Raw genomic sequence first — 57,671 nt, 5'->3', positions numbered from 1 at the left:
CGCGACGCCGAGGGTTTCGTAGTGGCTGCTCACAGTGTGTGCTGTGTCCTTTCCGACAATCTGTACATGCTTATTCCCCGGGCCCTGGTCCGTCAGCCGGCCAGGATGCGGGAAAGATAACGGGCGACCGCTCGTACGGCCGCCATGCTGGTGGGGTAGTCCATGCGGGTGGGACCCAGGACCCCGACCTTGGCCGCGGCACCGGGGCCGTAGCCGGTGGCCACGACCGAGGTCTCGGCCAGGCCGCCGTAGGGGTTCTCCCGTCCGATCTGCACGGCGATGCCCCGGGCGTCCTGTTCCAACTCGGAGAACAACCGCAACAGGACCACTTGTTCCTCGAGGGCTTCGAGCACCGGGGTGATCGTCAACGGGAAGTCCCCGGTGGAGCGCGCCAGGTTGGCGGTCCCTGCCATGATGATCCTCTCGATCACCGAGTTGTCCCCCAACGAAGCCAGGGCCTGGGCCAGGATCCGTCCGGAATCGCGCAGGGATGGAACCATTTTCTCACAGGCGGCCAGGGCCAGAACACCGATGCTCTGCATCCGCTGGCCCGAGGTGGCTGCCAGGAACGTGGCCTTGAGGTCGGCCAATGATTCATCGCTGGTCTCCGGAGGGACCAGGACCACCCGTTGGTCGACCTTGCCGGTGTTGGTGATCAGGATCGTGAGGACCTGACCGGACCCCAGACCCACCAACTCTATGTGGCGGACCGTGGCATCGCTAAACTGCGGCACCTGGAGCACGGCGACCTGGTTGGTCAGCTGGGACAGGAGCCGGACCGTGCGTTCCAGGACTTCGTCCAGGTCGTTGGTCCCCTCCAGCATGCGGTGGATGGCCCGGCTTTCCGCGGTGGAGAGGGGGCGGACGGCGTCGATCTGGTCCACGAAGTAGCGGTAGCCCTGTTCGGTCGGGATCCGCCCCGAGGAGGTGTGCGGGGCGATGATCAGTCCCTCTTCCTCCAGGGCCGACATGTCGTTGCGGATGGTGGCCGCCGACACGCCCAACCGGTGCCGTTCAACCAGGGCCTTGGAGCCGACCGGTTCCCGGGAATGGACATAGTCCTCGACGATCGCCCGCAGGACCTCGAGGCGCCGTGGTACTGACATTCGATCCTCCTGTGGGTCTCGCGGTGGATGGACGGATTGCGGCCTCGTGGCTTAGCACTCGACACGCCTAAGTGCTAAGTCTAATACGAATGACCGCTTGTTAGCATGGTGGCCGCGCGCATCGGCGCCGGCGGCCCGCTCCTCGCGACCGCCCGACCCAGTGAAAGGCCGTGTCAGCATTGGATATCCACCAGTGGGGAGCCCAGAATCTATCGGCACCGAAAGCCCGCCAGCTGCGCCGGGTGCCCGCCGCCCTGGGCCTGTTGCTCGAAGACGTGCAATCCGGCTGGGTCGGTGAAGTCGTGCGGATCGAACGTTCCGGGGGCCTGCGTCTGGTCGTCCTGGAGGATCGTCGGGGCAAGACCCGGTCCTTCCCCACGGGCTTCGGTTTCCTGATCGAAGGCGAGCCGGTCGAGGTCATCGAACCACAGGCCGTGGCGGCCGCCCCCGGGGCCGGAGGCGGCCGGAGCGCCTCCGGTTCGGTGAAGGTCTCCAACCTCAAGGCCCGTACCGCATTGGCCAGCCGGATCTGGGTCGAGGGCAAGCACGACGCCGAACTGGTCGAGAAGGTCTGGGGCCACGACCTGCGGGTGGAAGGGATCGTCGTCGAACCCCTGCATGGTGTCGATGACCTGGCGGGGGCGATCGCCGAGTTCTCCCCGGGGCCCGAGCGCAAGCTGGGGATCCTGGTGGACCACCTGGTCTCCGGGACCAAGGAGGAGAAGATCGCCGCCGAGGCCATGCGGGTTCCGGGGGCCCGGTCCAATGTCCTGATCGTCGGGCACCCCTATGTCGATGTCTGGCAGGCAATCCGCCCGCAGGTGCTGGGCATCACCGCATGGCCGGTCATCCCGCGGGGAACCGATTGGAAGACAGGTATCCTCAAGGGTCTGGGGTGGGCCCATGCCAGCCAAGCCGATGTGGCCCTGGGATGGCGGCGGCTATTGGGCCAGGTGAACAGTTTCACCGACCTGGAACCGAGCCTGCTCGGGCGGGTCGAAGAGGTCATTGACTTCCTGACCACCGGCCGAAACTGACCTCTCGGCGCGCCGTACGTCCCGCGAAGGGGTACCGGAGGCCCCCGGGGGCGATAAACTAGGCAAAATCGTGTTGGACGGGAGGAACGACTTGGTGATGAACGGATCAGGCAAGAAGCCCGGCGAAGGCTCGGCCGACGCCGGACGCTTCGAGGGTTCGTCATCGGCTCCCCTGCCGCTGACACCTTCGGAAGATCGCCAGTGGGCGACGATTGCGCACTTCGGGGGCATCCTGGGATGCATCCCGTCGGGGATCATCTACCTCGTCTATCGGGACCGCGGGGCCTTCACCGCCCAGGAATCCAAGGAGGCGCTGAACTTCACGCTTCCGTTGACGGTGCTGGCCCTGATCTCCAACCTGCTCATGTTCATCCCGGTGGTCGGTGGGGTCTTCGCCATCATCGCCGTCGCGCTGTGGACCTATATCACCGTCAGCGGCGTGGTCGCCGGGATCGAGGTCAACCGCGGTCGTCCCTACCGCTACCCCTTCAACCTCAGACTCATCGATTAGCACTCGCCCCGGTACGGAGTTCGGGCGGGCCCGGGAACCTGGTTCCCGGGCCCGCTTCCGTTCGGGGCAGGGCCCCTAGAAGTCCAGGAGCCGACGCACGATGGCGTCGGCCAGCAGACGGCCATTCAAGGTGGGGATGATCCGGCCGCCCACGGCGGCCGAGCCCTCGATGAGTCCGTCGGAAATCAGCCCGGCCACGGCGTGGCGTCCCGAGGCAGGCAGCTCCGCGACCGGAAGACCGTCGACGATCCGGGTCAGCAGCATCGTCCGCTCGAGCAGACGCGCCTGCTCATCGGGGCTTTCGCGTCCGGCCGCCGGGGAAGTCCCGGCGTCGATGCGCTGCTGGTAGGCCGCAGGATGCTTGACGTTCCACCAGCGCAGACCTCCGACATGAGAATGCGCTCCGGGTCCGGCGCCCCACCAGTCGGCACCCTTCCAGTAGGCCATGTTGTGGCGGCACCGGGTTGCTTCGCTCCGGCTCCAGTTGCTGACCTCATACCAGGAGAACCCGGCGGCGGTGAGCAGTTCCTCGGCCAGCAGATACTTATCGGCGTGGTCGTCGTCATCGATGTCGGCGACTTCGCCGCGACGAATCTGGGCGGCCAGCCGCGTTCCGTCCTCGATGATCAGGGCGTAGGCGGAAATATGATCGGGGTCGTAGGACAGGGCCGTCTCCAGCGAGGCCCGCCAATCCTCCAGTGACTCCCCCGGAACCCCATAGATCAGATCCACGCTGACGGCCAGTCCGGCTTCGCGGGCCCACGCGACCGCCTGGCCGACCCCTTCGGGGCGGTGGGTGCGGTCCAGGGTCTTCAACACGTGGGGAACGGCCGATTGCATGCCGAAGGACACCCGGGTGAAGCCGGCCTCGGCCAGGGTGCTGAGCGATTCGAACGTCACCGAGTCCGGGTTGGCTTCGGTGGTGATCTCCGCACCGTCTTCCAACCCCCATGTCCCACGGATCGTCTCCAGGACCGAGGCCAGATCCTCGGCCGGCAACAGGGTCGGGGTTCCCCCGCCGAAGAAGACGGTGGAGACCTTCCGGTCGGGCAACCCGCTGGCTCGCAGGACCCCTCCGCCGAACTCCAGCTCGGCGGAGGCCGCGGCCGCATAGGTGTCCTGGCTGGATCCGGAGCCTAGTTCATGGGCCGTATAGGTGTTGAAGTCGCAGTATCCGCAGCGCACGGCACAGAACGGGATATGCACATAGACACAGAAGTCGCGTTCGGTGGCGCCGTCGATGGTGCTGGCGGGCAGCAGGCCATCGGCCGGCGCCGGATCCCCGAGGGGCAAGGCAGAAGGCATGAAGGCTACTTCTTGGCCTTGTCCGCGGAGCCCTCGGAGGACAAGGCGGCGATGAAGGCTTCCTGCGGCACCTCGACGCGGCCGACCATCTTCATGCGCTTCTTGCCTTCCTTCTGCTTTTCCAGCAGCTTGCGCTTACGCGAGATATCGCCGCCGTAGCATTTGGCCAGGACGTCCTTGCGGATGGCCCGGACGGATTCACGGGCGATGATCCGCGAGCCGATGGCCGCCTGGATGGGGACCTCGAACTGCTGGCGCGGAATGAGTTCGCGCAGCTTGCGGGTCATCATCACCCCGTAGGGGTAGGCCTTGTCCTTATGGGTGATCGCGCTGAATGCGTCCACCGCCTCGCCTTGGAGCAGGATGTCGACCTTGACCAGATCGGCGACCTGTTCGCCTTCGGCCTTCCAGTCGAAGGAGGCATAACCCCGCGTCTTGGATTTGAGGAAATCGAAGAAATCGAACACGATCTCGGCCAGCGGCAACAAGTACCGCAATTCCACCCGGTCCTCGGAGAGATAGTCCATGCCCAGCATCTGACCGCGGCGGGATTGGCACAATTCCATGACCGAGCCGACGAATTCGTTCGGGGTCAGGATCGTGCCGGCCACCATCGGTTCGCGCACTTCCTGGATCTTGCCGGCAGGGAATTCGCTGGGGTTGGTCACGGTGACCACCGACTTGTCCTCGGTCACCACGTCGTAGATGACGTTGGGGGCCGTGGAAATGAGGTCCAGGTTGAACTCGCTCTCCAGACGTTCCCGCGTGATCTCCAGGTGCAGCAGGCCCAGGAAGCCCACCCGGAACCCGAAGCCCAGGGCCACCGAGGTCTCCGGTTCGAAGGTCAGGGCCGCATCGTTGAGCAACAGCTTGTCCAGGGCATCGCGCAGCACCGGGTAATCCGATCCGTCGATCGGGTACAGCCCGGAGAAGACCATGGGCTTGGGGTCCTCGTACCCGCCGAGGGACTCCGGCGCGGGGTTGGCGAAGGAGGTGATGGTATCGCCGACCTTGGACAGGCGGACGTCCTTCACCCCGGTGATCAGATAGCCGACCTCGCCGACGCCCAGACCCTTGCAGGGGGTCGGTTCGGGGGATGACACCCCGATCTCGAGCACCTCGTGGGCGGTGCGCGTGGACATCATCTGGACCTTCTCGCGCGGGCTCAGCTTCCCGTCGACGACGCGGACGTAGGTGACGACGCCACGGTAGGTGTCGTAGACGGAGTCGAAGATCATCGCCCGGGCCGGGGCATCGGCATCGCCGACCGGGGGCGGGAGTTCGCGGACGATCTTGTCCAGCAGTGCATCGACGCCTTCACCGGTCTTGCCCGATACCTTCAACACGTCTTCGGGATCGCCGCCGATGAGGCCGGCGATTTCGGCGGCATACTTCTCGGGTTGGGCGGCCGGCAGGTCGATCTTATTGAGCACCGGGATGATCGTCAGATCGTTTTCCATGGCCAGGTAGAGGTTGGCCAGGGTCTGGGCCTCTATCCCCTGGGCGGCATCGACCAGCAGGATCGCCCCCTCGCTGGCTGCCAGGGAGCGGGAGACCTCATAGGTGAAGTCGACGTGGCCCGGAGTGTCGATCATGTTCAGTGCGTAGGAGACGCCATCGACTTCCCACGGCATGCGCACGGCCTGGGATTTGATGGTGATGCCGCGCTCGCGCTCGATATCCATCCGGTCCAGGTACTGTGCCTTCATCTCACGCTGGGAGACGATCCCCGTGGATTGCAGCATCCGGTCGGCCAGGGTGGATTTCCCGTGGTCGATATGGGCGATGATGCAGAAGTTCCTGAGGATCGCCGGATCGGTTGCGGCAGGCACCGGTGCGGTGCGGGCCATGGGTGACACGTAGGTGACCTCACTCTGGGGTTCTTGTTGGGATGGATCGAGGGCGCAGTTGCACCACAGCACCTCATTGTTCCACGATTCGGGCCCGAGTCTGACCCCGCAGTGGGTGTGGCGCAGCGCTGTTACCGTGGGCGCATGCAGATCAGCGCCGGTAACATCAGGAAATTGGTTCGGCTCGGTTCCAAGGCCTTCCGGGTTTTTCGCCGTAGCCAGGGATCGACGCCCGGCCCCTCACGGAGCCCCGGAACTTCCCCGGCCGGTTCATCGGGGCCAGAGGGTGGACGCCCCTATCCCGGCGACTACGAGGGCCGATTCACCCCCCGGTATGCCCCACGGCCGGACGGCCATCCGGATCCGGGGGAAATCGTCTGGACCTGGGTCCCCTATGAAGAGGACCCCTCCCGGGGCAAGGATCGTCCGGTGCTGCTGGTGGGCCGTGACGGGGAGTTCCTCCTGGGGCTGATGCTCACCTCCCAGGACCATAACAACCGCCGGCACCGTGATCGGGACTACATCGACATCGGGACCGGGGCCTGGGACCGGGCCGGCAGGCCCAGCGAGGTCAAGGTCGATCGGGTCATCCGTGTGGACCCGCAGGGCATTCGTCGCGAAGGGGCCGTGCTGGACCGAGGCGCCTTCGACCGGGTCGGCCGGGCCCTGGGCGGAGCCTGAGGGCGCAGCGTTCCAGCCTGGAGCGTCCCGACGGGCCGACCCGCCGGAAGCTGCGTCGAATCGCGGGCATCGGCCTTAGCTGCTAGGATTGCTTGCTGTGTGTCCGCGCAGGTCGACGGGCACTTCTCCCGGGTCGCCATAGGTATCCCCACGCCGCTCAGTCGATGGCTCGGGAGGGATCCCTCACCGACCATTTTCCGCGAAAGCAAGAGAGTTTAAACTAGTGGCAAACATCAAATCCCAGAAGAAGCGCATCCTCACCAACGAGAAGGCCCGCGCCAACAACGCGGCAGTCCGTTCGGATGTGAAGACCGCCATCCGCGCAGTCAAGCAGGCTGTGACCAAGGCTGATAAGGATGCCGCCACGGCAGCGCTGCGCGTTGCAGGCCGCAAGCTGGACAAGGCCGTCTCCAAGGGTGTCCTGCACAAGAACAATGCAGCCAACCACAAGTCGGCCATCTCCAAGAAGGTCAACGCGCTCTAAAGCCCGTTCAAGGTTTCATCGCAAGAAGCCGCTTCCGGTTCTCCGGAGGCGGCTTCTTCGTTTAATGCCCCCGGCCCCGGGGCCCTGGGTTCAGCGCCGGGCAGCCAGGGCGATCCCGGTGACGGCCCGCTCCACCGCATAGCGCGGATCGCGGGAAGCGCCCTTGACCTGGGCATCCGCCTCGGCCACCAGGCGCAGGCAACGCACCAGGTCATCGGAGGAGAAAAAGCGGGCCTGCTCCTGGGCCTGTTGGATCTGCCACGGTGCCATGCCGAACTCCTGGGCCATGGATCCTGCGGAACGGCGTTGCCCGGAGACCTTGGCCACCTGACGCAGTTTCATGGCCAGTGCCGCGACGATGGGGACCGGGTCGGTACCGGTGGCCAGGGCATGGCGCAGGGCCCCCAACGCCGCGGGGCCACGACCCGACAGGGCGGCATCGGCCACCTTGAAGCCGGTGGCTTCCACCCGCCCGCCGAAGTACCGGTCCACGGTCTCCTGATCGACCTCACCCGTGGTGTCCTGGATCAATTGCGAGCAGGCCGCCGCCAATTCGCCCAGATCGGCGCCGACGGCTGCCACGAGGGCACGGGTGGCCTCGGGAAGGATCCTGCGGCGGGCCTCCTTGAATTCGTGGGAGACGAACTCGATCTTCTCGGAGTCCCTCTTCAACGGCTGGCAGTCGATGACCCGGGCCCCGGCGGCCTTGAGTGCATCAAGGACCTTCTTGCCGCGGTTGCCCCCGGAGTGGTGCAGGATCATGACCACGTCCTGGGCCGGGGAGGCCGCGTAGGCGAGCGCGTCGTCGAGGAAGTCCTCGTTCATGGTCGCCAGCGAGGTGGCCTCGATGATCTTGGCCTCACCGAACAGGGAGGGGCTGGCTGCCAGCAGCAGCTCGCCGCGCTGGTAGGTCGACGCATCGAAGGCCGTCACCTCGGCGTCCCCGTCGCGGTGGCGAACCTGCCGGCGGATCGATTCGATGACCCTTCCGGCAAGGTAGGCCTCGGGTCCCTGGAGAAGGACCAGCGGGGCGGGGGCGGCCTGGCGCCAACCGGTGCGGTCCTGTGCACGCGTTCCCGAGGCCCGGGACGGGCCCGAGGTCTTATTGGCCACCCTGATCCACCTTCCATTGGAGTCTGACATTGCATCCTATCGTCCCGAGGGCCGGACAGGTCGTCCGGTGATCACCAGCTCCCCCGTGGGCGTGACGCGCAAACGGATGGTCCCGTTGAGGTCGGTGCGGAACGTGTGCATGCCGGCTTCATGCAACGCCTTGAGGATCTTCGGGGTGGGATGGCCGTAGCTGTTCCCGTCCCCCACACCGATCAGGGCCACCCGGGCCCCGGATTGGTCGATGGCGGCCGTCCCGCCGTTCTTCGCCCCGTGATGGCTGACCTTCAACACGTCCACCTGCAGCTCGGGGTGGGCCCGGAGCACCGCGTCCATGGCCTGCTCCTCCAGGTCCCCGGTGGCCAGCAGAGTGAAGGGCGGATGACCAGGGGCTGCCATCCGGAAGACCACGACCAGGGAGGCATCGTTTTCCTCTTCCCCCCGCGGATCCCCGATGGGCCCGATGACCTCCCAACTGACCGGGCCGGCGGATCCGGTCTGCCCGACCTCGGGAACCGTGGCCTCCAGCCCCTGTGGAAGTCCCGGTAGTTCGGTGCTGTCCGTTCCCGTGGAGTAGAAGGCCTGTTCCACCGTCCTGCCCCGAACCGCCCCCTCCACTCCGCCGGCGTGATCGGCGTGCAGATGGGTGATGAACAAGGCATCAATGGTGTGGACCCCGAGTTCGTCCAGACAATCATCGACGACGTCGGGGTCCAGCCCCGTGTCGATCACGACGGCATGATCGGGGGCGGAGCGCAGGACAAAGGAATCCCCCTGCCCGACGTCGCAGCCCGCGACCTGCCACTGCCCGGGCGGGTCCGGCCACCAGGCGGTTGCCGGAAGCGTGAGTCCTGCCAATAGGCCCAGGCACCCCAACGCGGCGGCCCCGGCGACGGTCCTGCGTCCTGTTCCGGGGGCGGGCCCGGTCCTCGAGGCCCAGCGGCCGCCGGCGAACGGGCGCGGTATCCAGGCCCAGCGTCCGGGGTGGGGCCCGGCCTCTGCCGCCGGCGTTGAGGCAAGCCACACCGCGACCAGGGCCATTAAGGCCAACAGAACCGCGGCCCCGCGGCCACCGGATCCTTCGGGCCACGGAAGCAATGCGCCGGGCAGGCCATGGACCAGCCGGCCCAACATCCCGATCCAGTCCGCCGGGATCCCGGCCAGCCAGATCAGTGGCTGCGCCCAGGGTCCCGGCACGGCACAGAGCAGCAGTGCCGACATGCCGGCCACGGTGACCAGCGGGACCAAGGGGGCCGCCAGGACGTTCGCCGGAACCGCATAGAGGCTGAAGGCAGGATTCATGCCCAACAGCACCGGGAGGCAGAAGAGCTGGGCACTGGTGCTGATGGCCACCCCGTCGGCCAGCCATCCCGGCATGATGCGTCGGGCCAGCGCCCCCAGCCGGGCACCCATGAGTACTATCCCGGCGGTGGCAAGGACTGAGAGCTGGAAGGCGGGTTCCCGGGCGAACCAGGGATCCCAGGCCAGCACCCCGCAGACACAGACGCAGAGGGCGGTCAGTGCCTGGCGTCCCCTGCCCAGGTAGACGGCCACCGCACCCACGGCCCCCATCACCGCGGCGCGGATGACGCTGGGTTCGGGATGGACCAGGATGACGAACCCGACCAGGGTCACCAGCGAGGCACCCAGGGCTAACCATCGATTCACCCCGCAGAAGCGGCACAACCACAACACACTGCCCAGGATCATCGCCACGTTGGCCCCGCTCACCGCAGTCAAATGAGCCAGCCCAGCGGTTTTCATGGCGCTGTCCAGTTCGGGGCCCTGGGCCGAACGGTCCCCCATCACCATGCCGGGCAGGAGCGCCGGACCGGTGCCGGGAAGCACCGCCGACTCCAGTACGAAGCGTCGTCGCCATTGCTCGGAGACCGGTTCCGGCGAGGGCGTGTCCCGGGTCTGCATGGAAGCGACGGCCCTGAGCCAGTAGCCCTGGCGTTCCCCGGGCTCCGCCGGGCTGAGACGTGCCAGCCCGGAGACGATCCGACCCGGTAGTGGTTCCGCCCCGGGGCCCGCCCGGCCCGCGTCCAAGACCAGGACCGCCTCGGCGGCCCCGGCATGCCAGTTTCCATGGGCCGAGTATTTGAGGATCCGGACATCGACCATGAGCCTCGCCGTCGGTTCCGGACGTTCCTCGGCGGCGTGTTGTCCGACGATCGGTTCCCCCGTATGGGCCGCTCCTCCCGTTTCGATCCGGCGGGGATCCCCGGTGACCACCGCTTCCACCCGCAGGGTGGACGACGTCGCGGCCAGGGCGGCGAAGGTCGGGTCCATTTGGGCCAGGGAGTGGGTCGAGATCGCGGCCGAGACCAGGAAGACCCCCACTGCGGCGGCAGCCACCGGCGTCCACCAATGACGGGACCAGGCCAGCAGTCCCCGGTTGCGCATCAACACCCCGAAGAGAAAGACCAGGAGGAGCCCCAGGGCCACGGTCAGTATCCGCGCCAGGGCAGGGTCATGTCGGACCAGTTCCCAGGCGGCCGCCCACGCCCCGGCCGCTGCCGCGAGGCTGCGCAGGTCCAGGTAACCGTCGTCGACGGGGCCCGAAGCGGTACCGGCGTCGGGACGGGCCCAGCGGGACAGCAGGCGCTGGAGAAAGCCGGCGCCATCGCGGCTCAACATGGCAGCGCCGCCGGGGCCATCAGTTGAACCGGACCAGCGGTTCGAGCCGTTCCATCATGGCCGGACCGATTCCGGACACGGCATCCAATTCCGTCATCGAGGCAAAGGGGCCGTTCGCCGCCCGGAAGTCGATGATCCTCGCGGAGAGGGCCGGGCCGATGCCCGGCAATTCCTGCAGACCGGCGGCATCGGCACTGTTGATGTTGATCGGGCCCGCCTCCCGCGCGCCGGCACCGGCTGCGCCGCCGGGCCCTGCCCCGGGTCCGGCGCCGTTCGGGGGTCTTTCCGTGCCGCCCGCCCCGGGAAGTTCCTTGGTGGTGGGCAGATACAGTTGTTGGCCGTCCACCAGGGGGGCCGCCAGGTTGATCGCCGCGGGGGCCGCACCGCTGGCCAGTCCCCCGGCGGAACGAACGGCATCCTCGGCCCGGGCCCCGGGGGCGAAATGGTAGACCCCGGGCTTCTTCACCGCTCCGGCCACGTGGACCAGGACCGACGCGGTCCCGGTGGCCGCCGCCCCGGAGGCCTGCCCCGGGTCCGACCCGGTGGGGCTGGATCCCTCGGCTGAGGGAGGGTGGCTCGAGGTGGTGCCCGGGCCGGGGGTGCTGGGCGGGGTCGACGCCGGGCCGGTGGCGGCGCTGGGATCCAGGGCCACGGAGTCCAGTTGTTGTCCCGCGCCTTCGGGCGGATGGAAGAGCAGACTGGCAGCGATCCAGATGACGGCGGTGAACAGCAGGCACATGATGGCCCCGCGCCCCAGCCGAAAACGGAAACGTGTCCGGGGAACAGGGCCCGCTGCCGTAGCGGTGCGCTGTTCCCAACGGTGTCGGACCATGTTCCCAGCCTAGGAACCGCGTTCCTCGGCGGCGCCCCGGGGTGGCCGGATGTGGAGAACCCCGGTGGCCCGACGGCTGTGGAGGACCGGGTCAGGCCGGGACGGTGGATCCTGGGGCGTCGTCTTCGGGGGGATCCTGTTCGGACGGCGCCGCGGCATCGACCGGTTCGTCAGGGTTGTCCGGCGGGGCAAGGGCGGCAATGACCACGGCCAGGACCCCGGCGCCGGCATGGGCTGCCAGCACGGTGGGGAGCGGCTCGCACAGGACATCGCCGACACTGGAGCTTTCCAGCTCGGCACACAGTTCGTGGGCCTGATCGGGGTTGCCGAAGTAGTGCACGGCGATCCGGGCCCCGGCCGGCGCGGCAGCGGCCTCCTCGCGGGAGATCTCCACCAGACGGGACATGGCCCGCGGCATGGTGCGCACCTTCTCGTGCACTCCGATGCGCCCGTTCTCGATGGCCAGCAGGGGCTTGACCGCCAACAGGGTGCCGAACATGCTTGCCGCGGCGCCGATCCGCCCGCCCTTGCGTAGCTGTTCCAAGCTGGGGACCACGAAGTACAGCCCATGGTCCTGCGCCCGCCGGACCCCGGCTTCCAGTTCCTGCGCGCCGGCCCCGGCCTCGGCGGCCAACACGGCGTCCATGACGGCCAGTCCCTGGGCCAACCCCACGGTCCTGGTGTCCATCACGGTGACCTCGACCTCGACCTGCTCCGCCGCCCAACAGGCCGCGTCCACGGTTCCGGAGAGACCTTGGGACAGATGGAGCGAGTAGATCCTCTCGAAGCCGGCGGCGGCCAGGGATTCATAGGTGCGTTGGAAGGCGCCGGGGGCGGGACGGGAGGTCTGCACGGAGGCCCCGGTGGCCAAGGCCATTGCCAGTGCCGTCTCGACGTCGTCCAGTCCTTCCGTGTAGATCTGTCCGTCGATCATCACGGGAAGGGGCAGGACGCGCAGATGTTCGGCGTGCTCCTGGGCCCAGGCGGCGGGGATGGCCGAAGCGGTATCGGTCACCACCGCGGTACGCGGACCGCTCCTCCCCCGCGCCCGGTGGCGCCGATCGCGGGGAAGCAACCGTTCGAGGAAGCCGGGGGAACGACCCGGGGGCTGGGCCGTGGGGTCGCCCCGGCGCGGGGCTGAAGGCATGTCCCTACCCTAGGAGACCGGAACGAGGTTCACGAGCTTCGGGGCCCGCACGATCACGGTCCGCAGTTCGCGCCCGTCCAGGGCCCGTTGGATCGGCTCCGAAGCCAGGGCCAGGGCCCGCAGGTCCTCTTCGCTGATATCCGCCGGGACACTGAGGCGATCGCGCACCTTGCCCTTGATCTGCACGATGGCCACGACCGTGTCCTGGACCAACAGGGCCGGATCGACCGTCGGCCAGCCGGCGTTGGCGACCGAGGGGCCATGGCCCAGCTGCTCCCACATGTCCTCGGCGGTATACGGGGAGAACAAGCTCAGGATCACTGCGACGGCTTCGGCGGCCTCGCGCACTGCCGGATCGGAGGAACCGACCCCGGAATCGATGACCTTGCGGGTGGCGTTCACCATTTCCATCAGCTTCGCCACCACCACGTTGAACTTGCCCGAATCCAGCAGTTCGGCGGCTTCGGCGACGGCGCGGTGGGTGACGGTACGCAACCCCTGGTCGCCGGTGGCCGGATCGGCCCCCGGTTCGCTGTCGACATCCTGGGCCAGGCGCCAGGCACGGGCCAGGAACTTCCCGGCGGCGGCCGGGGAGACATCCGCCCAGTCGACGTCGTCCTCCGGGGGCGAGGCGAAGATCATGGTCAGACGCACGGCGTCGACCCCGTACTTGTCGAGCTGTTCGCCCAGGTCCACCCCGTTGCCCAAGGATTTGCTCATGGCCTTGCCGCCGTTGAGGACCTGGCCCTGGTTCAGCAGGGCGGCGAAGGGCTCGGTGGCCTCGATGAGTCCCAGATCGTGGATGACCTTGGTGAAGAACCGCGCGTAGAGCAGGTGCAGGATCGCATGCTCCACCCCGCCGACGTACTGCCCCACCGGCATCCACGCGTTGGCGGTGTCCGGGTCGAAGGGTCCGGCGGTGTAGTCCGGGGACAGGAAGCGCAGGAAATACCACGAGGAGTCCACGAAGGTGTCCATGGTGTCGGTGTCGCGCATTGCGGCACCACCGCAGGAGGGGCAGGTGGTGTTGACCCAGTCGGTGGCAGCAGCCAGCGGGGAGGTGCCTTGCGGGGCCAGTTGTTCCCCGCGCAGGTCATCCGGCAGACGGACCGGCAGTTGGTCGTCCGGGACCGGGACCTCGCCGCAGTCCGGGCAATGGATGATCGGGATGGGGGTCCCCCAGAAACGCTGGCGTGAGAGCAGCCAGTCGCGCAGCCGGTAGTTCACCGTATGCCGGCCGGTTCCCGCGGCTTCGACGATCTCCACGGCGCGGGCGATCGCTGCGTCCTTCTCCAGCCCGTCGAGCTCCCCGGAGTTGACCAGGGTGCCCTCGCCGGTGGTGGCGACCCCGCTGGAGGCCGGGTCCTCTTCTCCGGTGTCCAGGACGACCCGGATGGGCAGGTCGAAGGTCCGGGCGAAGTCCAGGTCGCGCTGGTCGTGGGCGGGCACCGACATGATGGCCCCGGTTCCGTAGTCGGCCAGGACATAGTCGGCGGCCCAGACCGGCAGGCGTTCGCCATTGAGCGGGTTGATGGCATGGCGTCCGAGGAAGACACCGGTCTTGGTGCGTTCGGTGGACTGGCGTTCGATTTCGCTCAGGGCCTTGACCTGGTCCTGGTAGGTGGCCAGCTCCGCGCGGCGCTCCGGGGCGACCAGATCGGCGGCCAGGTCGGCGTCGGCGGCCACGACGAAGAACGTCGCCCCGTGGAGGGTGTCGGGGCGGGTGGTGAAGACCGTCACCTGGTGGTCGGCCGGATCCTCGGCGGTGGGTTCGATGACGAAATCGACATGGGCGCCCTCGGAGCGCCCGATCCAGTTGCGCTGCATGGCCAGGACGCGTTCGGGCCAGTGGCCCTTGAGCCCTTCCATGTCCTCGAGCAGGCGATCGGCATAGTCGGTGATCTTGAAGTACCACTGGTTCAGCGACTTCTTCGTCACGGCGGTTCCGCAGCGTTCGCAGGTGCCGTTGACGACCTGCTCGTTGGCCAACACCGTCTGGTCCTTGGGGCACCAGTTCACCGGGTGGTCCTTGCGGTAGGCCAGTCCCTTGTCGTAGAAGCGGGTGAACAGCCACTGGGTCCAGCGGTAGTACTCCGGATCGGAGGTGTGGATCCGTCGGGACCAGTCGGCGCTGATGGCATAGCGCTTGAAGGACGCCGCCTGGGTTTCGATGTTCTTATACGTCCACTCCGCGGGGTGGGCGTTGCGCTTGATGGCCGCGTTCTCCGCGGGCAGGCCGAAGGAGTCCCAGCCGATCGGGTGCAGGACGTCATAGCCCTGCTGGCGCCAGTAGCGGGCCACCACGTCGCCCATGGCGAAGGCCTCGGCATGGCCCATATGCAGGTCGCCCGAGGGGTAGGGGAACATGTCCAGGACATACCGGCGTTCGGCGCTGCCGTCGTCCTTCGGGGTGAAGACCCCCAGTTCCTCCCACACGGGTTGCCACCGTGCCTCCAGCTCGCTGAAGCTGTAGGTGGTGCCGGTCTCCGGGGTTCCGGGTGCCTCTGTGCTCACGGTGGGTCGCCTTCTGGTAGTGCAGATTCGGTTGGTCATCCAGTCCCGGCCCGCGCCGGGGTCCCCGCGGGGTTCCCACGAGGACCGAACATGAAAATACCCCTTGGCATCCAAGGGGCAGCCGGACGGTTCGGGCCCGGCTAGGAAGGACGTAGGACTGCTGACATGGTCCCAGTCTACAGCACGGCGGGGCCGTGACACCTGGGGTGTCACGGCCCCGCGCTGCAGGTCGTGGAGGGGTTGGCGGGCCTAGAGGACGTCCTCGTCGACCCAGTCGAAGGTCTTGGTGACGGCCTTCTTCCACAAACGCATCTGACGGTCGCGTTCGGTGGGGTCCATTTCGGGTTCCCACCGCTTGTCCTCGGCCCACTTGGCGCGCAGCTCATCACGGTCGGTCCAGAACCCGACGGCCAGTCCGGCGGCGTAGGCGGCGCCCAGGGCCGTGGTCTCGGTGACCTCGGGGCGGACGACCGGGACGCCGAGCATATCGGCCTGGAACTGCATGAGGGTCTCGTTGGCGACCATGCCGCCGTCGACCCGCAGTTCGGTCAGCGGGACTTCGGCGTCGGCGTTGACCGCGTCCAGGACCTCCCGGGTCTGGAACGCCGTGGCTTCCATGGCGGCCCGGGCGATATGGGAGCGGTTGGCGAAACGCGTGAGCCCGACCATGGCGCCGCGGGCGTCGGGACGCCAGTAGGGGGCGAAGAGGCCCGAGAACGCCGGAACGATGTACACCCCGCCGTTGTCCTCGGCCTGCGCGGCCAGGTCCTCGACCTCTGCGGCGGAGGAGATCATGCCGATGTTGTCACGCAGCCATTGCACCAGGGAGCCGGCCACGGCGATCGAGCCCTCCAGTGCATAGACCGGCTTCTCCCCCTCGAGCTGGTAGGCCACGGTGGTGAGCAGCCCGTTGGAGGACTTCACGATCTCCTCGCCCGTGTTGAAGATCAGGAAGCAACCGGTGCCGTAGGTGTTCTTCGCCTCGCCGGCCTTGAAGGCGGTCTGGCCGAAGGTGGCGGCCTGCTGGTCACCGAGGATGCCCGCCACGGGGACCTCGCGCAACAGCTGGTTGGTGTGCACCGTGCCGTAGACCTCCGAGGAGGACTTGATGGTCGGCATCATCGAGACCGGGACCCCGAAATCGGCCAGGATTCCCTCGTCCCAGGCCAGCGTCTTCAGGTCCATGAACAAGGTGCGGGAGGCGTTGGTGACATCGGTGATGTGGACGCCGCCGTCGGTACCGCCGGTCAGGTTCCAGGTCACCCAGGTATCGGTGTTGCCGAACAGCAGGTCCCCTGCTTCGGCGCGTTCGCGGACCCCGTCGACGTTGTCCAGGATCCACTTGATCTTGGTGCCCGAGAAGTAGGGGGCCAACGGCAGGCCCACCCGGTCCTTGTAGCGGTCCCCGCCGCCGTCGGCAGAGAGCTCGTCGACGGTGTCCTGGGTCCGGGTGTCCTGCCAGACGATGGCATTGTAGACGGGCTTGCCGGTGTTCTTGTCCCAGACCACCGTGGTCTCGCGCTGGTTGGTGATGCCCACCGCGGCGATGTCGTGCCGGGTGAGGTTCGCCTTGGACAGGGCGCTGCCGACGACTTCACGGACGTTGGTCCAGATCTCCTCGGCGTCGTGCTCGACCCATCCCGCCTTGGGGAAGATCTGCTCGTGTTCCTTCTGTCCAACGGAGACGATGGCTCCGTCGTGGTCGAAGATGATGGCACGCGAACTCGTGGTGCCCTGGTCGATGGCGATGATGTTCTTGGTCATGGGTTGCTTCCCTTCGAAGTACCGGTGATGGGGCAGATGATGCCGTGACGCGCACCACACGATCGTGTGCTGGCAGTCTAGGACATGGGTCCTGGCCGCGGGGTCGAGGTGCGCACGGAGGCGTTAGAAGAGCAGGCCTCCGGAGACGCCGCCCAAGGCTCCGCCGACCAGGGGGCCGACGACGGGGATCCAGGAGTAGCTCCAGTCGCTGGGTCCCTTGCCCTTGATCGGAAGGAAGGCGTGGGCGATCCGGGGTCCGAGGTCACGGGCCGGGTTGATCGCGTAGCCGGTCGGTCCACCGAGGGAGGCACCGATGCCCACCACGAGGAAGGCCACGGCCAGCGGGCCGAGTCCGTTGGGGGTCAGTCCGAAACCGGCGATGACGAAGACCAGGACGAAGGTCGCGATGATCTCCGTGAGCAGGTTCCAGCCCTTATGCCGGTAGACGGGGCCGGTGGCGAAGACGCCCAGCTTGGCCGCCGGGTCCTCTTCGGCGTCGAAGTGCTGCTTATAGGAAAGGTAGGCCAGGACGGCACCGATGATGGCGCCGATCATCTGGGCGGCGAAGTAGAGCAGCGTGTTCACCAGCGTGATGGCCACGCCCGGGGCATACTCGTGGACGTTGGGGTTGACCAGCAGGCCGACGGTGACGGCGGGGTTGATGTGTGCGCCGGAGACCGCGGCGACCCAGACACCGGCGAAGACGCCGAGCCCCCAGCCGAAGTTGACCATGAGGAAATTGCCGTTATTGCCCTTGGCGCCCCTCAGGACGGCATTGGCGACGACGCCACAGCCGAGAAGCATCAGCACCATGGTGCCGAGTGCTTCCGCACTGAAGACTTGTAGAGACATCGTTGACTCCTACGTTGTGTGGAATGGGGCGGGGCATCAGTTGATGTCCCGCGGTGATCCGGCTCCCGGCGATCGCCGATGCGGAAAAATGGGGGCCCGACCGTGCCCGGTGGCACGGTCGGGCGAGGGTCCCTAGGCGGCTGCCGGGGAGAAGGTGACGCCGTGCTCTTCGGAGAGTACGCGATGGGTCTCTGCGCGTTCGCTGGCCACGCGTGTGGCGTCCCACCCCAGCACGGGGGCCAGGACCTCGGCGCATTCGTCGATGAGCGCGGTGGTGACCAGGCCGCGGAAGGCCAGCGAGGTCCTGCGGATGAACACGTCGACCAGCCGTCCGACCTGCTCGTGGCGGGCCATGTGGGCCAGTTCGTCGACGCTGAGTTCGTCGCAGCTCAGCAGCAGGGCGTCCTGCTCGCCGCTGGCCTCCAGGACCTCGTCGGCACGGGTACCGTAGCGTTCGAGCAGGACGGCCAGTCGGTCGCGGCTTGCCCGTGAAGTCCTGGCGGAGATCCACTGTTCGCGTTCGACGTCGTTGCGCGGGTAGTCCACGCCGCCGCCGATGGCCAGGGCGCTGGTATCCGGCCCGGAGGGGCGTCCCAGTGCCGTGAGCACTTCGCCTCCCAGGTGTTCGGCCAGGGCCCGGAAGGTGGTCCATTTGCCGCCGACCAGGCTGAGCATCGTGGACCCTTGGCCGCCCGATCGCTTTTCGATGCGGTAGTCACGCGAGACGAAGCCGGGCTGGGTGTCGTCGTGGCGGGGCAGCGGGCGGATGCCTGAGAAGCGGTAGACGATCTCCTGCCGCGAGACGGCGACCTCGGGGAAAACATGGTTGATCAGATCGAAGAAGTAGTCCACTTCCTCTTCGGTGCAGCGTGCCGGCTCGCCCGGGTCCGCGTCGATGTCGGTGGTGCCCACCAGGACCCGGTCCCCCATCGGGTAGATCAACACGATGCGTCCGTCGCTGTGCTCGAAGAAGATCTCCCGGCCGCCGCAGGCGGCGAGCAGTTCGGGGCTGTCCAGGACGATATGCGAGCCCTTGGTCCCTCCCATGAACCGGCTGTCCTGACCCAGGGCGTGGTTGGTCTCATCGACCCAGGCGCCGGTGGCGTTGACGATCACCGGGGCCGTGAACTCGAATTCCTCGCCGGTGAGTTCGTCGCGCAACGTCGCCACGCCGTCGTGCTCGTTGACCAGGGAGACGTAGTTGGAGGCCCGTGAGTCCGGGTTGGCGCGCAGGCCGTCCTGGAGCACATCGAGGGTGAGGCGTTCGGGGTTGTGCACGGAGGCGTCGAAGTAGGTGGCCGCGTACTTCACGTCCTGGCGCAGTGCCGGCAGATCGTGCAGGGCCCGGCGACGGCCGTGGAACCGGTGGCGTTCGGTCAGCCGTCCGGAGCCGGCGAAGGCGTCATACATCATCAGGCCGGCCTTGATCAGCAGGGCCCCGCGTTCCTGCGGCTTGCCGTTGCGGTGGGTCAGGAAGCGGGCCGGGGCGCTGAGGATCCCCGAGAAGGTGGAGAAGATCGGGATGGTGGTGCGCAGCGGCTTGACGTAGTGCGGGGCGATGGCCAGCAGCGTGTTGCGTTCCTGCACCGATTCGTGGACGAGGCGGAACTCGCCGTTTTCCAGGTACCGGATTCCGCCGTGGATCATATGCGAGGAGGCGCCGGAGGCCCCCTGGCAGTAGTCCCCGCGCTCCACCAGCGCGACGTCGATGCCCTGCAGGGCCAGGTAGCGGAAGGTGGCGACGCCATTGATTCCTCCTCCGACGATGAGGACCTGGGCACGGGGCCTCTCCGACAACCGGGAAACGGCAGGACGGGCTGCTTGCGTGGATGACACTTAGATCTGTCCTTTGCTGCGAAATGGAACTGTTGGCCCCTGAACGGGCAACCGCCCAGTAGTCTGTCCAGTGGAGAACGTTGCCGTCAATCGGAATGCACAAACGTGCAGGAAGCGGAGGAATCATGCCGTACGACCCGCTGGAGGAGGATCCGGAGAACGGATCCGGTGACCCGAACGTTCATGGCGTACGACACACGTCCGGTGACCGGCGCGAACGCGATGCGCTGCGGGCGGCCCAGCTGTACTACGTCCAGGAACTGACCATGGAGGCCATTGCCCGGGACCTGGGGGTCTCCCGGTCCACCGTGTCCCGCTTGCTGTCACTGGCCAAGCGCAATGGCCTGGTCAAGATCGAGTTGAATCCCCCGCGCGGCCGGGCCACGTCGTTGGTCAGGGCCCTGGAAACCAGATACGGGGTCAGGGCCCATGTGGTGCCCACCGACGGTTCTCTCAGTGAGGCCGAGGTCCTCGAACGCGTGGCCGCCCACGGGGCCCATGTGGTCCAACCGCTGATCTCTTCGGGAATGACCGTCGGGCTGGCCTGGGGGTCCACGCTGACCGCGTTGAGCCGGCACCTGGTGCATAAACCCACCCATGACACGGTCTTCGTCCAACTCAACGGCGCCGCCAACCCGCAGACCACGGGCATCTCCTATGCCAGCGAGATCCTCTTCAGGTTCGGGGCGGCCTTCACCGCCCGGGTGGAACAGTTCCCGGTCCCCGCCTTCTTCGACCGGGCCGAGACCCGGGCCGCCATGTGGCAGGAACGATCTGTCCGCCGCGTGCTGGACACCCAGTCAGAGTGCCGTTTGGCGGTCTTCGGGCTGGGCTCCATCGACGCCGCGGTCCCCAGCCAGATCTACCGCGGAGGCTATGTCAGCGCCCGGGAAGCCGCCGCCTTGCGTGAACAAGGGGTGGTCGGGGACGTGGCCACCGTCTTCTACCGTCGCGATGGCAGTGACGACTCGATCTCGATGAACGACCGCTCCACCGGTCCCCCGCTCGACGCCCTGCGCCGGGTTCCGCAACGGCTGGCGATCGTCGCCGGCCGGGGCAAGCTCGAAGCCGTCCGCGGCGCACTGGAGGGCCGACTGATGACCGATCTGGTGATCGACGAGGGGACCGCCTGGCGGTTGCTTAAATGAGCACCGGCGGCCGATAGGCTCATCCCATGGACATCCCTTCCGACTACCGCGCCCCCTGGGTCACCCGCCACCGACACCTGGGCTCGGACCTGGCGGTCAGGACCTACCCCTCCCGGGGCCCCTCGCAGGGGATCATCCTGGCGATCCATGGGTTCCGTGGGGACCACCACGGACTGGACCTGCTGGTGCGCAACCTTCCCGGCTACACCGTCATCGTTCCCGACCTGCCCGGGTTCGGTGATTCCACGGCCTACCCCGACGCCCGCCACGACGCGGCCACCCAGGCGGGGGTCATCGAAACCGTGCGCGCCGAGCTGGGGATCCCGGCCTCGGCCGTCCTGCTGGGGCACTCCTTCGGAACGATCGTCGCCTCCCGCTACCTGGCCGAACATCCCGGCAGGTTCGCCTCGCTGGTGCTGATCAACCCCATCTGCGAACCGGCGCTGGAGGGCAGCCAGGCCGTCTTCTCCCGGGTCGCGGCCGGCTACTACGCCGCCGGTCGGATGTTGCCCGAACGCCTGGGCCTGGCGGTGCTGCGCAACCGGCTGATCGTCGATGTCATGTCGGCCGCGATGGGCACCTCCGGGGATCCGCGGACCCAGGCCTATGTGGTGGACCAGCACCGGCGCTATTTCAGCCGCTTCGCCACCCGGGCCAGCCTGCAGGAGGCCTTCGCCTCCTCGATCACCGATACGGTCCGTGACGTCGCCGCCGAGGTGGAGGAGCCGACCCTGCTGATCGTCGGCGCCCTCGACGACCTCGGCTCCATCGAGGGGCAGTATTCCTTGGCGGCCAGGTTCCCGCAGGCCAGGGTCGAGGTCATCGCCGGGGTGGGGCACCTGATCCACTACGAACGCCCGCGGACCGCGGCCAGGATGATCACCGGTTTCCTGACCGGCAAGAACTAGAGCAGGCCCTGCGGGTCGACGCGTACCGCGACCACCGGATCGCGGTTGGCCGAGGACCTGGCCTTGACCCGGCGCAGTTCAGCGCAGAGCGGTCCGCCCTGGCCGTAGGAGAAGAACAGCAGCCACCGGTGGACCCCGTCCTCTTCGATCACCGGTCCGGTGAGCCTGACCGATTCGGGAAGCTCGAGTGCTTCGGCAAAGGCGTCGGCCGCCAGGGCGGGACCCGAGAGGGAGGCCGTGCGCACCGCGGGGGGCAGCTCCAGTTCACGCCGCAGGTTCAGCTCGCGTTCGGCATAGCCGGCGGCATCCCAGCGCACCAGGGCGCGGACCGGATCGGACTCCCCCGCCGCGATGACCACCACGCCACCATCCCGTGATGACCTGCCCAGGGAGGCGGCCGCGAGCCAGCGGTGGAGCACTTCCTCCCCGGTGCGCAGTTCATCGCGGGCGAGCATGCGGTCCCCGTCCAACAGCAGCACCGCGGCGTAGCCGCCCTCGGCCACCGGCTCGGCCCCCGGGGTGGCGACCACCAGCGACGGGGATCCCGGGACACGACGGCGGGGCAGGCCGCCGGTGGCGCTGACGACCGGGACCTTGGGGAAGGCCCGGCCCAGTTCCTCCGCCGTGCGGTCGGCCCCGATGGCCGCGGCCCGCAGACGCCGCCCCCCACAGGTGGGGCAGGTCCAGTTCGGGGCCTGTTCCCCGCACCACCGGCAGCCGGGGACGGCGGAGGAATGATCCAGACCCAGAGGGCCGGAACAGGCGGGGCACCGCACCGGTTCGCGGCAGCGTTCACAGCGCACGGCCGGCAGGAAGCCGGTCCGGGCCACCTGTACCAGCACCGGACCGTGCTCCAGCGCCTTCGACGCCGTCGACCAGGCCAGCTTCGGCAGCCGGGCGGCATGCAGGACCGGGTCACGTTCCTGCTCGAAGGAATCGGAGCTGGCCACCACCCGGGGCGCCTGGGCCCGCAACAGGGCCCGCGGGGCCGTCAGTTCGGCGGCCCACCCGGTCAACACGAGGCGCTGGGCCTCGGCGCTGCGCGAGGTCCCGGCCATCAGCAGGGCGCAGCCGGCCAGTTGGCACCGCAGCAGCAGGGTTTCGCGGGCGTGCTGGTAGGGGGCCCGTGGTTCGGCGTGGCTGGAATCCTGGTCCTCCCACAGCACCACCAGTCCCAGGTCGTGGACCGGGGCGTAGGCCGCCGACCGGGTCCCCACCGCCACCGATGCCTGGCCGCGGGAGATCCGCAGGAATTCCCGGTAGCGCGGGGTGGCCCCGTCCTCGGCGCTGAGCCGGGCGACGACCGCCGGGCCCAGCAGGGCGGTCAAGGTCTCGGCGGCCCGATCCAGGTCGCGGGCATCGGGGACGACGACCAGGGCCCCCCGCCCCGAATCCAGGCAGGCTCCCACCGCTTCGCCGAGCAGGGCAGGCCAGCCCCCCGGCTGGTTGGGCATCACGCTGAGCACGGCCCGGGGGGCGCCGCCGCCGGCCAGCGACTCCAGGAACCCTGCTCCACCGTCGTACTCCGGCACCGACGACGGCGTCACGCGCGGGCCCTCGTCGGTGGGGGCCGCCGGGAGTGCGGCCCGTGGGGCATCGGAGGCGTCGGCGGCACTGGTCTCGGTTTCGACGCGGGCCATCCGCGGGGGGATGGCGGAGCGGACGACATCGGGAAGGGTTCCGGCGTAGCGGTCCGCGACGGCCCGGCATAGCCGCAGGACCTCGGGGCGCAGGACGACCTCGTCGGAGACGATCTTCCCCAGTGGCTGCAAGCTCACCCCGGGGTCGGTTTCGGCCAGTCGTTCCACGAGATATCCGGTCAGTTCCTGCCCGCCGAAACGGGCCCGGATGCGTACCCCGGGGATGGCCCGGGCCTCCAGTTCCGCGGGCACCAGGTAGTCGTAGAGCCGGTCCAGATGCGGGACCTGGGTGTCGAGCAGGACCCGGGCCACGGGCAGCGAGGCCGCCGGGGTGACCCCGGTGGGCAGGGGCCGGCGCACGTCGAAGCCCTGCAGCAGCGTGGGCTGCTCGGGCTCTGCGGCTGACCGGTCCACGAGGCCCTCCTAGAGGTTGAAGTAGTGGCGCAGCGCCTCGACGCGGTTGGTCTGCTCCCAGGTGAAGCCCGGTTCCTCGCGGCCGAAGTGGCCGTGGGCGGCGGTGCGCTGATAGACGGGACGCTTCAGATCCAGATCCTCGATGATCCCCAGCGGGCGCAGATCGAAGACCTCCTCGATGGCGCTGGCGATCTTCAGCGGATCCACGGTTTCGGTGCCGAAGGTCTCCACGTACAGCCCCACGGGCCGGGCCACGCCGATGGCGTAGGCGACCTGGATTTCCGCGCGGCGGGCCAGCCCGGCGGCCACCACGTTCTTGGCGATCCACCGCATCGCGTAGGCGGCCGAACGGTCGACCTTGGAGGGGTCCTTGCCGGAGAAGGCCCCGCCGCCGTGCCGGGCGAAGCCGCCGTAGGTATCGACGATGATCTTGCGTCCGGTCAGCCCGGCATCGCCGACCGGGCCACCGATGATGAATGGGCCGGAGGGGTTGAGGATGATCCGGGTGTTGGAGATGTCCAGATCGGTTCCGGCCAGCACCGGGCGCACCACCAGTTCGTGCAGATCGGTGCGCAGCGCCTCGAGTTCGAGTTCGCGGGCATGCTGGGAGGAGACGACGATGGTCTCCACCGAGACCGGGACGTCCCCGTCGTAGCCGATGGTGACCTGGGTCTTGCCGTCGGGACGCAGAAGCGGCTGGGCCCCGGTCTTGCGGACCTCGGTGAGTTTTTCGGATAGCCGTTGGGCCAGCCAGATGGGGGTGGGCATCAACACGGGGGTCTCGTCGGAGGCATAGCCGAACATGATGCCCTGGTCCCCGGCGCCCTGGGCGTCCCGGGGATCCTGGCCGGTGCCTTCGCGTTGTTCCCAGGAGTTGAACACGCCGTCGGCGATCTCCTGGGATTGCTGGCCGATGGAGACCGAGACGCCGCAGCGGGCCCCGTCGAATCCGTTGGCCGAGGAGTCGTAGCCGATGTCCAGGATGGTCTTGCGCACCAGATGCGGGATCTCGACGTATCCGGCCGTGGTGACTTCACCGGCGACGTGCACCAGACCGGTGGTGACCAGCGTTTCCACGGCGACGCGGGAATTCGGGTCCTGGGCGAGCATCTCATCGAGGATGGCATCGCTGATCTGGTCGCAGATCTTGTCTGGGTGGCCTTCAGTGACGGATTCGGAACTGAACAGGCGCAGGGAGGGGTTCTGGGAAGTCACCCGATCACTCTACCGGTTCAGGAGGGTCCCCACCGTCGCGATGAGTCCGCGGGCCACCTCGTCCTTGCTCCCGTCGATCCGGGTGGGTTCGGCGCCGTCGGAGGCCAGGATGGTGACCGTGTTGTCTTCGGTGCCGAAGCCCAGCGTGGCGGAGACCTCATTGACGACCAGCAGGTCACAGCCCTTGCGCACGAGTTTGGCGTGGCCGTATTCCAGCACGGAGTTTTCGGTGTCGCCGGTTTCGGCGGCGAAGCCGACGATCAGGGCCGGGCCCTCCTCGGGGTGGTCCCGGCGGTGTTCGACCAGTGAGGCCAGGATGTCGGGGTTGCGCACCAGCGTCAGGCCGGGGGCCCCGTCCTCGCCGGTCTTCTTGATCTTGGTGCCGGCGTAGTCGGCGGGACGGAAATCGGCGACGGCGGCGGCCATGATGACCGCATCGGCCCCCTGGCAGGCCTCGGCGACGGCGTCCCGTAGTTCCAGCGCGGTGGAGGCGGTGGTCAGTTCGACGCCGGCGGGGACCTCGGTCTCCAGATGGGCGGCGACCAGTCGCACGGTGGCGCCGGCGGCCAGGGCGGCCCGGGCGATGGCCGTACCTTGCCTGCCGGAGGAGCGGTTGCCCAGGAAGCGGACGGGGTCCAATGGTTCCCGGGTGCCCCCGGCGGTGACGACGACGGTGCGGCCCGCCAGGGGTCCCTCCCCCGTCGTCGGCTCCTCCATGGGGGTCCGTGGGCCCGTGGCCCCGGAGGGGATCAGGAAACGGTGGGCGACGTCGAAGATCTGCGACGCCTCGGGCAGGCGTCCGGCACCGGTGTCCTTGCCGGTCAAACGGCCCACGGCGGGGTCGATGACGGTGATCCCGCGCGAACGCAGGGTGGCGACATTGGTGGTGGTGGCGGGGTTCTCCCACATCCCGGTGTGCATGGCCGGGGCCACCACGATCGGGGCGGTGGAGGCCAGCACCGTATTGGTCAGCAGGTCGTTGGCCATCCCGGCGGCCAGGCGGGCCAGCAGATCGGCCGTCGCCGGGGCGATGACGATCAGATCGGCGTCCTGGCCGAGGAGGACATGGTTCACGTCCTCCACGGCCTCGAACACACTGGTGCGCACCGGGCGCCCCGAGAGGGCCTCCCACGTGGCCTTGCCGACGAACCGGAGCGAGGCTTCGGTGGGGACGACGTCGACCCGGTGGCCCGATTCCGTGAACAGGCGCAGCAGCCCCGCCACCTTATAGGCGGCGATCCCGCCGCCTACTCCGAGGACGATGCGCTGCTGGGCCTTCACGGGGTGGCGCTACTGCGCGTCGTCGGCGTCGAGCGGCTTGACCTGCAGCAGGCCCTCGTTGATTTCGCGCAGGGCGATGGAGAGCGGCTTTTCGTTCAACTGGGTGTCGACCAGCGGGCCGACGTACTCGAAGAGGCCCTCATGCAGCTGCGAGTAGTAGGCGTTGATCTGCCGGGCCCGCTTGGCCGAGTTGATCACCAAGGCGTACTTGGAATCCGTGGTGGTCAGCAGCTCGTCGATCGGCGGATTGATGATGCCTTCGGTGTTCGTAGACACGAAGCCTCCAAATTCTGTGTGGTGTTCGTCGGTGCCGGTCGGCCCCGACTACCGCTGGTGCGGAGTCAGGCCCATCTGGGAAACCAGCTCGTCGGCTGCACGCCGAATATCGTCGTTCACGATGGTGACGTCGAATTCGGATTCGGCAGCGAGTTCCAGTTTAGCGGTATCGAGCCGTCTTTGCTGTTCCTCCTCCGATTCGGTGCCGCGTCCGATGAGCCGGCGGACCAGTTCCTCCCAGCTGGGCGGGGCCAGGAACACGAATTTCGCCTCCGGCAACGACTCCTTCACCTGGCGGGCACCCTGCAGGTCTATCTCCAACAGGACCCGGCGTCCGGCGGCCACGGCTTCGGCGACCTTGGTGCGGATCGTCCCGTAGCGGTTGCGTCCGTGGACCACCGCCCATTCGAGCATGTCCCCGGCCCCGACCAGTTCGTCGAAGGCGTCCGGGCCCACGAAGAAATAGTGGATTCCATCCTGCTCCCCCGGCCGGGGGTCGCGTGTCGTCGCCGAAACGGAGAGCCACACCTCCGGGTAGTGGTCACGGATGTAGGTGGAAACGGTCCCCTTGCCCACTGCTGTGGGGCCGGCGAGGACGGTGACTGGCGGGTGGCTGGAAGCCGGCATGGTGTCCTTTGTTACTTTTTTGCGTGTGGCGGCGTGTCGTCGAAGTGGGACCGCAGCGCCGCCTGCTGTTTACGTCCCAGGCCGCGCAACCGGCGATTCGCCGAGATGCCGATGCGTTCCATCAGCGCCGCGGCCCTGACCGAACCGATCCCGGGAACCGACTCCAACAGATCCGCAACGCGGAGGCGTCCGACCGCCTCATCGCTGCGGGCCAGCTCGAGCAGCTCCGCAATGGGCAACTCGCCGCGGCCGAAGCTGTTCTTCACCTCGGCTCGGCGGGTCCGCGAGACCAGGGCCTTGGCCCTCGCCTTCGCACGGTCTTCCTCCGATAATGACTTCAAAACCATAGCGTAATCCCCTGCCGACTAGGAATCGGTCGTCACCGGGAACCGAACGTGCCTAGTGACGATGTGATCCGAACCTAGCGAACCCTGGGACCAGGCGCAATGGTCGCAGGCCTGCCGACTCAACCGCGCAAGGAGTCCTGGACGTCGATGGCGGCCCTGCGCAGCGTCGCGATATCGGGTCCATGGCGCAGGATGTCGCGGCTGGAGGTGGGCACCAGTTGGTCCCAGACCGCGCCGAACACCGCCCGCAAATCCTCCGGCGTGGCTCCTTGTGCCCCCAGCCCCGGGGCCAGGATCGGGGCCTGGCTGGCCGCCAGATCGATCCCCAGTTCCTCCAGGGCCGGGCCGACGGTCGCCCCGATCACCAACCCGGTGGAGCCCAGCTGCGCCCCCTGGTTCTCCCGGGCCGTGGCCTCGACGATCCCCCGCGCCACCGAGGCGGCCCCGCCGACATGCTGGACGCTGGCCCCCTCGGGGTTGGAGGTCAGCGCCAGGACGAAGATCCCGCGGCCGCTGGCGGCGGCGGCCTCCAGGGCCGGACGCAGCGACCCGAACCCCAGATAGGGGCTCAGCGTCACCGCATCAGCGGCCAGGGGGGACCCATCGCGCAGCCAGGCGTCCGCATAGGCGGCCATGGTGGAGCCGATATCCCCGCGTTTGGCATCGGCCAGGGACAGCAGCCCGGCCTGCGAACATGCAGCCAGGGTCCGTTCCAGGGCGGCCATTCCGGCCGACCCGTGGCGTTCGAACAGGGCGACCTGGGGTTTGACCATGGCGACTTCTCCGGCCAGGGCCTCCACCACCGAGAGGGCAAATCGTTCCACCCCGGCCGCATCGTCGGTCAACGCCCAGTCGGCCAGCAACCCCGGATGCGGGTCGATCCCCACGCAGAGCGGACCGTGCACGGCCATGGCCCGGGCCAGCCGGGAGCCGAAAGGCTCCCGGCCGGCGTCGTGCGGTGCACTCACGGCTCAGGCCCCCTGGCGGGAGTCGTTGAGCCGTTCGGCGTGCTCCTGCAGGGAGGTGACCGACCATTCGAACTGGCGCATCGCCTGGATCGCTTGGATGGCCGCCCCGAAGGAGGCCACCGTGGTGATCACCGGGGTGCCGACCGAGGTCGCGGCCGCCCGGATCTCGTACCCGTCTCCGCGGGCATCGCCTCCCGAGGGGGTGTTCAGGATCATGTCGATCTTGCCGTCGGTGATCAGATCCGCGATCGTGGCTTCCCCGTCCTCGGTGCCTTCGCGGACCTTGCGGACCACGGTGGCGGTGATGCCGTTGCGGCGCAGGACCTCGGCGGTCCCGCCGGTGGAGACGATCTCGAAGCCCAGATCGGCCAGGTGCTTCACCGGCAGCACGATGGAGCGCTTATCCCGGTTGGCCACCGAGACGAAGACCCGTCCGTGGGTGGGCAACGGCGAATTCGCGGCCGCCTGGCTCTTGGCGAAGGCGGTGTCGAAGTACTTGTCGATGCCCATGACCTCGCCGGTGGAGCGCATTTCCGGGCCCAGCAGCGAGTCGACGACCCGGCCTTCGGGGGTGCGGAAGCGGGCGAAGGGCAGTACGGCCTCCTTCACCGAGACCGGGGCGTCGTCGGGAAGATGCGATCCGTCGCCGCTGGCCGGCAGCAGGTGGTGGACCTCGCGCAGGTGCTTGATCGAGACCCCCGTCCCGATCAGGGCGGCCCCCTTGGCCAACTGCACCCCGGTGGCCTTGGAGACGAACGGCACCGTGCGGGAGGCCCGCGGGTTGGCTTCGATGACGTAGAGGACGTCGGAGGCCAGGGCGAACTGGATGTTGATCAGCCCCTGGACCCCCACCCCGCGGGCGATGGCCAGCGTGGCTTCGGCCACCCGGGCCTGGACCTCGGTGCCCAGGGTGATTGGGGGCAGCACGCAGGCGGAGTCACCGGAGTGGATGCCGGCCTCCTCCACGTGTTCCATGATGCCGCCCACGTAGATGTCGGTGCCGTCGTAGAGGGCGTCGACATCGATTTCGATGGCATCCTCCAGGAAACGGTCCACCAGCACCGGGTGGTCGATGGTGATCTCGGTGGCGTGTTCGATGTAGCGGGCGAGGTTCGGCTCGTCGTAGACGATTTCCATGCCGCGGCCGCCCAGCACGTAGGAGGGCCTGACCAGGACCGGGTAGCCGATCTCGTCGGCGATGCGCTTGGCGTCCTCGAAGGAGACTGCGGTGCCGTTCTTCGGGGCGATGAGCCCTCCGGCGTCCAGGACCTGCTGGAAGGCACCCCGGTGTTCGGCCAGGTCGATCGCCTCCGGCGAGGTGCCCAGGATCGGGACCCCGGCGTCGGCCAGTTCCTGGGCCAGCTTCAGCGGGGTCTGCCCGCCGAGCTGGACGAAGACGCCCAGCACCCCGCCGGTCGCCTCCTCGGCGTGGATGACCTCCAGCACGTCCTCCAGGGTCAGCGGCTCGAAGTACAGCCGCGTGGAGACGTCGTAGTCGGTGGAGACCGTTTCGGGGTTGCAGTTGATCATGACCGTCTCGTGTCCGGCCTCCCGCAACGCCATGGTGGCGTGGACGCAGGAGTAGTCGAACTCGATTCCCTGGCCGATCCGGTTCGGTCCCGAGCCCAGGATGATGATCGAGGGCTTCTCATGCAGCTCGACCTCGGACTCCTCGTCGTAGGAGGAGTAGTGGTACGGGGTGTAGGCGGCGAATTCGGCAGCACAGGTATCGACCGTCTTATAGACGGGGCGCACGCCCAGGGCATGACGCACCCCGCGGACCACTGCCTCGGGGGTGTGGGTCAGCGCGCCGATCTGCTCGTCGGAGAAACCGTGGCGTTTGGCCAGACGCAGCACGTCCTCGGTGAGGGAGCCGGCCTCCCGGATCTGTTCGGCGATCTCGTTGATGAGCACCAGCTGGTCCAGGTACCAGGGGTCGATCCCGGTGGCCTCGTAGGTTTCCTCGATGCTCGCCCCGCCCAGCAGTGCCTGCTGGACCATGGCCAGCCGGCCGGTGGTGCCGACCCGGCTGCGTTCGAGCAGGCCGGGCACGTCCATCGCGTTCGGTGTGGTGAACTGCAGCTGGGCGTCGCGCTGTTCCAGCGAACGCAGCGCCTTCTGCAGGGCCTCGGTGAAGTTGCGGCCGATGGCCATGGCCTCCCCGACGGACTTCATGGTGGTGGTCAGGGTCGGATCCGCCGCCGGGAACTTCTCGAAGGCGAACCGCGGGACCTTCACCACGACGTAGTCCAGCGCCGGTTCGAAGCTGGCCGGGGTCTTGCGGGTGATGTCGTTGGGGATCTCGTCCAGGGTGTAGCCCAGGGAGAGCTTGGTGGCGATCTTGGCGATCGCGAAACCGGTGGCCTTCGAGGCCAGCGCGGAGGAACGGGAGACGCGCGGGTTCATTTCGATGACGACCACCCGGCCGGTGTCGGGTTCGATCGCGAACTGGATGTTGCAGCCGCCGGTGTCCACCCCGACCTCGCGGATGACCGCGATCGAGATGGTGCGCAGCTTCTGGTATTCGCGATCGGTCAACGTCATGGCCGGGGCGACGGTGATGGAGTCACCGGTGTGCACCCCCACGGGGTCGAAGTTCTCGATGGAGCAGACGACCACGACGTTGTCGTTCGCGTCGCGCATCATTTCCAGCTCGTATTCCTTCCAGCCCAGGATGGACTCCTCCAGGAGCACCTCGGAGGTCGGGGAGTACTGGATGCCGGCCCCGGCGATGCGGCGCAGGTCCTGCGCGTTGTAGGCCATCCCCGAGCCGAGCCCGCCCATGGTGAAGGAGGGGCGGACGACGACGGGGTAGTTCAGTTCCTCCACGGCGGCGAAGGCCTCGTCCATGGAGTGCACGATGATCGACTTCGCGGATTCGGCCCCGCAGCGTTCGACGACGCCCTTGAACTTCTCGCGGTCCTCGCCGAGTTCGATGGCTTCGATGTTCGCGCCGATCAGTTCCACGTTATGGCGCTGCAGCGCCCCCGATTTGTCCAGGGCGATGGCCGTGTTCAGTGCGGTCTGTCCGCCCAGGGTCGGCAGGATAGCGTCGGGGCGTTCCTTGGCGATGATCTTCTCCACCACCTCGGGGGTGATGGGTTCGATGTAGGTCGCGTCGGCGAACTCCGGGTCGGTCATGATGGTGGCCGGGTTCGAGTTCACCAGGATGACCCGCAGGCCCTCCTCGCGCAGCACACGCAGCGCCTGCGTTCCCGAATAGTCGAATTCGGCGGCCTGTCCGATGACGATCGGGCCCGACCCGATGACCAGGACTGACTTGAGGTCTTCGCGCTTGGGCATTAGTTCTCTTCCTTGGAGTTCGTGGACTGGTCGCCGTGGGCGGCCATCATGTCGAAAAAGCGGTCAAAGAGGTAGGCGGAATCGTGGGGACCGGCGGCTGCCTCGGGGTGGTATTGGACGGAGAAGGCAGGAACGTCCAGGCAGTGCAGCCCTTCGACGACGTCGTCGTTCAGCGAGACGTGGGAGACCTCCACCCGCCCGAACTTCTGCTCGGGGGCCTGGAAGGCACCCCCGCGGGGGGCGTCGACGGCGAAGCCGTGGTTCTGGCTGGTGATCTCCACCTTCCCGGTGGACAGGTCCATGACCGGCTGGTTGATCCCGCGGTGCCCGTAGCGCAGCTTATAGGTGCCGAAGCCCAGGGCCCGGCCCAGGATCTGGTTGCCGAAGCAGATGCCGAAGTACGGGATCCGCGCCTCGAGCACCCGGCGCAGGGTGGCCACCTGGGCGGTGGCGGTGGCCGGGTCGCCGGGGCCGTTGGAGATGAACACGCCGTCGGGCTCCAGCGCGGTGAGGTCCTCGAACGTGCTGGTTGCCGGGACCACGTGCACCCGCAGTCCGCGCTCGGCCAAGCGCTCCGGCGTGGTGGATTTGATGCCCAGGTCGATGGCGGCAATGGTGAAGCGCGGTTCGCCCTGCCAGCCGTAGTCGGCCGGTTCCACCGTGTAGGCGGTTTTCACGCTGACCTCCTCGGCCAGTTGGGAGCCCTCCATCGATTCCTGCGCGGCGACCCGGGCGACGAGCTCGGCGTCGGGGGCCACGGCGTCGTCCCCGGAGAAGATCCCGGCCTTCATGGCCCCGCGTTCACGCAGGTGGCGGGTGATGGCCCGGGTGTCCACGCCCTGGATGCCCACGATGCCCTGACGGACCAGTTCCTCGTCCAGTGTCCCTTCGGAGCGCCAGTTGGAGGGACGGCGGGCCGCGTCGCGGACGACGTAGCCGCCGGCCCAGATGCGATCGGATTCGTTGTCCTGGACGTTGATGCCCGTGTTGCCGATATGCGGGGCCGTCTGGACGATCAGCTGGCGGGCATAGGAGGGATCGGTGAGGGTCTCCTGGTAGCCGGTCATGCCGGTGGTGAAGACCGCCTCTCCCAGGGTGGTGCCACCGGCTCCATAGGACTGGCCGCGGAAGATCCGGCCGTCCTCCAGGACCAGTACTGCCGGCTCGGGGGTGGTGTTGACGCTCATGGCTTGTCCTTCTTCGGTGCGGTGCGGTCGGGGTTGGGCGCTGCGGCGCCGGTTGCGGGGATGAGGGATTCGGCTGCTGCCACCAGTGGGGCCATGTCCTCGGCCCGTCGCGGTCGGAAACCGGTATCGAGGTGGTGTTCCCCCAATTGCCAGCCCAGGACCAGCAGGCCACCGGCTTCGACGAACTTGCCGGCCATGCCGGATTCCCGGCGCACCGATTCCAGGTCGGCGGCGGGGATGAACATATCGGGGGCCCCGGTGCGGGAGAACAGCACGCCATCGGTGTGCACGGAGAGGTCGGCATTGGACTTCATGCCCAGGCCGTGGACGCTGATGCGGTCCAACCAGTCCCCCGCCGTCGTCGTGCTCACGTATTGGCCCACGGCTTCCACCAGGGGCGCGCCCAGGGTGTCGGGGGTCGGGGCCGGGGCGGCGACGTCGGACTGGCGTCCCTGGCGATGACGCCAACCCACGCGCATCAGGATGATGACCACGGCGGCGATGACGACGATGCCGATGAGGTACGGGGTGTATTCGCTCATGCGCGGGCTCCGGTGTAGGGACGGGGGGTGGCCAGGGCGCCGTCGAGGACCGTGGGGTGACCGTGGAAGAACGTGGCCCTGACCGAGCCGGGCAGTTCCATGCCGGCGAACGGCGAGTTCCGCCCCTTGGTGGACATCGTCGACGGGTCCACCGTCCAGCGGGCCGCGGGATCCACCAGGATCAGGTTGGCCGGTTCCCCGGCGGCCAACGGACGGCCCTGGTCGGTGAGCCGGCCGATCAGCGCCGGCGTGGTCGAGGTGATGCGCGCGACCCCTTCCCAGCTCATCAGGCCCGTGTCGACCAGGGTGTGCTGGACGACCGAGAGCGCTGTTTCCAGCCCGGTCATCCCCATGGCGGCCTGCGCCCATTCGCAGTCCTTGGCTTCGGAGGGATGCGGTGCATGATCGGTGCCGATGATGTCGATGGTCCCGTCGGCCAGTCCGGCGCGCAGGGCCATGACATCGGCTTCGCGGCGCAGCGGCGGATTGACCTTGTAGACGGGGTCGTAGCTGCGCACCATTTCGTCGGTGAGCAGCAGGTGGTGCGGGGTGGCTTCGGCGGTGACGTTGATGCCGAGGGATTTGGCCCAGCGGATGATCTCCACCGAGCCCGCGGTGGAGACATGGCAGACATGCAGCCGCGAGCCGACATGCTGGGCCAGCAGGACGTCCCGGGCGATGATCGATTCCTCGGCCACCGCCGGCCAGCCGGCCAGCCCCAGGACGGCGGAGACCTCGCCTTCGTTCATCTGGGCGCCCTCGGTCAACCGGGGTTCCTGGGCGTGCTGGGCGATGACCCCGTCGAAGGCCTTCACGTATTCCAGCGCCCGACGCATCAGCACCGGGTCCCAGACGCAGATCCCGTCGTCGGAGAAGACCCGGACCCGGGCCCGGGAGTCGGCCATCGCGCCGATCTCGGAGAGGCGCTCCCCGGCCAGGCCGACAGTCACTGCGCCGACGGGTCGGACGTCGACCCAGCCGCTGCGCTGACCCAGGTTGTGGACTTGTTCCACGACGCCTGCGGTATCGGCCACGGGGGTGGAATTGGCCATGGCATGCACGGCGGTGAATCCGCCGCGGGCCGCGGCCCGGGTCCCGGTTTCGACGGTTTCGGCGTCTTCGCGTCCGGGTTCGCGCAGGTGGGTGTGCAGGTCGACCAGACCCGGCAGGGCGATCAGCCCGGCGGCCTCGATGACTTCTGCGGTGGCCGCTGCTTCATGGGTTCGTGCGTCGGGGCCGACGGCGGCGATGAGGCCGTCGACCAGCAGCAGATCGGTCTCCTCGGCCCCGCCGAGGGTGGCGCCGCGGATGAGGTAGGTGGTGGTGCTCATGTGTTTCTCGATTCTCAGAGGGAGCCCGGTTGCTGTGGGTCCGCGGACAGCAGGAGGTACAAGACGGCCATGCGCACGGCGACGCCGTTGCTGACCTGTTCCAGCACGGTGGAGCGGGGGGAATCCGCGGCGGCCGAGGAGATTTCCAGCCCACGGTTCATCGGCCCGGGGTGCAGGATGATCGTCTCGCGGCCGGGCTGGGTGTCCAATGCGGCCAGCCGAGCGTCGTCGAAACCCCAGATCCGCGAATATTCGCGGGTGCTGGGGAAGAAGGAGGCATGTTGGCGTTCGGCCTGCAGGCGCAGCATCATCACCGCATCCGCCCCTTCGGCCAGGGTGGCGTCGAGGTCGTAGCTGATGGTGCACGGCCAGGCGGCCGCGCCGACCGGCAACAGGGTCGGCGGGGCGACCAGGGTGACTTCGGCTCCCAGGGTGCGCAGCAGCCACAGGTTCGAGCGGGCGACCCGGGAGTGCAGGATGTCCCCGACGATGACCACGCGCATGCCCGTCAGGTCCGAGCCGGTGGAGTCCACGCCCTGGACCTGCGCCCAGTGGTTGCGCAGCGTGAAGGCATCCAGCAGGGCCTGGGTGGGGTGTTCGTGGGTGCCGTCCCCGGCATTGACCACCGGGGCGTCGATCCAGCCGGCGGCGGCCAGCCTGGCCGGGGCCCCGGAGGACCCGTGGCGGATGACGACCCCGTCGGCGCCGATCGCCTTGAGCGTCTGGGCGGTGTCCTTCAACGATTCGCCCTTGGACACCGAGGAGCCCTTGGCGGAGAAGTTGATGACATCGGCGGAGAGGCGTTTGGCGGCGGCCTCGAAGGAGATGCGGGTGCGGGTGGAGTCCTCGAAGAACAGGTTCACCACGGTGCGCCCGCGCAGGGCCGGGAGCTTCTTGACCTCGCGGGTTCCCACGGCGGCCATGTCCTCGGCGATGTCCAGGATCCGGATGGCATCGGTGCGCGCCAGATCGGCGGTGGAGAGCAGATGCCTCATGCGCGGGACTCGATGACGACGTCGTTCACTGGTTCGCCGTGGTCGGTGTCCAGTTCGCCGAGGCGGACCCGCACCTTTTCGGAGGAGGCGGTCGGCAGGTTCTTGCCGACGTGGTCGGCCCGGATCGGCAGTTCGCGGTGGCCCCGGTCGACCAGCACTGCCAGCCTCACGATACGCGGTCGTCCCAGGTCGGAGAGGGCGTCCAGGGCCGCGCGGATGGTCCGCCCGGAGTAGAGCACGTCGTCGACGAGGACCACGACCTTGCCGTCGATCCCCCCGGCGGGCAGCTTCGTGGGCAAGGGCGTGCGGGTGGTGGAGTGGCGTAGATCGTCCCGGTACATGGTGATGTCGAGTTGACCGGTGATCGTTTCGGGATTGGTGCCCGGTTCGGCTCGGGCGATGCGCTGGGCCAGCCGTTGGGCCAAGGGGAAGCCGCGGGTGGGGATGCCCAGCAGGACCAGGTCCTCGGTGCCCTTATTGGCTTCGATGATTTCATGCGCGATGCGGGTGAGCACACGCGAGATGTCGGCTTCGGAGAGAACCGTGCGAACGCTGCTGGGACCGGTGGGCCCGGTCTCGTCGGTGGCGCCGTGTGTTTCCATGATGCCGCCTCCTTCCCCGCCTCACTGGACGGAATTTAAAGGGTGACTGCTCGCTCAAAATTACCACAGGACGACGCCGGTTCCCGCCCGGGGGGGTAGGCGCTGCGGGGATATGTGTCACGAGGCCTTGCTCATGTTCTGTCTCTGGCCCGTCAAACTCCCACGATCGGTCCGTGTCAAGCCCTCCACGTTGATCTCGTCAAGTGAGGCTATTCAAAGACACCCAGGAGTCCTTGGAAGCCTCGAGAACTTCGGTAGGCATTTCACTGTTGCACATTGGAATATCAGTTTTATGGGGTGACGTGCGCAGAGTAGAGTCGATGGCCTAACTTGTTACGCGTCGCTTCCTTGATCACGTGATGTTGCTCGGCAGCGCTTATGGGGGGAAACATCATGTTGCCTAGTGCAGCCCAAATTCACTCTGCCAGCACCATCAATCTCTTGGGCCTGGACCTGACCCCGGTGGCCTTCTGGCTGCTGATCTGCTTCGTCCCGGTTCTGGGCGGATGCTTTACCTGGTTCGGATATTCGCTCAAGCGCGGACAAAAGAAGGCCCAGCAACGGATTCGCCAGCTCGAGACCATCCTTGCCCCACTGAGCGACGAGAACCTCGTTGCCATGCGACAGTCTGCCTTGGACACGGCCCGTGCCCTCCGGGAATCCTCTCGGGCTGCGCCAGAAGCATGGATGGAGTTCGACGAGTCGCTGGTCGAGTCCCCTGACCGACGCCGTTTATTCAACACAGTGGATGCTGAATACTTCTTCGACACTGAAACCCTGGCGGGCGAGGTGTTGCATAACCGAATTCAAAAGTTCCTCCCGTCCGCTCTGACCGCGCTGGGTGTGTTGGGGACCTTCGTAGGGCTAGTGGCGGGTCTCTGGGGATTGGATCTGGGCAGCGATGCCGATAGCGCGGAATTGCGTTCCGGCATCGGTGAACTGATCTCAGGTGCCTCCCTGGCGTTCCTGACATCGATTCTTGGGGTTTCACTCAGCCTGGCGGCAAATATGTGGGGCAATCGGGTCGCCAACCAAGTCTCCCGTCACGTCAAGAAGATCCAGGAACGTATCGACCATCTCTTCAGTCGACACACGGCAGAACGATCGCTTATCGAGATCGAACGAAATTCCGTGGACTCGAACACTGCTCTGCAAGAGCTTCACGAAAAGATCGGCGTCGAGCTGCAACGAGCAGTGACCGGATTGTCTCAAGACATGCAGGCAGCGGTGACTGCTGCCCTCGAATCCTCCGTCACGCCAGCGATGGCCCAGATCAGTGAATCGGCGTCGAAGCAGTCAAGTGAAGTCTTTGAACACCTGGTGGGAAAGTTCGCCTCTTCGTTCGAGGACATCGGGAATCGGCAGGCGCAGCAAATGGGAGAGGCCGCAGGCAGCGTCGGCGAATCCCTAGGTGCCATGAGTGGTGAGTTCAGCAGCATGATGGAACGGCTGACATCCACGGTCGACGGCATGATGGAAAAGACCGGCGAACAGTCCGAGGCCTCCCAAAAACGGTTGGAGGAGTTGCTAGTGGCCATGTCGAAGCAACGGACCCATACCGAAGAGGTGGTCGCCATCCTGGCCGAGACCGTTGATGCCGCCGGCCTGACGATGAAGACTTCCTCCCAGCACTTACAAAGTGCATCACGGGACCTTGAAAAGTCCGCGAATGCGTTCACCGACGCGTCCGCAACTATTGGGGAACGCACGTCGGCCTCCGCCGAGCTCCTGGATTCCTCAACGGAAAAGCTGCTTCAAACAGTGGATCAACAGCAAGGCATCGTGGACACATTCGCGCAGCAACGCGAAGAGTTGAAACGTTTACACGGTCATATGCAGGAGGCGGGAAAGTCATTGACCGAGGCTGCAGCAACGTCCAGGGACGGTTTCACCGCCCTGGAACAGCATCAAAAATCTTATCTCCAGGGGCTCCACACAGAATTTGAACACCTCACCAATGGTCTGACGACACGTCTGGAGGCTACGCAGGATTCTATGCGGCAGTGGCTCAACGAATATTCGACAGCGGTATCCGACCAGACGCAAAACCGCTTCGAGGAATGGAACACCCAGAGTCAAGCGTATGCAGGCAAGATGCTCAATATCGCACAAGGCCTACAAGACACCCTTGAGGAGATCGACGATTTGAAAGGGCGTGTGAAGAGTGGCGTTCACACGGCGTAGGTCGAAGTCTCAGTCGAACGAGGAGGGGGACTCGTTCTGGATTTCCTTTTCGGACCTGATGTCGGCCTTGGTCATGATCTTCATCCTGGCGGTGGTTGTTCTGGTGTTGCAGCTATCGGAGAAACAGCAAGAGCTATCTGGACAACAAGACAAAGTCCAGGTTCAGCAGGATCGATTCAACGAACAGGTCTCGACTCTGAGGGAAGCCGAAATTGTCCGCAAGGACATGCTGGAGGAGATGCAAAAGACTCTCAAGGATCGCGGTATCGATGTCTTGATTACTGAAAATAACTCGGTGCTAAGCATTCCCAGCGAAAAATTGGGCTTTGCTGCTGCCTCGTACGACATTGACGATGAATTCAAGGGCGTTGCCTTATCGATTGGCTCCGTGATTTCGGAGAGTATTCAGACCGATGACCGCATGCAGTTCTTGGACACCGTCTTCGTAGAGGGTCATACCGACAACGTCGTGTTCAAGGGGTTAGAAGGGACAGGCAATTGGGGTCTGTCCACCTTCCGGGCCATCTCCCTGTGGTCGCTATGGGACGAGGAACTCTCACCCACACTGAATTTGGGAAAACTCGAGAACCAAAGCAGCCAGCTGCTCTTCTCCGTCTCGGGCTACGGACAAAGCCGACCCGTCGCCTCACAGCAGGACAACGACGCGAATCGGGCTGCAAACCGGCGTATCGATATTCGCTTTACCATCGTACGTCCCGATGCGGATGACCTACTCGATATCAGCAAGAATCTCGATAAGGCTGGTCAATAGATGTTTGGGCGCCCCCCGGCCCCAGAACTGTTCAGCCCTTCATCGCAGGTGGCAGCCACTGAGGGCTGGGCGCGATTGTTCAGCCACGCCAGTCGCCTATCGAGCAGCGCTAACGCCGGGGTAGGTATTACCCCTCTCCTCGGGAGGGCAAGAGAGGTCCTTCTGCGCGGAGACAGTGCAGAAATTGTTGCAGCCCTGAACGAAAGGAAGATGGGTCGGGCATTCATCTCGTTGTGGAATGACGAACCTGATATCGCGGCCTCCACTTTGCGGATCACACCGCTGGAGTTGCTCGGGGATTCCTCACATAGGCTGTCCCGCATGGCGACTGCAGGGTTGCTCATGGTTCATCTACGCTATTTCAGCCGGTTGGAGTCCTGGCAATCAGGACTTCTTGCGGCGCTTAGTAGTCGTATTACACAGTCCATCGGCAACCTTGAAGCAAAGCAGGATCGCAAGGACGTCATTGAATTTACCCGAAGTCACGCGGAGCTGATTCTTGACCCGACAGGCCCGGAGACAGTTGCTCGAAACTCCATCCGGAATGGGCGAAGCCTCGAGGAGTTTCTAGATGGAGCCGGACTCCCGGGGTTCGATGGTGGAGACTACGGCGAACAAATCCGGCTTTGGTACTACGTTCAGCAGATTCACGACGCGGATCCCGCCACGGATCACGACTTCCTAGCCGAACTCACCCAACCGTCGGTCTTTAAGGCCCCAGTTCAAGGCGGCTATTTCGGACATAAGATCCTTCAAGCCATGTCGGATAAGGACCAGAAGCCCGGGACGGCTTGGCTCGATACCATCCTGACTATCGCCAGGGACCCCCGGCTAGAACACACCAGAGAGTGGTTTGAATGGTGGAGGCCCCTCCCCCAATCGTGCATCGACCGGGTCAAGTCGTGGCTTAGTGCCCAGGACCTCGGTCTCTTTCTGGCAGCTGTCGAAGAATACGGGATTCGCTCGGGCCAAGAAGATCTCCAGCGCATGTTCCCCGGAAGAAAGGCCTTCCTCGAAGGACTTCTCGGGCTTGGCCTCATCAAGGAAACACGCCTGATCCTCGGCAACCAAGCGACGAAGTACGTACGCGAGCGGCTCGGAAAATCGTTACGCTCGGACATTGCCCTTCTGAAACAAGATTCCCAAAAATCCATCATCTTCGTGGACTGCGGCGATTTCCATTTGGTTGAAGGTTCGCATAATTTCCGGTTGTGGGTCTATGTCGGCAAACCAGCCGCGGCGCTGCGCGACCGAAGCAAGGGGACTTTCACCCCTGGGTTCCTTCGCGAAGATGTTCCACAAGATTTCCTTCGATCCAATGTTTATCCGTCCGCCTATGTTGATGTCACCCACCAAGGTTCCGAAAACGGGACCTGGCAATTCAAGGCCATGGACTTCTTGATTGATCACGACATTTGGTTGCCGGAGAAGAGTCTTCTAGATCCCAACACCTACCGAAACTACGCCGTACGGTTCGGCATCAGACGTCCAGCGAAATAGCGACTCTCAGGGCGCCAACGAAAGGATGACCAGATGGGCTTGTTCGATAGGAACAGGCAACGCGCGAAGGCGACTGATTCCACGCCTGCGGATGTTGCCGCGCTAGATACCACCCGTCTCGAGCTCCACATGGACGCGACTGGGGCGACATGGACGACAAATCAGGAAAACTTGGATGCCTTGGACGCCGGTGGCGGTGCCGCCACGATCGCAGACCAGTTCATCGTCTTGTCCATGCTCGAAGAAGCTGGAAGCGCACTCAAGCTACCTGGCATCGGGTTTTCGGTTTCAACTGAGGACATCGCCCGGCTCGGTGACGACGTCGCCACGATTCTTGCTCTTCCGTCAACGTATTCGGGAAAATTCAGTGTTGAGCGACGGAGCAACACCACCTCAGCATCCTTTGAGTTCTCGGTTCGGGCCTTGCGGGGAGAGCATCCGGAGCCATACACCCGAGCTGGTGCCTTCCTCCAGACCGGCGGCAGTTGGTACAGGCTCACGAGCCCGGTGATGCATGCTCTCGCGGCCATTGATTCCCACCAAGCTATGGCGACGGAGGACCGGGGCGAGATCGCCAACGTTCGGCTGATCGCTCAATTACAGAGGGCGCAGCTTGAAGCCAAGGAATTCCGCCCCAATGACCTGGACGAAGACGTCGACTCTTCCTCGTCGGTAGGGACCGCCTTTCCACTTGACCTTGGCTACTTCCAACGTTTTCAGACGAGCACCCCGGAAAAGGTAGGACTGACCGTCGAGGAAATGGGCGATGGATCCCTGGCATTGTCACCGAATCTTGGGACGGGGCACGGTCCCGGTGAGCTGCGGGAACGACGACACCAGCTCGCCCTGGATCGCGATGAGAATGTCCTCAGGATCGACAACGACCTTATTCTCTTGGAAAAGGAACAGATGGATGGCGTTCGGGAGATCTATCGCCATCCCCACATCCCGGCAGAACGTGTCGGTGATTTCTATGAGGCCCCCGGTAGCTTTATCGATGCTGAAAAAGTTGATATGGAAGGTGTTTTCAGTGTTCGGGTCAAGGGGATCGGCGTGTTGGCGCCGGTGTCCTTCAACGAGGCGGCGGAGTCCGGTATCCAATGGATCGATGAAGCCGATGAGGTCCTGGAACCAGAAATACTGGCCGAAATCGCAGAAACAGAAGACGCACTCACGGAAGTCGAGGAATCAGTTCAACGTGCTCGTTCCGGTCGCGCATCCATCGCCACGTGTGGCGAACATCTGGTCGACATCAGTGATAGTCAGCGGGTCGACGCATCTCTGTTTCGTGCACGTCAAAAATTCCTTGAGCCGGTGTCTCCGCTGCCCGGAAAAGCCGACGACGCAGTCCAGGTGGGATTCATCATCAGAGAAGCCCATTCGCTCAGTGCCCGGCTGCGAACGGCTGCCCTGGAAGCAGACTTGCACTTTCCCATCGAATATTCCGGTCTCCGCCGCGAACCGTTCCCGCACCAACGTGAAGGCATCGAGTGGATGGTCCGGCTCATGTCCGCGGCTCTCGCTGGCCGGCGCGATCAAGGGGCACGGATCCAGGGGGCCATCCTTGCCGACGACATGGGCCTAGGTAAAACGTTCATGATCCTGGTGGCTCTCAGGGAAATGAAGAAGCTCGAACAACGCGGCGGTCATGAACCACGACCCATGCTGGCGGTCTTGCCACTTTCGCTCATCGACAACTGGAAAGATGAAATATCGGAGACCTTTACCCGTTCTCCCTTCAACGACGTGGTTGTCCTTCAAGCCAGCGAGGATCTAAATCGGTTCAAATACCGTGGGGCGCAGCGAGAGAGCGCAGCAAGTGCTTCGCTACTCGACGCCGCGGGAATGCTGGCCGAAGATGACCTCACGCTTTCCCTCGCCGTTGGTCCTCAGGCAGGAGAGGACCGCCTCGACCAACCCGGCCGATTGGTCATCACCACCTACGAGACACTCGCGTCCTATCAACTCTCTCTCGGGCAGGTCGAATGGGGCGCAGTCATCTTCGACGAAGCGCAAAAGACCAAGAACCCGGAGACTTTGGCAGCGCGAGCAGCCAAGGGACTCAAGGCCTGGTTCAAACTCATCTGCACCGGCACCCCCGTGGAGAATCGGCTCAAGGACCTCTGGTCGCTGATGGACACGGCACAGCCAGCCCTCTTGGGCACCTGGCCGGAGTTCAATCGCGAGTGGGTACGCTCGGTCGAGAACTCCAGTACTGAAGTGCAGCTGGCCAAGGGACGGGCACTAGCCGAGCACGTCCGCCCGTTCATGCTCAGGCGCATCAAGGAAGAGCACCTGAAAAATCTGCCTCCGAAGACGATCCATAGTGGACTGCCCGGCGTCGGCCTCGACTATATGCCGGAGCTCCATCGTCATATGCCGGAGGAACAAGCGCATAAATACCTTCAGGCGCTCAGCAGCCATTCTGCCCGCTCGGGAAAAAAGGGGGCGGCCCTGAAGACACTTCAAGGGCTGAAGACGGTCAGCCTCCATCCTGTGGATCGCCATGCGAGTCCCGCTGCCCGAGAGGTGTCTCCCGAAGCCGCCGCCCGTGTGGAGGCGACCTTGGAAATTCTCGACCAGGTGCGTGAGGGCGGCGAGAAAGCCATCGTCTTCCTCATCGACAAAATGCTTCAACGGCTCATGGCCCGGTGGCTCCAAGACCGCTATGGCGTGCGGGTCCACATCATCAATGGCGATACCCAAGCTTTGGCCGGTGACCGGTCCCCCTCACGCAAACAACTCATCGCGGACTTTCAGCGGCGGGAAGGATTCGGCGTCATCATCATATCACCGGTTGCTGCCGGAACGGGCCTGACCGTGACCGCCGCAAACCATGCCATCCATTTGGAACGTCATTGGAATCCTGCCAAGGAAGCACAGGCTACTGATCGGATCTATCGCATTGGGCAACAACGGCCGGTACATGTCTACCTGCCGTTGGCTATCCATCCCGATGATTCAATTCGTTCCTTTGACCTGAACCTCAACCAACTGTTGCAGCAGAAGTTGGATCTCAAGGATGCCGTCGTGGTTCCTGAGGCCGTGTCCGAGAAGGAAATGCTTTCCGCTTTGGGGTTGGAGTAGTTCCGTACAGGAAATACCTGAACCGATGATCCTCGGTTATCCATCGCTGGAATCTGCTTGCTTCATCATGGCCATGGCCGACTCGGCCAGCGCATCGAAGCTGGCCAAGAGCTCGCGGGGCGGCCGCCCGATATCGATGGGATATTCGGTGATGACTATCGTCGCCCCGATGACCTTGCGACTACGCGGTAACCCGGGGCCCGCATAGAGCAGCCATGCGGGGATACAGCCCAAAACAGTTGAGTACGCCAACATTTGATAGTAGTCGGCGTTTGCATAACTGCCCCCGGTGGTGGCCGCCTTGTACTTGGCATCGAAAATCAGCGCAGGCCGGTCCTCGATGTGGTGAAGGATGTCGGGACGCATCACGATCCGTGGAGCTCCGTCAGTCCTTGGGCCGTCAAGGTGGCAGGAATATTGGGCGGTGGTGCGACCTGGATACCGGTGCAGGGCCTCAGTCAAAGCCGTGGTCGTGAAGTCCTCGAAAACCCGTGCCATGTCCACGGCAAAAGACGCCACGGAGAATCTGCCCGGTGCGGTCTCAGCCACCATGTTGCGCAGGATAATTTCCGCAATACGCAGCGCTGGAAGGTACTTCTGGTTCATGCGGCCCGGTGTCCACGATGGTGAATGCCGGGTATTAGTGAGCACCGCGACGTCGGCAAGACGATGATCGAGGTGCATCAATCTCCGACGGATATCGGCAGGTAGTCGAGGGACAGCCAACATGCGCCGGGCCGCTGCGCGCAGAATCCGGTTCTCCACGATGTCGATGGTGAAGTCGTCGTGGGTCACTTCAATGGGAAAGGACTGTCCAGGGCGCTGAGTCAGCTGGTCGGACATGCGGATGCGGCCCCGCACGGTGCGCAGCGTTTCCTCAAGGGTTACGTACCCCTGCAGGACACCTCGTTGGGTGGCCCGCTCGGCCAAGCGTGCCAGGGTCTCACCGAAGACCGACCACAAATCCGCTGTCTCGGTTGCGTCCACATTCTCGGGGCGGAACCCAGGATCATGGGCGTAGCCGAGGAGGAAAAGCAGTTGGGCGATCGGGACTTTGTCCTTCGGCCTGACTTCAACCAATAGGTCGTCGATCTGCACGGCACCGACGAGCCCAGAGGGTACCAATTCCCAATATCGCGAAGTTCCGGCAATCTGCCCCGGAACAGGTCCGACTGCCGGCTTTGCGGTGACCAGGCCAGTGGCGTCTAGCGTTGCACGCACGTTGTCGTCCAGTTGTAGAACCGGACCGGTAGTTCCCAATTCGTCGAGGACAACACGCTGAAGCCCGGAAACCTCAGGACTACTCCTCGTCGTCAACGTTCACGTCCAGGTCTTCTAGACTGCGACCGATCGACGTCAACAGGGCATCCAGGCCAAAGGCAGCATGGACGTCGTCTCGTGAGAGTTCACCAAAGTGGTATTCCTCCAACAGCGGAAGCAACTCGTATTTCCATACTCGCCGCAACCCGGCGGCATCTGCAGCATCATCCCTCATGAAGTAGGAAGGGCCGATGGCCAGATCACGTTTGGCCGCACCCAGTTTTTCATTCAGGCTATCCAGCAGCTCAGCGGTGAGCGGGGAACGCTGCTGCGCGATCAGGTACCGGCCCAGCACGTCCCTGATCATCCCGTCCTGGGGATGAAGTTCCACGAACGCGAAACGACGCCGAATAGCCGCATCGACCATGGCGATGGAGCGGTCTGCCGTATTCATCGTTCCGATGATGTAGAGATTCGGCGGAAGGATGAAGCTCTCGGTCGGGCTGTATTGAAGCCGGATACTATCCGTCCGGTATTCGAGCAGAAAATACAGTTCGCCAAAGATTTTGGCGAGGTTGCCGCGGTTCATCTCGTCGATGATGAGGAAGAACGGCTTATCCTCGTTTCCTGGCTCGCCGGCCACACGGGCCAGTCGGCGCAGCGGCCCGTCCTGCAGCTCAAATCCCACCTGCCCATTGGCTGAGGCGGGGCGGTAGCCCTCGAAGAAATCCTCGTAGGAGTACGAAGGATGGAACTGCACGATTTGAACATCGGCGGTACGTTCCCTGCCGGTCAAGTGGCGTGCCAATTCCTTGGCAATATAGGTCTTGCCAGTACCCGGGGGACCATAGAGCACGATCTGGCGCCTGGACTGTAGAAGGTCAACCAGTTCCTGCAAGTCGTCCCGGTCCACGTGGAGCCTGGAACTCAAATCCTCCGTCGCTGCGTCGAGTTGCAGTGCCTCCTGCGACCTGGACACCGAAGGTTTGGCTACTACGGGTTCATCGCCAGCCGGCTGATCCTTGTCGAACCACGAGGCGATATCTCGCGACGCGGCGCTGGCGTCGGTGACGGCATGGCTTTCTTGGAGACCGGCGTCGAGTTGCGCGGGAAGGTTTTCGTTGACTATCAAGGTCACATTCCAACTCACCGTCCGGAGGAACTTCGCGCCTTCGAGGGTGCCGACATCAGGATCCCCTGTGACTTGCCCGACCAGCAGCACCTCCTCCCATGGAACCACCACGTAGTCGCCCAAGGACATCTGGGTGATAAAGCGGTGGATGGAGCCCGCGGCATCGCGCATCGACGTGGCGGATTCTCCGTCCATCGAACCGCGCAGGGCGGCGTGAATCTCTTCGAAGGAAGCACCGACGGATTCAGCGTCCAAGCCGAGGGAAGGCAGGCTCACTACTTCTTGATCTTGCCAGAATTCGGCTAAGGCACGGCCATTTTGCGTTTGCGGCACAATCCAAGCGCGGTTGGTTGCCGCCTCGCCCCCGGCCCACTGGGTGATATATGGATCCGCATACCATTCAGAGTATCGGCCTGATTCGCGAGTATGGACGACCAGGATTTCGTGCAGGTCCTTGGCCAGCTCGATTTCTCCGTTACCCCTGACACGTTCAAGGACGGAGGAAAATGCATCTCTGATCTTGCGCCGATGCCCCTGGACGACGACGGGAAGGAGATAGTTGGGCCACACGAGATAGTTGATGGTGTGTCGGATCTCCGGCTGGTCTTCAGGGACTGCCAGCGTGAAAGCCATCCATTCCCACGGAGTGGACAGCGCCAGTTCCAAATCGATCCGAGAGGCCCGGGAAACATGCTCCGCAAAGCGTCCGAGCCAGCCGATGTGCACAGCGGCGCGGAGGTTGAAAGCCGCTCCCCCATTGAATGACCCCCGACATTGCAGGCCTTCACGGAAGCTGACAGGGAGCTCACGGGGTCCGTCTGGTGACTGGCGGAGCAGGCCCTCGACCCGCTCGATCTTTGTGGCCGGCCGCAGGTTGGAGAGCGCCACGCATTGTAGAAAGGTCAATTCGGCGGCCAGAAGGTGCACGGCCTGATCGCCGCTGGCAACTTGGGCACGGAGCCTCTCGCTAAAGGTACCGGTTACGGGGTCGTGGGTATTGCGAAGCTCTGCAAATTGCTGCGCCGCCTCCGTACTCCAGACGGTGCTGTGTCCACCCAAAGGAGACGGTTGCCCGTGAAGGGCCGGTTCCAGGATGAGCCACGCGGCATCTTCCGTTTCCTGCGACTTACCGGCCCGACGCTGATAGTGCTCAGTGATTGGAGCAACCTTGTCACCTCGCCATGTGCGCAAACCGGCGGCAACGTCCCCGGGCCACGTTGGGGTCGGGTCTTCCTTCATGAGCCGCCAGATCAGTGACTGCGCGTCCAAGCGGTCACGCAGCGGAAGACCCTGACTACTGGCCTCCTCGAGGAGACGATCGAGGACATTCAGAAATTGCTGGAACCGCTTCGTGGAGTATTTCGGCCCCAGAGGAACCTCGCCAACGAGTTTGAGGAAGCCATCGGCAAGTCGGACCTGGTAGGGAGCATACTGTTCGGGGGTTCTGGCGAATAGTAGCAATGCCCCCAGCCCGACGGTACCGCCAGCGGACAGCTTCGTCGGATTTAGTGCCCTGAGATCGTCGACAAATTGATCCAGCGAAGCTGGCGATGCCTCGTCGGCCCAGATCTGCAGAAAGATCTCTTCAAGCTGGTGCGGATGATCCTTGGCTACTTGGGCGAGGCCCATGGTCGTGTATTGGTTCACCAGACCGGCACGCCCCAAGCACTTGCGCAGCGTTTCAAACCAAACCGGGTCGTGAGCAAGGAGCTGGTTCCTCGCGATGTGTGCCTGCTCAGCGAAAGCCAATTTATAGTCGCGTTCGTCGGAGTCCAGGTCAGTATGCTCCAGTGAGACCCGGGCGAATTCCATCACCGGTGTCCAAAGATTCTCCTGTTCACTCATGTTTTGCCCCCCAAGAGTCGGCTGGGTTCCCCGGCCCATGTGATGACCAGTTCATCGCGGGCACGCGATGCGGCGACATAAAGTAATGAGCGTTCCCGCATGACGGCGTCTTCCTGCTCCGCTTCCGGCAGCTTTCCGAAATCCCACGTGGCCGGCAGCTCGCCGTCGCCCACCCCCATCACAATGACGTTCTGGAACTCCATGCCCTTCGCGGAGTGCATCGTCATCAACAGCGGTTGGTCTGGTTGGGGGCGTTTGGTCCGGGCCGTAACGACTTGTGTTTGAATATCGCGCTCCAGGAGCCCGGTGTGTATGGACTTCAACGCTTTTTCGCTGCGTGCCAAGATGCCGATGGCATTGCCCTCCACCTTCTTTTCCTGCCACCGCTGCAGGTGTTCGACCGCCGCGTCCAGCTCACTGTGCAGATCGGTCGCGCCGACCCGTAGCGGCTCCGGTCCGGTGCGCACCGAATGATACTCGGCGGTGTTTTCCTCCCCGCCTTCCAGGTCGAGGTAGTCTTGGCCGGACAGGATGGAAATGGCGTAGGCGAGGTTCTCAGCGGTCGTACGGTAGTTCAGCCGCAGCCGGCGGGCCCTGCCACGGATCTTGATGCCGAACTGGTTCAGGGAGATCTTCTGGCCGTAGATCCGCTGGTGCGAGTCCTCGGCAATGAAAAGGTCATCGGGGCCTTCGGGTGCCAAGGCACGCAATAGCTGCCAGTGACCGGCATGGAGATCCTGGGCCTCATCCACCAGTACGGAATCTGCAGGAAGGGGTTGGCCGCCGGCGGCACGGTGTTCGAGGATTGCTGCCGCAACCACCGTCTGCTCCGGATAGGTGAGCTGATCGTCCAACTCGTTCTCACGGCGGAATGCCTCGACGATCTTCCACAGACCCATGCGGGCCTTGCGGTTCAACGCCGTCCCCCGGCCCGGGCGAGGTACCTTCACATAATCGGCCAACGACGTGATCCGGCCGGCCAGCACCACTGCCAGATACTCCTGGGCCAGGAAGGCGGGCTCGATCAAATGGTTGGCCAACCCATGCTCCACCGAGGCGGCCGCCTGCTTCCAGCTGTACGCTTCCCGACCGGAAAGCTTCGTCATCGCGTTACGGCCGCTGCCGAAAACCGTCTGATGGGCGGAGTCCTTCTCGACGACGGAAGCCTCGGCAAGAATCCGGTAGGCGATCTGGTCGATCCCTAAGATCGCTATGCCGGGCTCTCCCAAGGGCACGATCTCGAGCTCGGGGACCAGCTTGCCCATATTCGTCGACAGTGACTCCGCCAGGGTGCGGGTGAACGTAGTCAGTAGGATCCGCTGCTCGGGGTCCTTCTGCGCCAAATGGCGGGCACGGTGCAGCAGTACGACCGTCTTACCGGTACCGGCACCGCCGGAGAGGCGGTAGGCGCCGTTAGTTTCCTTGGTGACGTATTGACGTTGTTCGGGGTGGAGGAAGATCCGCCATTGGTCGATGTCCGTACTTTCGACGGCATCGCGAAGTTCCTGTGGGTTTTCCCCCACGTAGGCAAAGCCCAGCGGGGCGGTCTTCAGCCCACGGACTACGGCGACGTCCTCGCCGTCTGCGGCTACGTCCATGGGTTCCGCCGACAGACCCAGCTCACGGCGAACGGTGGACAGGTCATCACCCTGGGCGAGCCCCAACAGGACCAGGCCCTGCACTTCCGGGCAGGAATTCACCACTGCATTGAACTCGGAAGCGGTGCCGGCGGCCAACGCCGCTTCCGCGTTCTCACCATCGATGCCGGCCTGCATGGACAGCGATGCTGCAGTCCACCCATGAGACAGAGGGTTGCTCCACGGAGGTTGGCTGGGTAGCGGCACCGTCGGCGCGTCGTTCACAGGGGACCCGGCCTCGGAATCCTGACTGGTGGAACGGTCGTGGGGACGACGAGGTTGCGGTGCACCGCGGTTGATGATCTCTGGCACCCCGAGCGCGCTGTTGAAGGTCATGATGCTGGATTCAGCGATGGCATTGGCCTTGTCGTGTGGCCAGGTCCCGATGTAAACGTAGTGGGTCTCCCCCGGCACCTCCATGCGGAACAGGACCGCGCGCCACATGTCATTGACCCTGCCGGTGCGGGCCCGGCGATCGCGGGCCCCCTTCATGGGTTCAATATGCAGTCCGGGAGCGGTGTCGTTGTCCTGGAGCTTCCGCAGGAAATCGAAGACCTGCTTCTTGATCGAGCCGTCCAGCTTGTCCTTGGTGGACACCATCGTCACGAAGGCCATGGCTAGGATCCTTTCCCTGCGGGGTTCTTGGAGTTCGTCGCTTCGGAGGGAGCCGCGCTCAGCAGGTCCGCAATGCGTTCGGCAGCCTCGTCATTCGTGCCACCAATCACGTGCCAGCCCGCGGCTGTCAGTTCGTCGACTCCCTCGGTATCGGCGAGAACGGCGATGCGTTCGGAGTCCCAGGACAAGATGGTGGGCCATCCGCTAATTTCCTCCCCCACCATGGGCGTTGGGGTGATGTCGAGCCGAGCCAGAGTATTGAAGAAGCCGAGTTCATCGTCGTCGAGTGCTTGTTCCACAACTGCCGCCCAGCCGACATTGATCCGGCCCGTCGACTGGTCACCCGCACCCAGTGGGCTCGAACCAACGGAGGCGCTGGGGACTCCTTTGGTTTGACCGACAGAGGGCAACTGCAAAAGAGTCGCGAATTCAGTCGCGCTGCATGTCGTGAGGATGCTGGCCCCGTGGGTTTTGAAACCCAATAGATTCGAAACCAGTAGCCAATGTCTCCAGGCGTCGGCATGTGCTTCATCGTAGAGAGCCGGTTCGTGATCGTCGAGGCAGAGAATCGCCCGGGTTCCCTCGGGATGGTCGGGCCGGCCAGAGAGAATGATGGAGACAAAATCACTTTCTCGTGTCCACCAGAACGTCCCGGAATCCTGGGGTCCACCCAGAAGCGCGAAGGTATCGTCTGGGTCCATGACGTTCAGGAGCTGGCCCGAGAGGTCCTCTGCTGCCTCTAGCAGCCGGGGTTTGGTCTCCAGCATGAACAGCGGGACCGTATCAGCAAACCGGTTCCAGGCCTCCACCTGGGGGTCATTGATCCATTCCCACAGCAGGGCCATGGAGCCGACCGAGATGGCGCGCAGCAGGGCTGGGGAAAGTGAGTGTTTCTTCATCATGGCGTCGACGAATTTTGGTTCAAACCACGGCGGCAAGGCGTGGCCGGCTCCCCCGGCAGTGAAATCGTCGAGATCCCGTGAGGTGATGGCCCAGGGCATGATGCCGTGCTCGCGCAGGCGGTGGCGTTTGACCGCGTCATCGGCGGTGCGGTTATGGGCAGGGCTGGCGTGGAACTGGCGACCATCGGTGTAGATGGCGATTCCCTCGCCTCCGCCCTGGTGCCGGAGCACGAAGTCCGGCCGAGTACCGTGCATGTCTACTTGTTCCTCGAGGAACCAGTAGAAGTTCTGCGACGGCAGCTGGAACTGCAAGGTGCGTCGTCCCTGTACATCCTTTTGCTGGACCTTGGCACCGAGGGTCTGGAGATGTTCGATCAGAACGTGCCGGAAGCGGACTTCCAGATGTGATTCCCCGTTCCCGTGCTGCTCTGGCTTCTCCTTAGTGACCGTCCAATCTGAGAAGACTGGTTCGAAGGATTCATCGGTGGGTGCCTGGGTGTGTTGCGTCCCGGCCAGTAGTGTTCCCAAAAGTCGTTCGGCGGCAGAGCGCGATACCTGGTCCTCGGTACCATAGTCGGCGTGCGGCAGCAGGCAGTGATGGCAGGCCAGCCGGCCGGTCTTCTGGCACTCGCAATCCCGTACTTTCTCCCAGGCAGCACGGAATAGAGCATGCACGTTTTCGGGTTGGGTGAACTCGGCTAGGTAGCCGGTGCCTCCGGGCACGGTGTCGTGCAGCAGCAGCGCGGTTGCAGGACTCTCGACACCGGCGGCTGTGGGATCGGTATCCGGCACGGCGATGACGCCCAGGTGGCCGGGTGTGCCGCCGAGGGATTCCTGCAGGCCCAAGAGCAACGCGGCCTTCAGGGTGGGTAGCGCGAAATCATCGCTGACTGTCAGGTCGATCGGCACGTGCAGCAGGATGGCCTGGGTCTTCAGTTCATAGGCCAGGGCGACGGTCTGGACGTGCTCTTCCTTGCTCTTGCGGTGTTTGCACCAGAATCGATGTTCATCGGGGGAATTCTGTTTGGCTGACCTGTCCTGCTGGCCGCAGACGTCACAGAGGTGGAACAACGGAGCAGCAATCTCATGCCCGGCTATCGATGTCGTCGCTCCGTGCCGTCCCCGCTCCCCCAGGTTGAGCCAGCGGATGTCCACGTTGGAGAAGTATTCGATGCCGAATTCGAAGTCTTCCACGAACCAGCGGTCGGTCACGTTGTGTTGGTTGATGTCTGCTGCCGGCACGATATGGAAGCTGGTCCGGCGACGATCATCCTGGCGGTCGCCGATGACGGATTCGTCGCGGCGGATCTCCGCGGAGACCTTGCGTAGGACGGCGACGTTGAGGACCTGCCCGGTGTCGTTGATGTCGGCGGCATGGCAGCGCAGGCACGTGGGTGCCAGTGCCGTAAAATCCTTATTGACCCAACCGCAGGCGGGGCACACCTGCCATTTCTCAAGATCGCGTTGTTGGGCTCCCAAGTCCACGGCGTCGACTTTGATTTCCAGACCACCGGCATAGAACGTGGATCCCGGGGCGAACTCGCGCAACGCCGCTGCGGCTCCGCGTTCATAGCTGCGGACTTCCGCTTCGAACTCCTGGGTTTCCTCGTTGCGCCAGGACAGGCCTACGTCCAGTTGAACGGTATCGCCGATCAAGGTGTAGTTGGGGAAGAGTCCGTAGGCTTCCATGAGGGAAATCCAATAGGTTCCCAACAGCTGCTCATCACGCTGCTTCCTCATGCGCTTGAGCGTTCCGATGGCGGCACTCACCGCATGACGGGCCTCACGGACGGTGCTGCTGTCCTCGTCATTGAGCCTGGCCGCTTCCTCCGCATCCGTCTTCAGCTCGGGGATCACCATCTGGTCCAATTCCGTGATTCGACGGCTGATCTCCTCGAGGTCCTCATTCCACTGCCTGGACGCCTGGGCCAGCTTCACCGCCAGTGGCGCGGTGTTGTCGCCGTCCCCCAGCACCCAATGTCGCAGCCGCTGGCATCCCGCTGTGCTGATCAGTTCGCCGCCTGCCGCATCCGTGAACTGCTGCAGGAAAGCCTGCAGGTGTTCCTCCCCACGGATCTCGGTCTCGCCGACGAGGGCCCCCAAGAAGGTGTCGGTGCCCAGGCTGCCCAACGCATCGCGTGCCATGTCCGGATGAGGCGCGGCCTTGTCCTGGGCCAGACGGTCGGCCAGATAGGCCAGAAACTGGCGGGCCAGGATTTCTTCTGCGTCCAAGTATGTAGCCGGCGGGCGAACCTCCCCGCCAATGACCGAGAGTGGGTCGTTGAGCTTGGGCAGGTGTTGGCCGCGTCCCCGGACAAAGGCCATGGCCAGTGAATTGCCGGTCAGGCGTCCTGCCCGGCCCACCCGCTGGACATAACTAGCGACGGAGTTCGGCATGGATGAGAGCATCACGGTGGACAGGTCACCGATATCAATGCCCATTTCCAAGGTAGGAGTTGCCACCAGGACGTTGGGGGCATCCGGTTTTCCGGCCCCGGATTTGAAGTCGGTCTCGACCTGGACACGCGTCTTGTCGTCGAGCAGTGAGGAATGCTCATGGGCGACCACGCGCTTACCATTCGTAGAGGCATAGAGATCGCGGTAGAAATTCGACTTCTTGACCGGGGAGGGTGCCAGACTGCCTGGGCAGCGGACCATCAGGCAGGGAGCTCCATCGAGTTGGCGGACCACGGTGTCGGTTCCAAAGGTGAGCCCCTCGCAGACCGAACATTTGAGGGTATGTTTCCCGGCTTCGAGGGCGTTGGTGTCGGGAATGGAGAGCAGGAGCCTGTCCGGGCTGAGAGAGTAGATGTCGGCACCCGTTTCACTGCGGGTGACATCGAGCAGGTTTTCGCCGACCATCTCGTCGAAGAGGGCCTTGGCCAGGTAACCGGCGTCCTCATGGGCCACGTCCAGGCAGCGGACGGTCCAGCGGGAATACCAGGTACTGCGCCCGAGCACGGCGTCGAAGTTGGTTTCGCCGGCGGAGCCGCCGATCTTGGGGAAGACGGGGGCTGGACGGCCGGAGGGGAATGCTGGCATCCCTTCACCGCGGGCACGGCCGCCCCAGATGTTCCACCGGTGGCCGTCCCGGCGAATGTACCTATTCAACCAAGGATGGGCGATGCCTCCCTGCAGTCGAATGCGGACCAGGATTCCGCGCAGCCAGGCCATGAGTTGGGCGTCGGTGATTTCGCTGCGTTCAAACATGGGTACCTGGACGCGGCTTTCCAGCACACGCCGGGCCAACGCGATCATCTGCACGTCATTGCCAGCCTGGGTCTCCACCGCCACCGAACCAGTCAGCTCCAAGGTTCGACCCAATCGTGACTGCAGGCCGAATTCCAGGGCTGCGTCGAAGGACAGCCGTTTGCGGACCAGATCGCGGGCCCGACGACGTTTGGCGGCATCCGCAGCAGCTGCCGCCTTCGGGTCCCAGAACACCCGGAACTCATCGCGATCGGTGAGCTCCGGCGGGACCAGCTCGTAGCGGCGTGAGGCATCGGCTGCCCCATCCCCCACCCGCATGGTTGCTTCAATGAGTTCCGTGAGACTGGTGATTTCCCCGGCGGGCAGCGCATTATGCAATACGGTGCGGAGCGAAAAGGTCCGCGAGCGTGCCTGGACGAACCCGGCACGGTGTGCAGCATCCTGGACGGAGTCGGTGAAGACCAGTGCCTTCTTTTCGTCGTCGTTGAGTTCCTCGGCACCGAAGAGGTTGGAAATGGCCACCGATAGCAAGGTGGCGATGGCACTGCCGATGAAGCGAATGGCATCGGGGGCGTGGCAGGCGGGGCAGACGTCCTTGGCGCTCAGGTCGCCTGCTTCGAGCCCCGGGTGGGTGAGCACCGGGATGATCAGGCCCTTTTCGAAGTCCGCTTCGTCCTCGTCGGGAATGTCACCGGCCAGGGTGTGGTTCGCCGTATGAAGGTAGCGCAGTCCTTCGACCTCGGGCTCATCAACGCCAGCTTGGCGTTGCAGGAATGCGGCCTCGGCTTCGTTGGCGCCCGAGAGCAGGGCACGGAAGTCCGTGCTGTTCTGCATGGATGCTTGACGGACCTGATCGGGATCCATGATGAGTTCGGTGCCCGTCGGAGCCATGAGTCCTCCCCAGCCGTTCCGCCCGCAGTGACGGCAGAAGATGGCCGGGAGGTGGACCCGGTGGTGGTCCAGGTCGGCTTCATCGGTGCCGTCGTCACTCCACCGGAAGTCGTGTGTCAGGTCCAGTGCGGCGTCGATGCGGGAGAGCTCACGCACCCAGAGATGGGTTTCGACGGTGAGGGCTACGCGCCCGGCAATCGCCCGCACATGGGAGTACAGGGACAGCACGTGGCCCAGGAAAGTCTCGGCATCCTCACCCGTGATGCCTTCGGGCAGCACACGTTGCGGGAAAACTACGTCCGCGAGGTCGACGAGTGCGACGGCGTTGCTGGCCGTCTCGATGAGTTTCTTGCTGAGCGGGTGCAGGCGCAGCGCCGCCAACAGGGAATCGATATTCTTCGGAGTGCGCTGACCAGCAGACCAGCAGACCGGTGGACGTCCATTCTCATCAAAGAGAGCGTCGACGACCCGCTCCAGGGTGGCTTCCGTGGATGCCGTGCTTTCGATCGCGTCGTTGGTGACCTTGATCGTCAGGGCGATGTCCTCGAGACCCCGGGGCGCGAAGAGGGATGTTCCCCCCACTGCAGGCTCGGTAGCCGCCGAGGTTCCCCAGGCGCACCACTCATCGGCACTGAGGCGCGATTCGGTCACCACTGAATCAGTATCGAATCGCTCACCGAAGACCGTGTGGGCGAACTTAAGCATCGGATGCGCGTCATCGTCCGTTTCCCCATGTTCTGGACTGACAGACGTGGTTCCGAGGGTGGCGGAGGTGGCGACCGGGGTCATCCGGCCCAGGGGTCTAGCCCTGTCGGTTTCCGCGGGGCCATGGGAAACGGTGGATAGATCCGCGGGCCAATGGGACTTAAGTGTGAGACCAAGTCGGCGCAGGAGCATCGCAACGTCGGTTCCCTGGGCACCGTCGTAGGTGTGGAACTCATCGAGCACGATGTACTGCAAACTGGTTGCCGACTGCTGCCAGATAGGCGCGTCATCATGACGCAGGAGGAGCATGTCCAGCATCTTGTAGTTGGTCAGCAGGATATCCGGCGGATTATCGCGGAAAGTGTGTCGATCGTTGATGAGCCCTCGGGGCGAGATCACGGTGCGTCGTGACCCGTCCTTCTGTCCGGTGTAGATGCCAGCCCGAATGCCAGCCAGGTCGGGATGCTGCAGCATCTCGGTCAAACGTTGGGCCTGGTCATTGGCGAGGGCGTTCATCGGGTACAAGATCAGTGCCTTGACGCCTCGGATGCCGGCCTTTTGCGCACGGAGGACGTGGTCGATGATCGGGTACAGGAAGGCTTCGGTTTTGCCCGAGCCGGTTCCGGTGGTGACTAGGGTCGGTTGTGGCCGTCGAAACAGTTCCCCATTGGTTCCCTTGCTGCTCAGCCGTCTGAAAGCAGCGGCCTGGTGCCCATAAGGCGTGAAATCCGAGGTGTAGGAGTCGAGAACGTCCGTGGCATCGCCTTCTGCAGCGGCAAACGGCAGCCGCAGGCGCACGTAGGGTCCCTTGAACATCCCGTTCTGGGGATCTTCAAGAAAGCGGCTAATGGCCGCTTGAGCGCCCCCCTCGCTCAAGGCGAAGGTCGTCGACAAATAGTCCGTTAGGCCAGCAACGAGTCGACGAGCCTGCTTGGTCGGCAGCAGTTCGGAAGGAGTCTGGCCCTGGCTACTTTCGATGGTCAATGGGTGGCCGCTTCCCTTTCGGAAGCAGCTGACGGCAGCTCCTCGATGTCATTCGCGCTGGACGTTTCGGAGCGAAGCAGCGGTTCAAACTTGGCGTAGGCGGCTCGCATGTCTTCTTCCCGGTCGAAGCTTCGGAACGGGAACTCGAAGGTGTACTCCACTTCGCTCTGTGGATGCGTCCACTGCAAGTCTGCAGCGGTCATGCCAGTCTCACCGAGCTTGCGGTATTGCCTGTTCATGTCGCTTGGAACTTTCCGGCCGTTGGAGTCGTAAAGATCGTTCTGCTCATATCCACGAAGCACTGGGAACTGAGTTCGATATATGGTGCATAACTCATCGGTCGTTAGTCCTAAACTGAGCGCTGCCAATGCATCCAGCTCGACTTGAAGCATCCGACGCTCTTCAGCTTTACGAGCAGGCTTTTCCGGTGACCATTCGCCTAGTTCCGAATCGTTCCAAAGCTTCGCATACGCATTCGTCAAACAACAAAGTTT

Annotated in this window: 40 protein-coding genes (1 of these 40 running past the window's edge); 10 read left to right on the top strand and 30 right to left on the bottom strand. The window is 65.1% G+C overall.

What is annotated here, in order from left to right; all coding sequences use genetic code 11:
- Both dnaJ and hrcA read right to left on the bottom strand, forming a co-directional pair.
- Positions 1–33, bottom strand: the 5' end (the start) of a protein-coding gene (gene dnaJ, locus ACT3S2_RS06165) for a molecular chaperone DnaJ (protein WP_444561395.1). Its footprint begins 1,089 nt before the window's first position; 33 of the gene's 1,122 nt are visible here — the first part of the coding sequence; it begins with the start codon at positions 31–33; the stop codon falls past the left edge of the window.
- Positions 34–92: 59 nt separating this feature from the next.
- A complete protein-coding gene (hrcA, locus tag ACT3S2_RS06160; protein WP_444561394.1) occupies positions 93–1,106 on the bottom strand; it encodes a heat-inducible transcriptional repressor HrcA in 1,014 nt (337 codons plus the stop codon).
- Between the two features lie 179 nt (positions 1,107–1,285).
- Here hrcA and ACT3S2_RS06155 point away from each other — a divergent pair, with 179 nt between their 5' ends.
- Both ACT3S2_RS06155 and ACT3S2_RS06150 read left to right on the top strand, forming a co-directional pair.
- On the top strand, positions 1,286–2,143 hold the full coding sequence (locus ACT3S2_RS06155) for a DUF3097 family protein (protein ID WP_444554943.1): 858 nt from the start codon (positions 1,286–1,288) through the stop codon (positions 2,141–2,143).
- Positions 2,144–2,240: 97 nt separating this feature from the next.
- Entirely contained in the window at positions 2,241–2,654 is a 414-nt protein-coding gene (locus ACT3S2_RS06150) for a DUF4870 domain-containing protein (RefSeq protein ID WP_444554942.1), read from the top strand.
- A gap of 75 nt (positions 2,655–2,729) precedes the next feature.
- Here the strand turns inward: ACT3S2_RS06150 and hemW are convergent, their stop codons facing one another.
- Together hemW and lepA are read right to left on the bottom strand one after the other, a co-directional pair.
- Positions 2,730–3,959 carry a radical SAM family heme chaperone HemW gene (hemW, locus tag ACT3S2_RS06145; RefSeq protein WP_444561393.1) on the bottom strand — a complete coding sequence of 410 codons (1,230 nt, stop codon included), beginning with the start codon at positions 3,957–3,959 and terminating at the stop codon, positions 2,730–2,732.
- 5 nt (positions 3,960–3,964) lie between these two features.
- The gene (lepA, locus tag ACT3S2_RS06140; protein WP_444561392.1) at positions 3,965–5,818 is read right to left on the bottom strand and encodes a translation elongation factor 4; all 1,854 of its coding nucleotides are present in this window, start codon (positions 5,816–5,818) and stop codon (positions 3,965–3,967) included.
- A gap of 135 nt (positions 5,819–5,953) precedes the next feature.
- Between lepA and ACT3S2_RS06135 the strand changes: the two genes are divergently transcribed.
- Together ACT3S2_RS06135 and rpsT are read left to right on the top strand one after the other, a co-directional pair.
- On the top strand, positions 5,954–6,490 hold the full coding sequence (locus ACT3S2_RS06135; RefSeq protein ID WP_444561391.1) for a type II toxin-antitoxin system PemK/MazF family toxin: 537 nt from the start codon (positions 5,954–5,956) through the stop codon (positions 6,488–6,490).
- A gap of 223 nt (positions 6,491–6,713) precedes the next feature.
- The gene (gene rpsT, locus ACT3S2_RS06130; RefSeq protein ID WP_444554920.1) at positions 6,714–6,974 is read left to right on the top strand and encodes a 30S ribosomal protein S20; all 261 of its coding nucleotides are present in this window, start codon (positions 6,714–6,716) and stop codon (positions 6,972–6,974) included.
- A gap of 90 nt (positions 6,975–7,064) precedes the next feature.
- Here the strand turns inward: rpsT and holA are convergent, their stop codons facing one another.
- The 8 genes from holA to ACT3S2_RS06090 all read right to left on the bottom strand — a co-directional run bounded on the left by holA (position 7,065) and on the right by ACT3S2_RS06090 (position 19,669).
- Positions 7,065–8,117 (bottom strand): DNA polymerase III subunit delta, encoded by a 1,053-nt coding sequence (gene holA, locus ACT3S2_RS06125; protein WP_444561390.1) that lies wholly within the window; start codon positions 8,115–8,117, stop codon positions 7,065–7,067.
- Between the two features lie 6 nt (positions 8,118–8,123).
- On the bottom strand, positions 8,124–10,724 hold the full coding sequence (locus tag ACT3S2_RS06120) for a ComEC/Rec2 family competence protein (protein WP_444561389.1): 2,601 nt from the start codon (positions 10,722–10,724) through the stop codon (positions 8,124–8,126).
- Positions 10,725–10,743: 19 nt separating this feature from the next.
- The gene (locus tag ACT3S2_RS06115; RefSeq protein ID WP_444554917.1) at positions 10,744–11,556 is read right to left on the bottom strand and encodes a helix-hairpin-helix domain-containing protein; all 813 of its coding nucleotides are present in this window, start codon (positions 11,554–11,556) and stop codon (positions 10,744–10,746) included.
- A 91-nt stretch (positions 11,557–11,647) separates the two neighbouring features.
- Positions 11,648–12,703: a DegV family protein gene (locus ACT3S2_RS06110; protein WP_444554916.1), complete on the bottom strand. Its 1,056-nt coding sequence runs from the start codon at positions 12,701–12,703 to the stop codon at positions 11,648–11,650.
- A 9-nt stretch (positions 12,704–12,712) separates the two neighbouring features.
- Complete coding sequence (leuS, locus tag ACT3S2_RS06105) at positions 12,713–15,256, bottom strand: leucine--tRNA ligase (protein ID WP_444554915.1); 2,544 nt, start codon at positions 15,254–15,256, stop codon at positions 12,713–12,715.
- Between the two features lie 210 nt (positions 15,257–15,466).
- Positions 15,467–16,981 (bottom strand): glycerol kinase GlpK, encoded by a 1,515-nt coding sequence (gene glpK / locus ACT3S2_RS06100; protein WP_444554914.1) that lies wholly within the window; start codon positions 16,979–16,981, stop codon positions 15,467–15,469.
- 123 nt (positions 16,982–17,104) lie between these two features.
- Entirely contained in the window at positions 17,105–17,833 is a 729-nt protein-coding gene (locus ACT3S2_RS06095) for an MIP/aquaporin family protein (protein ID WP_444554913.1), read from the bottom strand.
- A 132-nt stretch (positions 17,834–17,965) separates the two neighbouring features.
- Positions 17,966–19,669 carry an FAD-dependent oxidoreductase gene (locus ACT3S2_RS06090; RefSeq protein ID WP_444554912.1) on the bottom strand — a complete coding sequence of 568 codons (1,704 nt, stop codon included), beginning with the start codon at positions 19,667–19,669 and terminating at the stop codon, positions 17,966–17,968.
- Positions 19,670–19,794: 125 nt separating this feature from the next.
- On the opposite strand from ACT3S2_RS06090, the gene ACT3S2_RS06085 reads away from it, so the two are divergent.
- Together ACT3S2_RS06085 and ACT3S2_RS06080 are read left to right on the top strand one after the other, a co-directional pair.
- Positions 19,795–20,817, top strand: a complete 1,023-nt coding sequence (locus ACT3S2_RS06085; protein ID WP_444554911.1) for a sugar-binding transcriptional regulator — start codon at positions 19,795–19,797, stop codon at positions 20,815–20,817.
- Between the two features lie 26 nt (positions 20,818–20,843).
- The gene (locus tag ACT3S2_RS06080; protein WP_444554910.1) at positions 20,844–21,725 is read left to right on the top strand and encodes an alpha/beta fold hydrolase; all 882 of its coding nucleotides are present in this window, start codon (positions 20,844–20,846) and stop codon (positions 21,723–21,725) included.
- Here ACT3S2_RS06080 and ACT3S2_RS06075 read toward each other — a convergent pair.
- The 13 genes from ACT3S2_RS06075 to pyrR all read right to left on the bottom strand — a co-directional run bounded on the left by ACT3S2_RS06075 (position 21,722) and on the right by pyrR (position 36,453).
- Positions 21,722–23,779 carry a primosomal protein N' gene (locus ACT3S2_RS06075; RefSeq protein ID WP_444554909.1) on the bottom strand — a complete coding sequence of 686 codons (2,058 nt, stop codon included), beginning with the start codon at positions 23,777–23,779 and terminating at the stop codon, positions 21,722–21,724. The two genes, ACT3S2_RS06080 and ACT3S2_RS06075, sit on opposite strands and share 4 nt — an antisense overlap.
- A gap of 9 nt (positions 23,780–23,788) precedes the next feature.
- Positions 23,789–24,994, bottom strand: a complete 1,206-nt coding sequence (metK, locus tag ACT3S2_RS06070; protein WP_444554908.1) for a methionine adenosyltransferase — start codon at positions 24,992–24,994, stop codon at positions 23,789–23,791.
- Positions 24,995–25,003: 9 nt separating this feature from the next.
- Positions 25,004–26,275: a bifunctional phosphopantothenoylcysteine decarboxylase/phosphopantothenate--cysteine ligase CoaBC gene (gene coaBC / locus ACT3S2_RS06065; RefSeq protein WP_444561388.1), complete on the bottom strand. Its 1,272-nt coding sequence runs from the start codon at positions 26,273–26,275 to the stop codon at positions 25,004–25,006.
- A 9-nt stretch (positions 26,276–26,284) separates the two neighbouring features.
- Complete coding sequence (rpoZ, locus tag ACT3S2_RS06060) at positions 26,285–26,551, bottom strand: DNA-directed RNA polymerase subunit omega (RefSeq protein ID WP_444554906.1); 267 nt, start codon at positions 26,549–26,551, stop codon at positions 26,285–26,287.
- Positions 26,552–26,599: 48 nt separating this feature from the next.
- Complete coding sequence (gene gmk / locus ACT3S2_RS06055) at positions 26,600–27,178, bottom strand: guanylate kinase (protein WP_444554905.1); 579 nt, start codon at positions 27,176–27,178, stop codon at positions 26,600–26,602.
- 11 nt (positions 27,179–27,189) lie between these two features.
- Positions 27,190–27,525: an integration host factor, actinobacterial type gene (gene mihF / locus ACT3S2_RS06050; RefSeq protein WP_444554904.1), complete on the bottom strand. Its 336-nt coding sequence runs from the start codon at positions 27,523–27,525 to the stop codon at positions 27,190–27,192.
- Between the two features lie 119 nt (positions 27,526–27,644).
- Complete coding sequence (gene pyrF / locus ACT3S2_RS06045; RefSeq protein WP_444554903.1) at positions 27,645–28,493, bottom strand: orotidine-5'-phosphate decarboxylase; 849 nt, start codon at positions 28,491–28,493, stop codon at positions 27,645–27,647.
- 3 nt (positions 28,494–28,496) lie between these two features.
- Complete coding sequence (gene carB, locus ACT3S2_RS06040; RefSeq protein WP_444561387.1) at positions 28,497–31,796, bottom strand: carbamoyl-phosphate synthase large subunit; 3,300 nt, start codon at positions 31,794–31,796, stop codon at positions 28,497–28,499.
- Positions 31,796–32,983, bottom strand: coding sequence for a glutamine-hydrolyzing carbamoyl-phosphate synthase small subunit (carA, locus tag ACT3S2_RS06035; protein ID WP_444561386.1), 1,188 nt, complete (start codon positions 32,981–32,983; stop codon positions 31,796–31,798). Before carA ends, carB begins: the two co-directional genes overlap by 1 nt.
- Positions 32,980–33,525 (bottom strand): PH-like domain-containing protein, encoded by a 546-nt coding sequence (locus tag ACT3S2_RS06030; RefSeq protein ID WP_444561385.1) that lies wholly within the window; start codon positions 33,523–33,525, stop codon positions 32,980–32,982. The genes carA and ACT3S2_RS06030 overlap by 4 nt, the downstream gene beginning before the upstream one ends.
- Complete coding sequence (locus ACT3S2_RS06025; RefSeq protein ID WP_444561384.1) at positions 33,522–34,856, bottom strand: dihydroorotase; 1,335 nt, start codon at positions 34,854–34,856, stop codon at positions 33,522–33,524. Before ACT3S2_RS06025 ends, ACT3S2_RS06030 begins: the two co-directional genes overlap by 4 nt.
- A gap of 14 nt (positions 34,857–34,870) precedes the next feature.
- Positions 34,871–35,851 carry an aspartate carbamoyltransferase catalytic subunit gene (locus tag ACT3S2_RS06020; RefSeq protein ID WP_444561383.1) on the bottom strand — a complete coding sequence of 327 codons (981 nt, stop codon included), beginning with the start codon at positions 35,849–35,851 and terminating at the stop codon, positions 34,871–34,873.
- On the bottom strand, positions 35,848–36,453 hold the full coding sequence (gene pyrR / locus ACT3S2_RS06015; RefSeq protein ID WP_444561382.1) for a bifunctional pyr operon transcriptional regulator/uracil phosphoribosyltransferase PyrR: 606 nt from the start codon (positions 36,451–36,453) through the stop codon (positions 35,848–35,850). The genes ACT3S2_RS06020 and pyrR overlap by 4 nt, the downstream gene beginning before the upstream one ends.
- Before the next feature lie 393 nt (positions 36,454–36,846).
- Here pyrR and zorA point away from each other — a divergent pair, with 393 nt between their 5' ends.
- From zorA to ACT3S2_RS05995, 4 genes are all read left to right on the top strand, one after another.
- Positions 36,847–38,637, top strand: a complete 1,791-nt coding sequence (gene zorA, locus ACT3S2_RS06010) for an anti-phage ZorAB system protein ZorA (RefSeq protein ID WP_444561381.1) — start codon at positions 36,847–36,849, stop codon at positions 38,635–38,637.
- A gap of 73 nt (positions 38,638–38,710) precedes the next feature.
- Positions 38,711–39,409 (top strand): OmpA/MotB family protein, encoded by a 699-nt coding sequence (locus ACT3S2_RS06005; RefSeq protein WP_444561380.1) that lies wholly within the window; start codon positions 38,711–38,713, stop codon positions 39,407–39,409.
- Positions 39,410–40,909 carry an EH signature domain-containing protein gene (locus ACT3S2_RS06000; RefSeq protein WP_444561379.1) on the top strand — a complete coding sequence of 500 codons (1,500 nt, stop codon included), beginning with the start codon at positions 39,410–39,412 and terminating at the stop codon, positions 40,907–40,909. It abuts the gene before it with no gap.
- A 33-nt stretch (positions 40,910–40,942) separates the two neighbouring features.
- Entirely contained in the window at positions 40,943–43,996 is a 3,054-nt protein-coding gene (locus ACT3S2_RS05995) for a DEAD/DEAH box helicase (RefSeq protein ID WP_444561378.1), read from the top strand.
- 36 nt (positions 43,997–44,032) lie between these two features.
- On the opposite strand, the gene ACT3S2_RS05990 is transcribed toward ACT3S2_RS05995, so the two are convergent.
- From ACT3S2_RS05990 to ACT3S2_RS05970, 5 genes are all read right to left on the bottom strand, one after another.
- The gene (locus ACT3S2_RS05990) at positions 44,033–45,256 is read right to left on the bottom strand and encodes an McrC family protein (RefSeq protein ID WP_444561446.1); all 1,224 of its coding nucleotides are present in this window, start codon (positions 45,254–45,256) and stop codon (positions 44,033–44,035) included.
- 40 nt (positions 45,257–45,296) lie between these two features.
- Entirely contained in the window at positions 45,297–48,233 is a 2,937-nt protein-coding gene (locus tag ACT3S2_RS05985) for an McrB family protein (RefSeq protein WP_444561377.1), read from the bottom strand.
- Positions 48,230–50,485 carry a 3'-5' exonuclease gene (locus ACT3S2_RS05980; protein ID WP_444561376.1) on the bottom strand — a complete coding sequence of 752 codons (2,256 nt, stop codon included), beginning with the start codon at positions 50,483–50,485 and terminating at the stop codon, positions 48,230–48,232. Before ACT3S2_RS05980 ends, ACT3S2_RS05985 begins: the two co-directional genes overlap by 4 nt.
- A gap of 2 nt (positions 50,486–50,487) precedes the next feature.
- A complete protein-coding gene (locus tag ACT3S2_RS05975) occupies positions 50,488–57,177 on the bottom strand; it encodes a DEAD/DEAH box helicase (RefSeq protein ID WP_444561375.1) in 6,690 nt (2,229 codons plus the stop codon).
- On the bottom strand, positions 57,174–57,671 hold a 498-nt coding region (locus tag ACT3S2_RS05970), incomplete at its 5' end, for a hypothetical protein (RefSeq protein WP_444561374.1). The genes ACT3S2_RS05975 and ACT3S2_RS05970, both read right to left, overlap by 4 nt.

Origin of the sequence: Arthrobacter sp. AOP36-A1-22, from assembly GCF_052377615.1 — a bacterium.
Classification (GTDB): Bacteria; Actinomycetota; Actinomycetes; order Actinomycetales; family Micrococcaceae; genus Arthrobacter_H.
The sequence above is the reverse complement of the archived record's forward strand: the minus strand, read 5'-3'. Positions and strand labels throughout refer to the sequence as shown.

Bases quoted from the DNA above. Each gene is read 5' to 3' on its own strand.
- hrcA (WP_444561394.1), bottom strand. From the start codon at position 1,106: ATGTCAGTACCACGGCGCCTCGAGGTCCTGCGGGCGATCGTCGAGGAC.
- ACT3S2_RS06150 (WP_444554942.1), top strand. From the start codon at position 2,241: ATGAACGGATCAGGCAAGAAGCCCGGCGAAGGCTCGGCCGACGCCGGA.
- hemW (WP_444561393.1), bottom strand. From the start codon at position 3,959: ATGCCTTCTGCCTTGCCCCTCGGGGATCCGGCGCCGGCCGATGGCCTG.
- ACT3S2_RS06135 (WP_444561391.1), top strand. From the start codon at position 5,954: ATGCAGATCAGCGCCGGTAACATCAGGAAATTGGTTCGGCTCGGTTCC.
- holA (WP_444561390.1), bottom strand. From the start codon at position 8,117: ATGTCAGACTCCAATGGAAGGTGGATCAGGGTGGCCAATAAGACCTCG.
- ACT3S2_RS06120 (WP_444561389.1), bottom strand. From the start codon at position 10,724: ATGTTGAGCCGCGATGGCGCCGGCTTTCTCCAGCGCCTGCTGTCCCGC.
- ACT3S2_RS06115 (WP_444554917.1), bottom strand. From the start codon at position 11,556: ATGGTCCGACACCGTTGGGAACAGCGCACCGCTACGGCAGCGGGCCCT.
- ACT3S2_RS06110 (WP_444554916.1), bottom strand. From the start codon at position 12,703: ATGCCTTCAGCCCCGCGCCGGGGCGACCCCACGGCCCAGCCCCCGGGT.
- leuS (WP_444554915.1), bottom strand. From the start codon at position 15,256: ATGACCAACCGAATCTGCACTACCAGAAGGCGACCCACCGTGAGCACA.
- glpK (WP_444554914.1), bottom strand. From the start codon at position 16,981: ATGACCAAGAACATCATCGCCATCGACCAGGGCACCACGAGTTCGCGT.
- ACT3S2_RS06095 (WP_444554913.1), bottom strand. From the start codon at position 17,833: ATGTCTCTACAAGTCTTCAGTGCGGAAGCACTCGGCACCATGGTGCTG.
- ACT3S2_RS06085 (WP_444554911.1), top strand. From the start codon at position 19,795: ATGCCGTACGACCCGCTGGAGGAGGATCCGGAGAACGGATCCGGTGAC.
- ACT3S2_RS06080 (WP_444554910.1), top strand. From the start codon at position 20,844: ATGGACATCCCTTCCGACTACCGCGCCCCCTGGGTCACCCGCCACCGA.
- gmk (WP_444554905.1), bottom strand. From the start codon at position 27,178: ATGCCGGCTTCCAGCCACCCGCCAGTCACCGTCCTCGCCGGCCCCACA.
- mihF (WP_444554904.1), bottom strand. From the start codon at position 27,525: ATGGTTTTGAAGTCATTATCGGAGGAAGACCGTGCGAAGGCGAGGGCC.
- carB (WP_444561387.1), bottom strand. From the start codon at position 31,796: ATGCCCAAGCGCGAAGACCTCAAGTCAGTCCTGGTCATCGGGTCGGGC.
- carA (WP_444561386.1), bottom strand. From the start codon at position 32,983: ATGAGCGTCAACACCACCCCCGAGCCGGCAGTACTGGTCCTGGAGGAC.
- ACT3S2_RS06030 (WP_444561385.1), bottom strand. From the start codon at position 33,525: ATGAGCGAATACACCCCGTACCTCATCGGCATCGTCGTCATCGCCGCC.
- ACT3S2_RS06025 (WP_444561384.1), bottom strand. From the start codon at position 34,856: ATGAGCACCACCACCTACCTCATCCGCGGCGCCACCCTCGGCGGGGCC.
- ACT3S2_RS06020 (WP_444561383.1), bottom strand. From the start codon at position 35,851: ATGAGGCATCTGCTCTCCACCGCCGATCTGGCGCGCACCGATGCCATC.
- pyrR (WP_444561382.1), bottom strand. From the start codon at position 36,453: ATGGAAACACACGGCGCCACCGACGAGACCGGGCCCACCGGTCCCAGC.
- zorA (WP_444561381.1), top strand. From the start codon at position 36,847: ATGTTGCCTAGTGCAGCCCAAATTCACTCTGCCAGCACCATCAATCTC.
- ACT3S2_RS06005 (WP_444561380.1), top strand. From the start codon at position 38,711: ATGATCTTCATCCTGGCGGTGGTTGTTCTGGTGTTGCAGCTATCGGAG.
- ACT3S2_RS06000 (WP_444561379.1), top strand. From the start codon at position 39,410: ATGTTTGGGCGCCCCCCGGCCCCAGAACTGTTCAGCCCTTCATCGCAG.
- ACT3S2_RS05995 (WP_444561378.1), top strand. From the start codon at position 40,943: ATGGGCTTGTTCGATAGGAACAGGCAACGCGCGAAGGCGACTGATTCC.
- ACT3S2_RS05985 (WP_444561377.1), bottom strand. From the start codon at position 48,233: ATGAGTGAACAGGAGAATCTTTGGACACCGGTGATGGAATTCGCCCGG.
- ACT3S2_RS05980 (WP_444561376.1), bottom strand. From the start codon at position 50,485: ATGGCCTTCGTGACGATGGTGTCCACCAAGGACAAGCTGGACGGCTCG.